This is a genomic window from Nocardioides sp., assembly GCF_051876515.1.
Taxonomy (GTDB): Bacteria; Actinomycetota; Actinomycetes; order Propionibacteriales; family Nocardioidaceae; genus Nocardioides.
Genome location: NZ_JBJEHY010000089.1, coordinates 1 through 43524, shown reverse-complemented (window position 1 = coordinate 43524; position 43524 = coordinate 1). Strand labels below are relative to the sequence as shown.

Below are 43524 nucleotides of genomic sequence, written 5' to 3'. Positions count from 1 at the left end.
GTGCTGGTGGCCGAGGCGCTGGCCCACGGGGACATGGGGCTCGCCGTCGCCGCCGCCGGTCCCGGATCGGTGGCCACGGCGCTCTCGCTGTGGGGGACCGAGGCCCAGCAGCAGACCTACCTGCCGGCGTTCACGGGGGACGACACGGCGGTAGCGGCACTGTGCCTCTCCGAACCGGCCGTCCTTTTCGACGTGATGACGCCGACCACGCGGGCCACACGCCGGGGTGCGGGCTTCGTCCTCGACGGTGTGAAGTCGGCCGTCGTGCGCGGCGCGGAGGCGGAGCTCTTCGTGGTCGGCGCCCTGCTGGACGGGCAGCCGGCACTCTTCCTGGTGGAGTCGTCCACGGAGGGGGTGAGCGTGGAGGCCGACCCGTCGATGGGTCTCAGGGCGGCCTCGCTCACGCGCCTGCACCTCGACGGGGTGGCCGTCGGGGCGGACGCGCTCCTCGGGGGAGGCGACGGCACCGCGTACCGCGAGTGCGTGCGTCTGTCCCGCCTCGCGTGGTGCGGCCTGGCGCTGGGGACCGGACAAGCGGTGCTCGACTACGTCAAGACGTACGTCAACGAGCGTGAGGCGTTCGGGGAGCCGATCAGCCACCGCCAGTCGGTGGCGTTCATGGTCGCGGACATCGCGATCGAGCTGCAGGCGATGCGCCTGGTGACCTGGAAGGCTGCCGCGCGCGCCGCCCGCGGGGAGGACTTCTCCCGCGAGGTCGCGCTCGCGCGCCAGCTGTGCGGTGACAAGGGCATGAAGATCGGCCTCGACGGCGTGCAGCTGCTCGGGGGACACGGATTCGTGAAGGAGCACCCGGTGGAACGGTGGTACAGGGACCTGAGGGCCGTCGGCCTCGTCGAGGGCGGGGTGCTGGTCTGATGATCAACCTCGAGACCCCGCGCAAGCACCGCACCCTGGTGGACCAGGCCCACCAGATGGCGATGAACATGCTCCGCCCCATCTCCCGCAAGTACGACCGCGCCGAGCACGAGTACCCCAAGGAGCTCGACATGCTCGCGGCCCTCATCGACGGGGTCTCCTCGTCGGGGGCCTCCGAGGGGGCCGGCGCCACGGGGGTCAGCGCCGAGAAGCCCGCCGCGCGCCGGGACGACGACGGGCGCAGCCGCAACGGCGCCAACCTCGCCTCCGTCCTGTCGGTGACCGAGATGTGCTGGGGCGACACCGGCCTGCTGCTCGCCATGCCCCGCCAGGGGCTGGGCAACGCGGCCATCGCGTCGGTCGCCGACGCCGACCAGCAGGCCCGGTACGAGGGCCTGTGGGCCGCGATGGCGATCACGGAGCCGGGCACCGGGTCCGACTCCGCCAACATCACGACCACGGCGGTCAAGGACGGCGACGAGTACGTCCTCAACGGGGAGAAGATCTTCGTCACCTCGGGCGAGCGCGCGGGTGCCGTCGTCGTGTGGGCGACGCTGGACAAGACCCTCGGGCGGGCCGCCATCAAGTCGTTCGTGGTGCGCCGGGACAACCCGGGGATGAAGGTCGAGCGGCTCGAGCACAAGCTCGGCATCCGCGCCTCCGACACCGCCGTGATCACCTTCACCGACTGCCGGGTTCCCGCCGAGGACCTCCTGGGCACCCCGGAGATCGACGTCAAGGCCGGGTTCGGTGGGGCGATGGCCACCTTCGACAACACCCGCCCGCTGGTGGCCGCCATGGCGATCGGCTGCGCCCGGGCCGCCCTCGACCTGACCAGGGACCTCCTGGAGCAGGCCGGCGTGGTCATCGACTACGACCGGCCCGGCCGCCTCCAGTCTGCCGCGGCGGCGAAGTTCCTGCAGATGGAGGCCGACTGGGAGGGCGCGCGGCTGCTCATGCTGCAGGCCGCGTGGATGGCCGACAACCGCAAGCCCAACTCGCTCGAGGCCTCCATGTCGAAGGCCAAGGCGGGGCGGGTCGGTTCCGACATCACCCTGTCGTGCGTCGAGCTCTGCGGGACGCTCGGCTACTCCGAGAACGAGCTGCTCGAGAAGTGGGCGCGCGACTCCAAGATCCTGGACATCTTCGAGGGCACCCAGCAGATCCAGCAGCTGATCGTGGCCCGCCGGGTCCTGGGACTCTCCAGCGCCCAGCTGCGCTGACGCACCGCAGACCCGTTCCACGCCGAGCGTGGTCGCCCGCACGGTCGGGCGACCACGCTCGCGTAGATTCGGGGCCGTGCGCTTCATCGACGAGGGACATGCGACCCACGACCTGACCTATGACGACGTCTTCATGGTGCCGCGGCACAGCGACGTCTCGAGCCGCTACGACGTGTCGTTGGACAGCGGGGACGGCACGGGTACGACGGTGCCCCTCGTGGTCGCCAACATGACGGCGATCGCGGGTCGGCGGATGGCCGAGACGGTGGCCAGGCGGGGTGGCCTGGTGGTGCTGCCCCAGGACATTCCGCTCGACGTGGTCACCGAGGTGATCGGCTGGGTCAAGGGCCGGCACCACGTGTTCGACACGGCCCTCACCCTGCGCCCCGACCAGACCGTGGCCGAGGCGGTGGCCCTCATGCCCAAGCGGGCGCACCGGGCCGTGGTCGTGGTGGAGGACGAGCGTCCCGTCGGCGTTCTGGGCGCCTCCGACCTCGTGGAGGTCGACCGGTTCGCCCAGGTGCGGCAGCTGGTCCGTTCGGAGCCCGTGCTCGTGCCCGCGGACGCGGACCCGCGCGAGGTGTACGACCGTATCGAGAGCGCTGGCGCACCGCTGGCGGTCGGCGTCGACGCCCAGGGTCGTCTCGTCGGTGTCCTGACCCGGCTGGGCGCGCTGCGGGCCACCCTGTACGCCCCCGCGCTCGACGCGCGCGGCGGTCTGCGGGTCGCGGCCGCCATCGGCGTCAACGGTGACGTGCGCGGCAAGGCCGAGGTGCTCCTGGCCGCGGGGGCGGACACCCTCGTCGTCGACACCGCCCACGGGCACCAGGGGCGGATGGTCGAGGCGTTGCGGGCCGTCCGGTCGCTGGACCCGGCCGTACCGGTGGCCGCGGGCAACGTGGTCTCGGCCGAGGGGGTACGCGCGCTGTCGGACGCCGGTGCCGACATCGTCAAGGTCGGCGTCGGGCCCGGTGCCATGTGCACCACCCGGATGATGACCGGCGTGGGACGACCGCAGTTCTCCGCGGTCCTGGAGTCGGCCGAGGCCGCTCGCGGGCTCGGCAAGCACGTGTGGGCCGACGGTGGCGTACGGCACCCGCGCGACGTCGCCCTCGCCCTGGCCGCCGGCGCCTCGCAGGTGATGGTGGGCTCGTGGTTCGCCGGCACCCACGAGTCGCCGGGAGACCTGATGACGGAGGCGGACGGTCGCGCGTACAAGGTGTCGTTCGGCATGGCCTCCGCCCGCGCCGTGGCCAACCGTACGTCGGGGGAGTCCTCGTACGACCGGGCCCGCAAGGGGCTCTACGAGGAGGGCATCTCGTCGTCGCGGATGTACCTCGACCCGGCCCGCCCCGGTGTGGAGGACCTGATCGACCAGATCTGCTCGGGTGTCCGTTCGGCCTGCACGTACGCGGGCGCCCGGACGCTCGGCGAGCTGCACGACCGCGCCCTCGTCGGGGTGCAGTCCGCAGCCGGGTTCCACGAGGGCCGACCGCTGGCGACGTCGTGGTGACCCGGACGGAGGACGTCCTGGTCGTGGCCGCGACCAGGGCGGAGGCCGCGTACGTACCCGCAGGGCTCCCGCTGGTCGTGACCGGCATCGGCAAGACCGCTGCGGCCGTGGCGACCACGCGCGCACTCGCACGTCACCCGGACCCCAGCTCGGTGACGGTCTACAACCTCGGGACCGCTGGCGCGCTGCGCGACCACATGAGTGGTCTGCACGAGCCCGGCGTGGTGCTCAACCACGACATCAGCGCGGCCGTGCTCCGTTCGCTGGGCTACGACCCCGGCGAGCGGCTCGTGGTGGGGGAGAGCGACGTCGTGCTGGCCACCGGGGACCTCTTCGTCACCGACCCGGTCGTCCGCGAGGCGCTGGCTGCCCGGGCGCACCTGGTCGACATGGAGGGGTACGCCGTGGCGTACGCCGCGACCACGCTGGGGGCGCGCTGCCGCCTCGTCAAGCACGTCTCCGACAACGCCGACGAGGGCGCGATGGAGTGGCCCGAGCTCGTGGACGCGAGTGCCCGCGTGCTCGCGGACTGGCTCACCGACCAGCTCTGAGGGCTCTCAGCGCGAGCTGCGGGCCGTACGCCCCCGGGTGACGCCCACGAACGTCTGCGTCGTGTCGTCGTCGCGGTCGACCAGCCAGATGAGCCCGATCTCCGTCTCGTCGAGGTCCGACACGACGCGGTGCACCACGTCCTTGCGCTGGTACAGCCGTGCCACGGACATCGGCATGAGCGCGATGCCCGTCCCGGCGGCGACCGTCTCCACGGCGTCCTTCTCACTCATCCCCGGCCAGGCGAGCTGGTCGGCCGACGGCACCCACCCGCTCACGTGCGGCCTCACCAGCTGCTCGTCGGCGAGGTCGGCCGTGGAGACCTCGCCGTCCGCGGCTGCGAGGAAGTGCTCGCGGGAGGCCACGGCCACCACCTGCTCCGCGTACAGGCGCACGCAGTGCAGGTCCTCGCGGTCCACGGGCAGGCGGACGATCGCCATGTCGACCTCACCGGACCGGACGACGCGCTCCTGGTCCGGCTCCTCCACGGGGACGAGCTGGAGTGGGCCGCGACCGAAGGTCTCCCAGGCGCGTGCCCACTTGTCGGGGGTGGCACCGGTGACGAAGGCGACGCGCAGCAGGGACGACATGGTGTGACTCTCCCATCTCGGCCGTCGCGCGACCACACGCGCCAGAGCGGCCATCAAATGACTCAGGCCCCGACCTGCTGGTCGGGGCCTGATCTGTGTCCGAGGGGGGACTTGAACCCCCACGCCCTAATACGGGCACTAGCACCTCAAGCTAGCGCGTCTGCCAATTCCGCCACCCGGACGAGTGCGGGAAAAACATAGCAAGGACTCGGAGGAATCGTTCAATCGGGGTCCCGAAATCTCGGCTGGGGCAGGATGTGGGCATGGCCAACGAGGACCGTTCGACCACGCCCAGCCCCGCGCCGGACCCCCGCCAGGACCCGGCCCACGCTCCCGAGGGAGAGGTGGTCGAGCTGTGCCGGGAGCTGATCCGCATCGACACCTCGAACTACGGCGACGGCTCCGGGCCGGGCGAGCGGGTGGCCGCGGAGCGGGTGGCCGAGCTGCTCGAGGAGGTCGGGATCGAGGCCCGCGTCCACGAGACCGACCGGGGCCGGACCAACGTGGTGGCGCACTGGGGCGGTGACGGGAGCCGTTCGGACCGGTTGCTGCTGCACGGGCACCTCGACGTGGTCCCCGCGGAGGCCTCCGACTGGCAGGTCGACCCCTTCTCCGGTGAGATCGTGGACGGGTACGTGTGGGGTCGCGGTGCCGTCGACATGAAGGACTTCGACGCGATGCTGCTCAGCGTCGTCCGCGCACGTGCCCGGGCGGGCAGGGTGCCCGAGCGGCCGCTCGTGCTCTGCTTCACCGCGGACGAGGAGGCCGGCGGCCACAAGGGCGCCGAGCGCCTCGTCGCCGACCACGCCGACGAGTTCGAGGGCTGCACCGAGGCCGTGGGGGAGGTGGGAGGCTTCTCGACCACCGTCCGGGGGCAGCGGATCTACCTCATCGAGGCCGCCGAGAAGGGCATGGCGTGGATGAAGCTGACCGCCCGCGGTCGCGCCGGTCACGGCTCCATGATCAACACCGAGAACGCCGTCGCCCGCCTCGCCGGCGCAGTGGCGCGCATCGGTGCCCACGAGTGGCCCGTACGCCTCACGCCGACCATGGAGGTGCTCCTGGCCACCGTCGCGGACATCGCCGGGACCGAGGCGACGCCCGAGAACGCGGCCGACCTCATCAACGAGTTCGAGTCGTCGGCCAAGATGCTGGGCTCGACCATCACCAACATGCTGAACCCGACCATGCTGTCGGCCGGCTACAAGGTGAACGTGATCCCGACCGAGGCGACCGCCCACGTGGACGGGCGCTTCCTGCCGGGGTACGAGGACGAGTTCTTCGCCACGCTCGCCGAGCTCCTCGGTCCGGGCGTCGATCACGAGTTCATCAGCCTCCAGGACCCCTGGGAGTCGCCGACGGAGACGGACCTGGTGCGGGCGATCACCCGGTCGCTGCTCGCCGAGGACCCCGGGGCCCGGGTCGCCCCGTACCTCATGGGTGCGGGCACCGACGCCAAGCACTTCCGCAAGCTCGGGATGGAGTCGTACGGCTTCGCGCCGCTGCGGCTCCCCGCTGACCTGGACTTCGGCGCGCTGTTCCACGGCGTCGACGAGCGGGTCCCGGTCGACGCGCTGGAGTTCGGTGCGAGGGTCTTCGACCGGTTCCTCGACGAGGTGTGAGGTCAGGCGCCGAACAGGGTGAGGCGCTGCCGGATGATCTTGCGGCGCAGCACGACCCGCCGTACGCCGTCGTTGCCGATGCGCAGCCGGTCGAGCTCCCAGCCCCCGTGCTCGGCGCGCTCCACGAGGAGCCCCGTCACGGCCGAGCGGGACAGGTCGCGCGGGAAGGAGACGGTCTCGAACTCCCACTCGACGCCCCGGGCGGGGGGACGACGCAGCGCGCGACTCATCTCACTGCCCCGAGACGTCGTCCAGTGCGGCGGTGATCTCCGGTGGCAGGGAGAGCTCGTCGATCCCGAGCGCGCCACGGAGCTGCGCGGCCGTGCGGGCCCCGACGACGGGTGCCGTCACGCCCACCCGGTCGCGCACCCACACCAGCGCCACCTCGAGGGCACTCCAGCCGAGTCCGTCGGCCGCCCGCGACACGGCCTCCACGACTCCGCGCGAGGGACCGTCGAGGTAGGGCGCCACGAACCGGGCGAAGTGGTCGCTCGCGCCACGGGAGTCGCCGGGGATGCCGGTGCGGTACTTGCCGGTCAGGACGCCACGCCCCAACGGTGACCAGGGGAGGACCCCCATGCCCATCGCCGCCGCGGCCGGCAGCACCTCGTGCTCGACGGACCGGTTGACCAGGGAGTACTCGACCTGGGTGGAGGCCAGAGGTGTACGCCCGGGCTGCGCGCGCTGCCACGTGGCGGCCTGCGCGGTCTGCCAACCGGTGTAGTTGGAGACCCCCACGTACGACGCCCGACCCGACGAGACGGCCGTGTCGACGGCGGAGAGCGTCTCCTCCAGCGGCGTCTGGTCGTCCCACACGTGCACCTGCCACAGGTCGACGTGGTCGACGCCGAGGCGGGCCAGGGACGCGTCCAGCTGGGTCAGCAGGTTGCCGCGACCGGCGTTGACGACGCGCTCACCCCGGCGCACGGCCGTGCCGGCCTTGGTCGCCAGCACCACCTCGCCGCGGGGCACCACGTCGCCGAGCAGGGAGCCGATGAGCTCCTCGCTGGCACCGTCGCCGTAGCTGGCCGCGGTGTCGACCAGCGTGCCGCCGGCCTCGACGAAGGCGATCAGCTGGTCGCGCGCCTCGTGCTCGTCGGTGTCCCGTCCCCAGGTCATCGTGCCCAGACCCAGGCGGGAGACCCTGAGACCGGTGGCACCGAGCGCGCGCTGCTGCATGCGGTGAAGGGTAGTCAGCCCGTGACCGGGTGCCGCCCTCGGCACGCCGTGATGCGTACGCTTGGGCGCTGTGTGGGATCTCCTCAAAGCAGTCGTGCTCGGCGTCCTCCAGGGTCTGACCGAGTTCCTGCCCATCTCGTCCAGCGCGCACCTGCGCATCTTCCCGGAGATCTTCGGCTGGGGTGATCCGGGCGCCGCCTTCACGGCCGTCGTGCAGATCGGCACCGAGCTCGCGGTGCTCATCTACTTCCGCAAGGACATCTGGCGCATCGCGTCGGCGTGGGTGCGGTCGCTGTTCCAGCCGGAGTGGCGCGGCCACGTGGACTCCCGGATGGGCTGGTACATCATCGTCGGCTCGCTGCCGATCGTGGTCCTGGGCATCGCCCTCAAGGACATCATCGAGAAGGACTTCCGCAACCTGTGGATCACCGCCACCATGCTGGTGGTGATGGGTCTGGTGCTCGGGGTGGCCGACCGGGTGGGAGCCACCGACAAGGCGATCAACCGGATGACCATGCGCGACGCGGTCCTGCTCGGTCTCGCCCAGGCCGCGGCCCTGGTCCCCGGGGTGTCGCGCAGCGGCGCGACCATCTCCATGGGTCGCGCCCTGGGGTACGACCGGGAGGCCGCCACCCGGTTCGCCTTCCTGCTGGCCATCCCTGCCGTCGTCGGTGCCGGTCTCTTCACGCTGCCGGACATCGCGGAGAACGACAACGCGTACGGCTGGGGTCCCACGATCGTCGGACTGGTCGTCTCGTTCGTGGTCGGCTACGCCGCCATCGCCTGGCTGCTGCGGTACGTCTCGACGAAGTCGTACACGCCGTTCGTGCTGTACCGGGTGCTCCTCGGCCTGGCCACGATGGGCCTCCTCGCGGCCGGGGTGCTCACCGCGGCCTGAGCCGGGTGGTCCGTCCTCAGAACCATCCGCTGCGGCGGAACAGCACCCACATGAGGGCCACCGAGGCGGCCATGAGACCCAGCGCGAAGGCGTACCCGAACTGCCAGTCGAGCTCTGGCATGTGCCTGAAGTTCATCCCGTAGACCCCGGCGATGAGCGTGGGGACGACGACCAGGGCCGCGCCCGCCGAGATCTTGCGCATGTCCTCGTTCTGGCGCAGCGAGATCTGGGCCGCCAGCGCGTCGAACGCGGAGGCGACCGAACCCTCCAGGTGGTCGACGGTGTCCATGAACCGGTGCAGGTGGTCACCCACGTCGCGCAGGTACGCGACCAGCTCGTGGGGGAATGCGTGCCGGGACTCCTCGGCCAGTCGCGCGAGCGGTTCGCGCAGCGGCTCGGCGCACCGGCGGACGTCGGCGAGGTGCCGGCGGAGCATGTGCACCAACGGGATCTGGTCGTCGCGGGCCCGGTCGAAGACGGCGTCGTCGAGGGCCTCGGCGTCACGGGCGAGCGCCTCGCCTGCCTCCTCGTAGCTGTCGACCACGTGGTCGCACACGGCGTGCAGGAGCGCGGCCGGACCCATGGCCAGGGTCTCGGGGTCGGCGTCGGCCAGCAGGGCGTCCACGAACGCGGAGCCTCCGTCGGGCCCCTCGGCGGCGGCGTCGCCGTGCAGGACGGTGACCGCGAAGTCGGCGCCCACGAAGACGTTGACCTCGCCCGTGCGCAGACGCTCGTCGGTGCCCACGTGGCGCATGGTCTTGACGACGAGCAGGACGTGGTCGCCGTACCGCTCCAGCTTGGGCCGCTGGTGCTCCTCGCCGGCGTCCTCGACCGCCAGCGGGTGGAGCCCGAAGTGTTCACGCAGTGAGGTCAGCTCGTCGGTGCCGGGTCTGGCGAGCACCAGCCACTGGTACGAGTCCGGTGTGCCGGGGACCGCTCGCCAGGCCCGCTCGTCGACGGGGCTCGGGGTGGCGACGCCACCCGACACCGTGAAGTTCTGCACGAACATGTCGTCAGGCTAGTGGCACTAGGGTGCCCGGCATGGCAACTGTCGTGCTCGTCCGCCACGGACGCACCACCGCGAACACCAGTGGGATCCTCGCGGGGCGTACGGAGGGCGTCGGGCTCGACGACACCGGGCGCACGCAGGTGCACGACACCGCCGCACGGCTCAGCGCCGTCCCCCTGGTCCGGGCGCTGAGCTCTCCGCTGGAGCGGTGCCGGGCCACCGCGGAGGCGGTGCTGGCCGCGCAGGCGCACCCGGCGGCGGCGGAGCAGCACGAGGGGCTCAACGAGTGCGACTACGGCGCCTGGCAGGGCCGGTCGATCGCCGAGCTCTCCAAGGAGGCCCTGTGGAAGGTCGTCCTTCGGCACCCCAGCGCCGCCGTCTTCCCCGGCGGTGAGTCTCTGCGCGAGATGCAGCACCGGGCCGTGCAGGCCGTCCGCCGGACCGACGCCGCGGTGGCTGAGGAGCACGGGAAGGACGCCGTCTGGCTCGCCGTCAGCCACGGGGACGTGATCAAGGCGGTCCTGGCGGACGCGCTCGGCCTTCACCTGGACCAGTTCCAGCGGCTCCACGTCGATCCCGCCAGCGTGTCGGTGGTCCGCTACACCGATGACAGGCCGTACGTGCTCGGCGTCAACACCCACGCCGGTGACCTCGGCTGGCTCGCCGCGGCACCTCACGGCTCGTCCGGCTCGTCGGGACCGGTCGTCGGCGGGGGAGCGGGACCGGGCGCGTCGCCGTCCACGACCTAGGGTGAGGGTATGGCTGACATCCACTCGTACGACCCGCCGGAACGCTTCGTCGTGGGCACGGTGGGCGAGCCCGGCCAGCGAGTCTTCTACCTGCAGGCGCGCACCGGCACCCGCCTGACCACGGTGGCGGTCGAGAAGCAGCAGGTGATCGCGCTCGCGGAGCGGGTGGACGAGCTCCTCGACGAGCTCATGGCGCAGGCGCCCAACGAGGCCCTGATCCCGGCCGTCACGCCGTTCGACCTCAAGGACGACGCGCCGCTGGAGCACCCCTTGGAGGAGGACTTCCGTGGCGGGACCATGACGTTGTCGTGGGACGTGGGCACCGAGCAGGTCGTGGTGGAGGTCTTCTCGCTCACCCCCGGTGAGGACCCCGACGAGGACGAGGAGCCTGCCGAGGCTCTGGTCGTACGGCTGCGTGCCGGCGCGGCGCGGGCGTTCGTGGAACGGGCCCGGGCCGTGGTGGACGCTGGCCGTCCGGACTGCCCGTTCTGCGGCCTGCCGCTCGACCCGCAGGGGCACCTGTGCGTACGGGCCAACGGGTTCCGGCGTCGTGATCCCTGAGGAGGCGGTCCCGACGGCGCGCGACGTGCCGACGGGCGAGCTCGAGATCGAGGGCCGCGTCATGCCGGCCTCCAACGCCACCTTCGTCGGGTCGTTGGCGGGGGTGCGCGTGGTCTACAAGCCCGTGGCGGGGGAGCGCCCCCTGTGGGACTTCCCGGACGGGACGCTGGCCGGGCGCGAGGTGGCCGCGCACCTGCTGAGCGAGGCACTCGGGTGGGACGTGGTCCCGCAGACGTGGCTCGCTGACGGGCCGCACGGTCCCGGCATGTTCCAGCGGTGGTGCGAGCCGGTGCCGGAGGGCGCCGCCGTGGACCTGGTGCCCGCGGGCACCGACGTCCCCGGGTTCCTCGCCGTCCTCGAGGGCCTGGACGGCCGGGAGCGTCCCGTGAGCCTGGTCCACGAGGACACCGCGGCGCTGCGCCGCATGGCCCTGTTCGACGTCGTGGTCAACAACGCCGACCGCAAGGGCGGCCACGTCCTGACCATGCCGGACGGCCACCGCTTCGGCGTGGACCACGGGCTCACCTTCCACGCCGAGCCCAAGCTGCGCACCGTGCTGTGGGGATGGGCCGGGCACCCGCTCGACCAGGACGAGCTCGACGGCCTGGCGCGTCTCGTGCCGGCCCTGGAGGGGCCGCTCGCAGAGTCGCTGGCCGACCACGTCACCGAGCTGGAGATCGAGGCCACCCTCGAGCGGCTCGCCGTCCTGCTGGCGCGAGGCACGTTCCCCCTGCCGGGCGAGCACTGGCCCCAGGTTCCCTGGCCCCCGTTCTGAGTCGCCCGGGACGCTTGGTTCCCCACGCGACCCTGCGGCGATCGCCCGCCGCGCGGGAGGGCGTGATGGCCCGCCGGGGTGTCTTGGCTAGGCTTCGCGACATGCGCGCCTGGTCCTCACCCGTGGTTCCCCCGCTGTCCGTCCGTGGTCCCGTCGTCCGGGTCCACGACACCGCGACGGGACAGCTGGCGGCGACCGATCCGCAGGGCGCGGCCCGGATGTACGTCTGCGGCATCACCCCGTACGACGCGACCCACATGGGCCACGCGGCCACGTACGTCGGTTTCGACCTGCTCAACCGCGCCTGGCGCAACGCCGGCCACGAGGTCACCTACGTGCAGAACGTGACGGACGTGGACGACCCGCTGCTCGAGCGGGCGGCCAAGGTCCACGTGGACTGGGTGGAGCTCGCGGAGCGCGAGACCGAGCTCTTCCGCACCGACATGGAGGCGCTGCGCATCCTCGCCCCGGACCAGTACGTCGGTGCCGTGGAGTCGATCCCGCTGGTGATCGCGCTCATCGAGCGGCTCCAGGAGGCGGGTGTGGTCTACGAGGTCGAGGGTGACCTGTACTTCTCCGTCACCGCCGACCCGGCGTTCGGGCAGGTGTCCGGCTGGGACCGCGAGACGATGCTGAAGATCTTCCCCGAGCGGGGCGGCGACCCCGACCGGGCGGGCAAGCGGGACCCTCTCGACTGCGTCCTGTGGCTCGCCGAGCGTCCGGGCGAGCCGAGCTGGGACAGCCCGTGGGGCAAGGGCCGTCCCGGGTGGCACATCGAGTGCACCGCGATCGCTCTGGAGCACCTGGGGACGTCGTTCGACGTGCAGGGCGGCGGCAGCGACCTGGTGTTCCCGCACCACGAGATGTGTGCCGCGGAGGCGCAGGTCGCCGAGGCCGGCACGCGGTTCGCCCAGGCGTACGTGCACGCCGGGATGGTCGCCTACGACGGCGAGAAGATGTCCAAGTCGCGCGGCAACCTGGTCTTCGTCAGCGCCCTGCGGATGAGCGACGTCGACCCGATGGCGATCCGGCTCGTGCTGCTGGCCCACCACTACCGCAGTGACTGGGAGTGGACCGACGACCAGCTGTGGGACGCTGTCGACCGCGTCGCACAGTGGCGCAAGGCCCTCGCGCTCGGTGCCGGTGCGCCCGCCGCTCCTGTCGTGGAGAACGTCCTGGCTGCTCTTGCGGACGACCTGGACGCCCCCCGCGCGCTGGCGCACGTGCAGGACTGGGTCGACGCCACCCTTGGCACCACCGGCCTCGCGGACACCAGCGACGACGAGGCAGGTGCCACCGTGATGCAGCTGCTGGACGCGGCCCTCGGCCTGCGTCTGTGAGGGCGCCGGGCGTACGGCCCGGTCAAGCGATCAGTCGCGTCCCCGCCGCTTGAGGTAGCGCTCGAACTCCCGGGCGATGGCCTCGCCGCTGGCCTCGGGCAGGTTCGTGGTGTCGCTGGTCTCCTCCAGGGAGCGGATGTAGTCGGCGACGTCCTCGTCCTCGCCCGCCACCTCGTCGACGCCCCGCTCCCACGCCTTGGCGTCGTCGGGCAGGTCGCCGAGCGGCAGCGGCGCGTCGAGCAGGTCCTCGAGGTGGTGCAGCAGCGCAAGCGTCGCCTTGGGGCACGGCGGCTGGGCGACGTAGTGGGGCACCGCCACCCAGTACGAGACGGCAGCGAGGTCTGCCTGGCTGCACTGGTCGTTGAAGACGCCGAGGATGCCCGTGGGTCCCTCGTAGCTCGAGGCCTCCACGTCGAGCCGGTCCAGGAGGTCGGGCTCGGAGGCCGTGCCGGACACCGGGAGCGGGCGCGTGTGCGGCGTGTCGGCCAGCAGGGCGCCCAGCGTCACCACCAGCTCGGCCCCGAGCTGCTCGCAGGCCGCGACCAGTTCGGCGCAGAACTGGCGCCAGCGCATGTTGGGCTCGATGCCACGCACCAGGATGACGTCGCGGTCGAGGTCCCGCGGGCGAGCCACGGCGATCCGCGTCGTCGGCCAGCTGATGCGCCGGTGGCCGTTCGGCTCGGTGCCGATCACCGGGCGGTTGACCTGGAAGTCGTAGAAGTCGTCCGGGTCGACGGCACCCACCACCTCGGCCCCCCACTCCTTCATGAGGTGGTCGACGAGTCCCGAGGCCGCGTCGGCGGCGTCGTTCCACCCCTCGAAGGCGGCGATGACCACCGGGGAGACAAGGTCGTGCAGGTCCTCGAACTCGATCACCCCTCCACCCTAGTCAGCAGGCGGGCGTCCGGGCTGCCGAACACCGTGGTGGCGCGCGGAGGAGGGTGACCCGCGTCGTGGCTCCCGGTCAGATGGTCTCGCCCGCGTCGGCCAGCAGCACGCTGCCCGTCATGATCATCGCCATGTCGCTCGCCGCGAAGAGGACGACCCGGGCGATGTCGTCGGGGGTGCCGATCCGCCCGATCATGCTCTGGTTCATGACCTCCATCGGGGGCAGGTCGTCCTTCGACATGCCCGCCGCGGCGAACGCCTCCTCCATCATCGCGATGTTGCCCTCGGTCGGGACGAACGTGGGGGCGACCCCGAGCACTCGGATGCCGAGCGGTGCGAACTCCTGCGCCATGGCCTTGGTCATGCCCCGCACGGCATGCTTCGAGCTGACGTAGGCCGCCAGGCCGGGGCCGGGGGACTGGAAGCCGGCGGTGGAGACGACGTTGACGATCGCTCCGCCGGTGGTCATCCGCCGGGCTGCCTCGCGGGAGCCCAGGAAGGTTCCGCGCGTGTTCACGGCGAAGACCTGGTCCCACTGCTCGACGGGCATCTCCACGGAGGGCACGGCGGGGAAGATGCCGGCGGAGTTGACCCACACGTCGATGCTCCCGAGCTCGCTGACGACACGGTCCGCGAGCGCGACCACGGAGGCGTCCTGGGTGACGTCGGTCTCCACGGCGAGCGCGCGCACTCCGTACCGCTCACTGACCTCGCGCGCAGCCGCATCCGCGGTCTCGAGCCGCAGGTCGGCGAGGACGACGTCCGCCCCGGCCTCCGCCAGGCGCTCCGCGACGGCGCGGCCCAGACCCTGGGCGCCGCCGGTGACGACGGAGGTGCGGCCGCGCAGTGAGAGGAGGTCGTCCAGCGCGTGGGACGAGACGTCGGGCAGGGGGAAAGGCATGGTGTCTCCTGTTTTCGCCGTAGTTGTGGCAGAGCATGCCAAAACTAGTGGTCGCGCGACAGCGGGTTGCCTAGAATCCTCGCGTGGTGGGAGAGGGATCGGTCGGTGGACGTCCACCGGTCGGGGACGTCGAGACGATCCGGGCGCGGCTCCTGGCGCTGATGGTCGAGCGTGGCTACGACTCGGTGACCATGGCAGAGCTGGCCGCGGAGGCGGGCACGAGCGTGCGCACCCTGCACCGGTACTTCCCCGGCAAGGCGGACATCGTGTGGGGCGGTATCGAGTCGTCCACAGAAGCCCTGAACGCCGGACTGGAGGCGGCCGACCCGGCAGCTGACGAACTGGTGGGCGCGGTGCGCTCGGCGGTGGTCGCCGCGTTCGCGCGCAACGCTGACGGGGAGGACGTGATGCGCTCACGTCTGCGGTTGATCGCCCTCTCCGACGAGCTGCGCCGCCAGCGGTCCCACACCTTCGACGCGTGGCGTGCTGAGCTCACCGCTCTCGTTGCCCGGGTGCGGCAGACCCCCGACGACGACCTCGTCTCGCGGGCCCTGGCCGCCGCCCTGCACGCGGTGATGGTGGACGCGCTGACGTGGTGGGCCGTGCGCGGCGGGAAGCGCTCGCCCGCAGACTGCCTCGCCGAGGCCCTGGACGGCTTGGCCGGCCTGGTGGAGTGAACCGGTCGTACGACGTCCCCCAGATCCGGGGATTTCGGGGACCCGGGCGGGAGTGCCACCATTTGAAACAGCTGTCCACGCAGTGGACCGGCTTCCTAGGCTGGCAAGCCTGTCGAGAGGAGACGCTTGCTCGTGAGCGCCGCACACCCCACCCCGAACACCGTGACCCAGTCCCCGCTGGTGCCGGGCGCCGCGCCCGTCGACCACCGGCCCGACGCCACCGAGGCGCTCGCGGCCACCATGCGGGAGCGCATCATGGTGCTCGACGGCGCGATGGGCACCGCGATCCAGCGGGACCGTCCCGACGAGGCGGGCTACCGCGGCGACCGGTTCGCCGCCTGGGGGCAGGACCTCGTCGGCAACAACGACCTGCTCTCCATCACCCAGCCACAGATCATCCGGGGCATCCACGAGGAGTACCTCGCCGCCGGCGCCGACGTCATCGAGACCAACACGTTCAACGCCAACGCGGTCTCCCTGGGCGACTACGGGATGGCCGACCACGCGTACGAGGTCAACTACGTGTCTGCGCGGCTGGCCCGCGAGGCGGCCGACGCGGCGTCCACCCCTGAGCACCCGCGCTACGTCGCCGGCGCTCTTGGCCCGACCACCCGCACGGCCTCGATCTCGCCCGACGTCAACGACCCCGGCGCCCGCAACGTCTCCTACGACCAGCTCGTCGAGGCGTACCTCGTGGCGGCCCAGGGCCTGGTCGACGGCGGCGCGGACCTGCTGATGATCGAGACCATCTTCGACACCCTCAACGCCAAGGCCGCGATCTTCGCGGTCGAGACCCTCTTCGAGCAGGAGGGGCGCCGCTGGCCGGTGATCATCTCCGGCACCATCACCGACGCGTCCGGCCGCACGCTGTCGGGCCAGGTGACCGAGGCGTTCTGGAACTCGGTGCGCCACGCCAGGCCACTGGCCATCGGACTCAACTGCGCACTCGGGGCCGCGGAGATGCGCCCCTACGTCGCCGAGCTCTCCCGGCTCGCGGACACGTTCGTCTCGGTCTACCCCAACGCCGGTCTGCCCAACGCGTTCGGCGAGTACGACGAGACCCCGGAGCAGACGGCCGCGGTGCTGGCGGAGTTCGCCGACGCGGGCTTCCTGAACATCGTCGGTGGCTGCTGCGGCACCACCCCTGCCCACATCGCCGCGATCGCGGGGGTGGCCCAGGGCCGCGCACCGCGCGTACCCGCGACGCCGAAGCCCGCGATGCGCCTGTCGGGTCTCGAGCCGCTCCTGATCACCGAGGACAGCCTGTTCGTCAACGTCGGCGAGCGCACCAACATCACCGGGTCGGCGCGCTTCCGCACGCTGATCAAGAACGGTGACTACGACACGGCGCTCAGCGTCGCCGCCCAGCAGGTCGAGAACGGCGCCCAGATCATCGACGTCAACATGGACGAGGGGATGATCGACGGGGTGGCCGCGATGGACCGCTTCCTCAAGCTGATCGCCGCCGAGCCCGACATCAGCCGGGTGCCGGTGATGGTCGACTCCTCCAAGTGGGAGGTCATCGAGGCCGGCCTCAAGTGCGTGCAGGGCAAGCCGGTCGTGAACTCCATCTCGATGAAGGAGGGCGAGGACGCCTTCCGTGCCCACGCACGCCTGTGCCGCAAGTACGGTGCCGCGGTCGTCGTCATGGCCTTCGACGAGGACGGGCAGGCCGACAACCTCGAGCGGCGCAAGGCGATCTGCGAGCGGGCGTACCGGATCCTCGTGGACGAGGTGGGCTTCCCGGCCGAGGACATCATCTTCGACCCCAACGTGTTCGCGGTCGCCACCGGCATCGAGGAGCACGCCTCGTACGGCCTGGACTTCATCGAGGGCACCCGCTGGATCAAGGAGAACCTGCCCGGGGCACTCGTGTCCGGTGGCATCTCCAACGTCTCCTTCTCGTTCCGCGGCAACAACCCGGTCCGCGAGGCCATCCACGCGGTCTTCCTCTTCCACGCCATCGCGGCCGGCCTCGACATGGGCATCGTCAACGCCGGCGCCCTGGCGGTCTACGACGAGGTGGCCCCGGAGCTGCGCGAGCGGATCGAGGACGTGGTCCTCAACCGTCGGGCCGACGCCGCCGAGCGGCTGCTCGAGATCGCCGAGCAGTACAACGCCGCCGCCCAGCAGGGGGAGGAGACGGTCGACGAGTGGCGCGAGCTGCCGCTGCGGGAGCGGATCACCCACGCCCTGGTGAAGGGCATCGACGCGCACGTGGAGGCGGACACCGAGGCGCTGAGGCAGGAGCTGGCCGCTGCCGGACGCCGCCCGATCGAGGTGATCGAGGGCCCGCTGATGGACGGCATGAACGTCGTGGGCGACCTCTTCGGCGCAGGCAAGATGTTCCTGCCCCAGGTGGTCAAGAGCGCGCGCGTGATGAAGAAGGCCGTGGCGCACCTGATCCCGTTCATCGAGGCCGAGAAGGCGGCGGACCCCGCCCTCGCCGCTCAGAAGGACACCAACGGCACCATCGTCATGGCGACCGTGAAGGGTGACGTCCACGACATCGGCAAGAACATCGTGGGCGTGGTGCTGCAGTGCAACAACTACGAAGTCGTCGACCTCGGCGTCATGGTGCCGGCGCAGAAGATCCTCGACACCGCCGTCGAGATCGGTGCGGACATCATCGGGCTCTCGGGTCTGATCACCCCGTCGCTGGACGAGATGGTGACCTTCGCCGCCGAGATGGAGCGACAGGGACTCGACATCCCGCTCCTCATCGGCGGGGCGACCACCTCCCGCGCGCACACGGCCGTTCGGATCGATCCCCGGTACCACGGCGACGTCGTCTGGGTGAAGGACGCCTCACGGTCGGTCCCGACGGCAGCGGCCCTGCTCAGCGACGAGCTGCGCCCGGGGCTGATGGCCGACGTGAAGGCCGACTTCGGCGCCCTGCGGGTGCGCCACGCCGCCAAGCACGACCGACCCCTGGTGCCACTCGAGCGGGCGCGCGCCAACGCGCCGCAGATCGCGTGGGACGGGTACGTCCCGACGGCCCCCGCGACGCCGGGCGTGCACGTCCTGGACGACTACGACCTGTCCGAGCTGCGTGAGTTCATCGACTGGCAGCCGTTCTTCAACGCCTGGGAGATGAAGGGCAGGTTCCCCGACATCCTCAACAACCCCGCGCAGGGTGAGGCCGCCCGCAAGCTCTACGACGACGCCCAGGTGATGCTGGACCGGATCGCCGCCGAGAAGTGGCTGACCGCGCGCGCGGTGTACGGCTTCTTCCCCGCGAACGCGGACGGGGACGACGTGCTCGTCTGGACCGACGAGAGCCGTACGCAGGTCCGGACGACGCTGCACCACCTGCGCCAGCAGGGCGAGCACCGCGAGGGCGTGGCCAACAAGGCGCTCAGCGACTTCGTGGCCCCCGTCGCGACCGGCCTCGCCGACCACGTGGGCGCCTTCGCGGTGACCGCGGGACACGGGACCGTGGAGCGGATCCAGGCGTTCAAGGCCGAGCTGGACGACTACTCGGCGATCCTGCTGGAGTCGTTGGCCGACCGGCTGGCGGAGGCGTTCGCCGAGCGCCTGCACCAGCGGGTCCGCACCGAGTTCTGGGGCCACGCGGCGGGGGAGCAGCTCGACAACGCCGCTCTCATCGCCGAGAGGTACGAAGGTGTCCGCCCGGCCCCGGGGTACCCCGCCTGCCCCGACCACACCGAGAAGCGCACCATCTGGGAGCTGCTCGACGTGGAGGCGAGCACGGGCATCGAGCTCACCGAGTCGATGGCGATGTGGCCGGGCGCCTCAGTGTCGGGCTGGTACTTCTCGCACCCGGAGTCCCAGTATTTCGTGGTCGGTCGCCTCGGGAGGGATCAGGTCGAGGACTACGCCCGGCGGAAGGGCTGGACGATCGCGGAGGCGGAGCGCTGGCTCTCGCCGAACCTCGGGTACGACCCCGAGGACTGAGGACGTGCGCGACACCGGCCCCACCCCGGGCGGGGTGGGGCCGGTGAGGCATCGTGTGGGGTGTGGGCTCAGCCGGCCGCCGGCACGGCCGCCACGTCCTGCTCGCGCAGCGGGCCCTTGAGGATCTTGCCGCCGGCGTTGCGTGGCAGCTCGGGAAGGACGACGAGGTCCTTGGGGAACTTGTACGAGGCGAGCCGTCCGTCGAGGCCGGCCACGAGCTCCTCGAGTGTCAGCTCGGCTCCTTCGGCCAGTGCCACGACGGCGACCGGCACCTGGCCCCAGCGCTCGTCGGGGCGTCCGATGACCGCGACCTCCCGGACCCCCGGGTGGGCGGCGACCGCGTTCTCGACCTCGGCGCAGTAGATGTTCTCGCCGCCCGAGATGATCATGTCCTTCATCCGGTCCACGACCCACACGAACCCGTCCTCGTCCTGCTTGACCAGGTCGCCGGAGTGGAACCAGCCTCCGGCGAACGCGTCGGCGGTCTCGCGGGGCTTGTTCCAGTACCCCTTCATCACGGTGGGCCCGCGGTAGACGATCTCGCCGACCTCGCCCGGGGCCACGTCGTTCATCTCCGCGTCGACGATGCGGTACTGCAGGGTGGGGATCGGCTGGCCCACCGACCCGAGCTTGCGCAGCGAGTCCTCACCGCGCAGCACGCAGGTGATGGGGGAGGTCTCCGTCTGGCCGAACACGGCGACGTTGAGCGCCTCGGGGAAGGCGCGGCCCATGGCCCTCAGGGTGGTGTCCGAGGCGGGTGCGGCGCCCCAGCTGATGATCCGCAGCTTCAGGTCGCGCTCGGCGATGTCGGGCTGGGCGCAGATCAGGTCCCACTGCATCGGGACGTTGAAGACGACCGTCGCCCCCTCGGCCTCGTACGCGTCGAGGACCGCCGCCGGGTCGAACGCGCCGAGGGGGTGGATGACGACGGTCCCTCCGAGCACGATGTTCGCGACGATGGAGCCAAGCCCGGCGATGTGGAAGAACGGCGCCGTCAGGAAGCCCACGTCGGAGTCGTCGAACATCTCCATGGCCCGGATGCAGGTCAACGCCTGCACCTGCATGTTGCGGTGCGAGAGCATGGCGCCCTTGGGGTGACCGGTCGTCCCGGAGGTGTACATGATCAGCGCGGTGGCCTCCTCGCTGACGTCGGGCAGCTCGATGGGACCGTGCGCGGCCAGGAGGTCCTCGTACGCCACGACCCTGGGGCCCTCGCTGCTGAGGTCGGCCTCGCCGATGACGACGACCGCGCCGATGTCGGCGCTGCCGGGCGCCGCCTTCAGGAGCGGCAGCAGCATGGCGTCCACGAGCACGGCCGCGGGCGTGCAGTCGCCCAGGATGTAGTCGAGCTCTGGCGGCGCGAGGCGGAAGTTCAGGGGCACCGCCATGGCCCCGAGGCTGTTGGCCGCGAGGACCGCCTCGACGAACCACGGGTGGTTGAGCGTGAGCAGGGCGACGCGGTCGCCCTCGCCGACCCCGCGTGCGGCGAGGGCGGCCGCGCCGCGCAGCGACCGTTCGGAGAGCTGGGCCCACGTCGTGCCCTGCCCGCGGAAGCGGAGGGCCTCCTTGTCGGGGCGCATGGCCGCGTGGGTGGCTGCGTGGGCCATCCAGTGGTGGCGGAACGACCAGGCGGGGGGAGCTTCGGTGGACATGCTGACTCCTCGGTGCGGCGTGCGAGCGGGTTGCCCAGCAGTATGCACAGGAACGTCGCCCAAAGGAATGGGTAAGTTAATGGCGCATCACATTTTTGTGAATGGCTGATCGCATGCGGGTCGGTGTGCGGGACGGGCGGTCGGCGTGATTGACTGGACCGGACGTCGCGACGAGGGGGTGAGGGATGGCAGTCGAGCAGTTCCCGGTGCGCCGGCGTCCGCGCAACCGTCGACAGCTGGTCCTCGACGCCGCCGGGCCGATCTTCAACGAGCGCGGCTACCACGGCGCCTCCATGGAGGAGGTCGCGGCCAAGGTCGGCATCACCGCCGCCGCGCTGTACCGGCACTTCCCCAACAAGTACGCACTGTTCGTCGAGTGCGCCAACCTGATGGTCGACCGGCTCCTCGAGGTGCTGGACGACCTCCCCGCCGACGCCAGCCCCCGGCCCCTGCTGGAGGCCCTGGCCGAGGTGACGGTGGCCCACCGTGCCTCGGGCGGCGTGTACCGGTGGGAGGCGCGGTTCCTCGAGGCCGACGACCGCAGGGCGCTGCGGACGAAGTTTGGCGAGCTGGTCAACCGTGTCGGCGACGCCGTCGTGGGGGAGTACGGCGGCAGCCGGGCCGGCCTGCGCGCGTCGGCGGCCCTGGGGGCGATCGGCTCGGTGACGATCCACCGCACGCCGCTGGCACGGCAGCGTGCCGTGGACCTCCTCACGGACGTGGCCGTGCGGGTCGCAGTGGTCGACCTGGACCGGACCCCTGCCACCGCGTCCCGGGTCATGGTCGCCGCGCGCCCGGACCCGGTGTCGCGGCGGGCCGAGATCCTCCGGGCTGTGATCCCGATGTTCGCCGCGCAGGGCTTCCGCAACGTCGGCATGGGCCAGATCGCGGGTGCGGTCGGGCTCGCTCCGTCGGCCATCTACCGGCACTACCCGGCGAAGGCGGACATCCTCGCTGCTGCCTGTCTTCAGACGGCGGCGACGCTCGACCAGGCGGTTGCCCAGGCGTTGCACGGCACGTCCTCCCCGGAGGAGTCGCTGGCCGCGCTGGCGGCCGCGTACGTCGCGTACAGCTTCGAGAACACCGAGTTCATCTCCGTGGCGGAGGCCGAGATCGTCGGCCTGCCCCCCGAGCTCCAGCGCCCCGTCGTCGTGGCCCAGCGTGAGCACATGGCCGTGTGGGAGCAGAAGCTCCTCGGCCTGCACCCGTCGCTCGACTCCCGGCAGGCCAGGACCCTGGTGCACGCCGGGTTCGGTGTGGTCGTGGAGGCCGGCCGGGTGCTGCGCTGGGACGACTCCGCCGAGCACCGTGACCAGGTCGCAGCGCTGCTGCTGGGGGCGCTGGACGTTCCGCCCGTGCCCTGAGCGCGGGCGGAGCCCGCGGGGTTCGGGTACCCCCGGGCTCCATGACCCTGACGAGGGAGCGTCAGGGCCGGTTCACGTCCGGGATCGTGATCGGCGTGGTCTTCGCGTCCTCCCCCTTGTTGAGGAACGCCATGGCGAAGGCCCGGATGAACTGGTCGAGCGCGTAGTAGGCGACCGGCAGGAACGGGATCGTTCCCCGGCGGAACGCCAGGTAGGTCGGCCACGCCGCGTACAGGAACGCGGCGGCCGCGGGGTCGCGCTTGAGCTTGAGCCAGTCGCCCACCTCGTCGCCGAGCAGGTAGCGGGTGAACTCGTTGAGCAGGCCACGCGTCAGACCGCCGTCGAGGGACTTCGGCATGCTCAGCAGCTGCTCGGCCAGGTCGATGCCCTCGGGCGTCGGGGCCAGGATGGGCGTGAGGACCTGCGCCGACTGGGCCTCCGCCGCCGCCCAGGTGCTCGGGATGTACTGGTCCTGGACTCCGAGCTGGCTCAGGGCCACCTGCCAGGAGTGCAGGAAGGCGCGGTCGTCATCGGCGTTGCGCAGGAAGCCCCACTCCTTGAGCTTCTTGTGGGCGAAGGTGCCGGTCGAGTGGAAGGTCACCAGGATGTCGGCCTGGCTGATCGGGATGTGCTCGTCCGCAACCGCGCGCCAGTGGGGGGGACTGGGGCAGCAGGTGGCGCACCGCCGCGTGCACGATGCGCGTCTTGTTGGCCGTGACCAGGAACTGGCCGCTGGGCTCGAAGCCGCGCAGCTCGGCCATGTCGTAGCCGAACGCGAACGTCTTGGCGGCGCGGTCCTGCATGTCCGCGCCACCCTTGGACCAGTACACCGACTTGGCCTCACGGGGAATGACGGTGCTCATGAGACCGCCGCCCACGCCGTACAGGATGAAGAAATGGGTGTCGAGGCGCCGTGACACGTCCCCGGAGCGCAGCAGCAGGCTGCGGTCCGCCCAGTCGGGCAAGCGGGTCTTGCGCACCAGCCAGTCACGCAGGTCGGCAGGGATCTCGGCGGGGACCGTGTCGTTGTTGTTGACCCACCGCCTCATCGCCGTGTTGGTCGCACCCACCTGGCCACGGTCGATGAGCGTGGCCATGATCTGGTCGATCTCGTCGTCCCAGACGTACGCGGGGTCGGCCCCGGTGCCCGCCCCGGCGATGGAGCCAGCGGGTGCCCACGACCACGCGGGCGTGGTGGGGGTCAGCGCCGTGGAGAGCCCCAGTGCGGCCCCCAGGGTCAACATGTTGCGTCTGCTCACTGTGGTCATGCGTGGTCCACCTTCCGAGAGGCCGGGCGGTCCGGTCGCGACGGATCGCCCGTGGTGGGCGCCGGCGTCGAGGGAGCACCCTCTGATGTGATTCCCAATTAACATAGGGAGCGTGGACCCTGTGTGGCAAGAGGTTGGAGCACCGTTGACTTCCAGGTCGAGACGGGCCTACCGTCCTGCACGGCGTGACTGTCGTCACGCCCTTCGAACGGAAGCCCGAGGAGCCCGACCATGACCGCAGGCGCCACGCCGACGACAGCCCGTCCGACAGGGGCGGGGGAGCCGCAGGGAAGCCCCGCGTGGCCGGACGCCGAGTCGCTGGACCGCTGGTCCAGCTGGGTGCGCAGCGGCGTAGAACCTTCCACCCAGTCCGCCCTCGCGCCGTTCACCCTGGAGGAGACCGCGCCGGTTCCGGTCAGCACGACCGACGACGTGAGGGAGGCGGTACGGACCGCTCGGACGGCCCAACAGGAGTGGGCGGCGCGGCCGCTGCGTGAGCGCAGCGCCGTCGTGCTGGCCTTCCACGACCTCCTGCTCTCCGAGCAGGAGCAGGTGCTCGACCTGATCCAGTGGGAGACGGGCAAGGCGAGGTTCCACGCGTGGCAGGAGGTCGGGCAGGTGGTGGCCATCGCGCGCCACTACGCCCAGCGGACCCGCCACTACCTCAAGCCGACCAAACTGCGTGGCATGGTCCCGGGCGCCACCGTGGTCAAGGAGGTGCGGGTGCCCAAGGGGGGGGCGTCGGCATCATCTCTCCGTGGAACTACCCGCTGTACCTCGGCGTCGGCGACGTCATCCCCGCTCTGCTCGCGGGCAACGCAGTCGTGTCGAAGGCGGACGCGCAGACACCCTTGACCATGCTCTGGACCCGAGACCTGATGTCGCGAGCAGGGCTGCCCGACTACGTGTGGCAGGTGGTCACGGGCCGCGGCACGGTCACCGGCACGGCGCTCGTGGAGGCGGTCGACTACGTCGCCTTCACCGGGTCCACGCGAACCGGACGCGACGTGGCGCGCCGCGCCTCCGGGCGGCTCGTGGGCGCCTCGCTGGAGCTGGGCGGCAAGAACCCGCTGGTCGTCCGTGCGGACGCCGACCTGACCGCGGCTGCTCGGGGAACCGTGACCGCCGCCTTCGCCAACACGGGACAGATGTGCATCCACATCGAGCGGGTGTACGTCCACGACTCCGTCTACCCGGCCTTCCGTGACGCCCTCGTCGAGGCGACGCGTGAACTCACCCTGGGGCCCGCCTGGGACTACTCCGCGGACGTTGGCTCGCTCACCTCCGCCGACCAGCTCGACACCGTCGTACGACACGTCGACCAGGCTGTCGAGCAGGGGGCCACCGTCCTCGTGGGAGGTCGGGCGCGGCCCGACCTCGGCCCCCTCTTCTACGAACCCACCGTCCTGGAGGGTGTCACCCCCGCCATGGAGGTGCACGGGGAGGAGACGTTCGGCCCGGTCGTCTCGCTCTACCCGGTCCGGGACGATGCCGAGGCGGTCAGCAGGGCCAACGAGGGGACGTACGGTCTCTCCGCCTCGGTCTGGTCCAAGGACGTGGACGCCGCTGAGGAGATCGCCGCGGCGCTGCGTGCCGGCGCGGTCAACATCAACGACGGGGCGGCAGCTGCGGCCGGCAGCATCGAGGCCGGCATGGGCGGCATGGGGGACAGCGGCCTCGGACGGCGCCACGGTGCCGAGGGGATCCGGAAGTACACCAACGCCCAGACCGTCGCCCGACAGAGGCTCATGCCCCTGGGCCCGCCCGCGGGGAAGCCGGTCGAGGGATTCGTCCACTCGACGAACAAGCAGCTGGGCCTCATGCGCAGGATCGGTCTGCGGTGAGGACCCGGGGGCGACTGGCCCGGTGGGCCGAGCTGCGCAACGCCGAGGGCCCTGTGGACCCGTGCGAGCTGGAGTCGCTGTGGTCCGACCTCGACACGGTCCGGGCCGCCGACATCCTCGGCGACTGGCGCGGGTTCGCGTTCTCGACGGGGCACCCGGTGGAGAAGCTCCTCGGGCGGTCCGGCTGGTACGGCAAGAGCTTCGTCTGGTTCGACGACGCCAAGCCCCTCATCTGCCGGGCCGCCGACGGGTCGCTCTACTCGGACACCCGCACCGGCAACGGGGAGGCGAGCCTCTGGGACGTCGAGTTCCGCGGGGAGGTGACCGCCTCGATGGTCTACGACGGTATGCCCGTGGTGGACCACTTCAAGCGGGTCGACGACAGCACCCTGATGGGGGTCATGAACGGCAAGTCCGAGCTGGTGCTGTCCCAGGGACAGCACTTCTGGTTCGGCCTCGAGCGCGTGTGAGCGCCGGGTACCGGCACGACGACAAGAGATCGGACACAGGATGAGCAGCGGTGTGGTGGGGGCCAGGAGCCTCTACGACGAGGACCACGAGTACCTCCGCGAGACGGTGAGGTCCTTCGTGGCCAAGCACGCGGAGCCCAACGCCGAGCGGTGGAGCGAGCAGGGGAAGGTCGACCGCTGGCTGTTCACGGAGGCTGCCAGTGCGGGGCTGCTGGGGTTCAACATCCCCGAGGAGTACGGCGGCGGCGGGATCACCGACTTCCGGTTCAACGCCGTCATCGGCGAGGAGTTCTCGCGCAACCCCGTCTCCGACGGCCTTGCGTGCGTCGGTCTGGCCAGCGACATCGTGATCCCGTACTTCACCGACCTGACCAACGACGAGCAGAAGCGACGCTGGCTCCCCGGGATCGCGGCCGGCGAGCTGGTGGTCGCGGTCGCGATGACGGAGCCGGGGGGACCGGGTCCGACCTGGCCGGCATCAGCACCACCGCGGTGCGCGACGGCGACGACTACGTGGTCAACGGCAGCAAGGTCTTCATCTCCAACGGGCAGAACGCCGACCTCGTGGCCACCGCCGTGCGCACCGGGCCCGACCCGCACAAGGGACTGAGCCTGATCGTCATCGAGGCCGACCGCCCCGGGTTCAGCCGCGGACGCAACCTCGAGAAGGTCGGCCTGCACGCCCAGGACACCAGCGAGCTCTTCTTCACCGACGTACGGGTGCCGGCGAGCAACCTGCTGGGCGAGGAGGGCGGCGGCTTCCTGGGGCTCATGAGGAACCTGCCCCAGGAGCGCATCTCGATCGCGGCCAACGCGACCGCCGCCGCCGAGGGCGTCCTGGAGCGCACCCTGGCGTACGTGCGCGAGCGGACCGCGTTCGGCCAGCCGATCGGGCGCTTCCAGAACACCCGCTTCGAGCTCGCCGAGATGGTGACCGGCGTGCGGGTCACCCGGGCGTACGTCGACGGCCTCCTGGAGCGGCACACTCGTGGTGAGCTGAGCGCCGCCGACGCCGCAGCGGCGAAGTTCTGGTGCACCGAGCAGTACGTCAACGTCGTGAACCGCTGCGTCCAGCTGCACGGCGGGTACGGCTACATGCTCGAGTACCGGATCGCCCACGACTACCTGGACTCCCGGATCAGCACGATCTACGGGGGCACCACCGAGATCATGAAGGAGATCGTGGGGCGCGACCTCGGGCTCTGAGGGAAGTCGGCATTTCGTGGTCCGCGTGGACCGGTGCCTAGCATCAAGGCGTCCGGTCCACGCACCACTCACGTCCCGGAGGGCATCCTGAGCACCGAGCACCCCGTCGAGCAGCCGGTCACCGAGAGCCGTCCCGCCGCGGTCCTGTGGGACATGGACGGCACGCTCGTCGACACCGAGCCGTACTGGATCGCCACCGAGTTCGCGATGGCCGAGAAGTACGGCGGCACCTGGTCGCAGGCCCACGCCCTGAACCTCGTCGGCAACGACCTGCTCGCGTCTGGGCGCTACATCCGCGAGCACATGGGCATCGACCGCACGCCCGAGCAGGTCGTCGAGGAGCTCCTCGACGGTGTGGTGGCCCGGGTCGAGGAAGCCGTGCCGTGGCGTCCGGGAGCGGTGGAGCTGCTCGCGGACCTGCGCCGCGCCGGCGTGCCGTGCGCCCTGGTCACCATGTCGTACCGGCGTTTCGTCGACCCGATCCTGGCCCGCCTGCCCGAGGACACCTTCGCCACCATCGTGACCGGCGACCGGGTCGAGTTCGGCAAGCCGCACCCCGAGCCGTACCTCCTGGCCGCGGCAGCCCTCGGCGTCGCTCCCGGGCGGTGCGTGGCGATCGAGGACTCCAACACGGGTGCCAAGTCGGCGGAGTCCGCCGGCTGCACCGTCGTGGTGGTGCCCAACCACGTGCCCATCCTCGAGGGTCCGCGCCGCGTCTTCCACGACACGCTGGCCGGGCTGGGGGCCTCCGACCTCGCCCTGCTGCCCGCCTGAGCGCCTCCCTCAGTCCGTCCCGACGGGCGCCGGGACCACCGCCAACGGCGGCGGCGTCCCGCCGTACTCGGGACACAGCTCCTTGAAGGAGCACCACGCGCACAGGCGCGAGGGGCGTGGACGCCAGTCGCCGCTCGCGGTGGCGCCACTGATGGCGCGCCACACCGCCTCCACCTTGCGCTCGGTGGCCAGCAGGTCCTGCTCGTCGGGCTCGTAGCGGAGGACCTCGCCGTCGCCGAGGTACATGAGCTGCAGCAGCGCGGGGACCACCCCGCGGCTGCGCCACACGACGAGGGCGTAGAACTTCATCTGGAACAGTGCCTTGGCCTCGAAACCGGGGCCGGGCGAACGACCCGTCTTGTAGTCGACCACGCGCACCATCCCGTTCGGGGCGACGTCGAGCCGGTCGATGAACCCGCGCAGCAGCAGCCGTGACTCCAGCACCGTCTCGACGTAGGCCTCCCGCTCGGCGGGCTCCAGGCGCACCGGGTCCTCGAGGTCGAAGTAGCGGTCCAGGGCGGTGTGGCAGGTGGCGGTCCACCGGGCCCGTGCGGTGTCGTCGGCGAACATGGCATCGAGGTCGGGGTCGGCGTCGAGCATGCTGGTCCACGCCGGCGCCACCAGCGAGGCCGCGTGGTCGCGCGTGCGTTCGACCGCGGGGGCGTCGAAGAGCAGCTCGAGGACCTTGTGCACCACCGTGCCCCGCACGGCGTCGGGGGAGGGCGGCTCGGGAAGCCGGTCGACGCTCCGGAACCGGTAGAGCAGCGGACAGGTCATGAAGTCCCCCGCGCGGCTCGGGGACAGGGCCCCGACCACGTCCACGCCGTCGACAGGGGTGCTGAGGGACTCGGCGGGGGAGCTGGGCGCTACGGGGTGGGTCATGGCGCCGCCAGCCTAGGCGAGCGGTGGACGGACCGCAGCGCGCCTGCCCGCCCGCTCGCTAGGCTCACGGTGTGTCCGCCCCCTCCGCGCCGTCCCACCAGCAACCCCGACCACCGGGGGTGCTGCGTCTGGGCTCCATCGCGGGCATCGCCGTGTACGTCACGCGCTCGTGGTTCCTGGTCGCCGCGATGATCGCCCTGCTCGTGGCCCCCCGCATCGAGCAGGTCGAGCCCGGCCTCGGGTTCGGCACCTACGTCGTGGGAGCAGCGTTCGCGGTGCTGCTGTACCTCGCGATCCTGCTGCACGAGGCCTCGCACGCCCTCGTCGCCAAGCGGCTGGGGTACGGGGTCAACTCGATCACCCTGCACTTCCTGGGAGGCGCGACCGAGATCGACGGCGTCGCCCGCCGACCCGGCCACGAGTTCTGGATCGCCGTCGTGGGTCCGCTGACCTCCATCGCGGTGGGACTGGTCGCGCTGGGGGCGTGGTTCGTCACCCCCGAGGGTGTCCTTCGCGTCGGCGTGGAGGGCCTCGCCGGTGCCAACCTGCTGATCGGGATCATGAACCTGGTGCCCGGGCTGCCGCTCGACGGCGGCCGCGTGCTCAAGGCAGTGGTCTGGGGCGCCTCGCGCGACCAGCACCGCGGCACCCTGGCGGCCGGCTGGGGCGGGCGCATCGTCGCGCTCGCCGTGGTGGTGTGGCCCCTGGTCCAGCCGTACGTCCTGGGCGTGCGTCCCGGCATCTTCCAGACCGTCATGTTCTTCGTGCTCGGCGCCTTCATGTGGGCCGGGTCGACCGCTGCGATGACCCAGGCCCGGCTCAGGCGACGGCTGCCCGCGCTGCAGGCACGCCCCCTGGCCCGCCGCTGCGTGGCCGTACCGCGCGACACCCCGCTCTCGGAGGCGGTCCGCATGGCCCAGGACGTCCAGGCCGGAGGGATCGTCACCCTCGACCCGTACGGCGCCGCCGAGGGGATCGTGAACGAGTCCGCGATCCGCGCCACGCCGGAGGAGCGTCGCCCGTGGGTCCCGGCCTCGGCCGTGGCACGCACCCTGGAACCCGGGCTCCAGCTCGACGCCGACCTGGCCGGGGAGCAGCTCGTCCTCGCGATCAGCCGCCGGCCCTCCGAGGAGTACCTGCTCCTGGAGGACGACGGCACGATCTACGGCATCCTGGCCACCGCCGACGTCGACCACGCCTTCCGGCACGCCGCCCACTAGGCTGCGGGGCATGTCTGACGCGCCCCAGCCACGCACCGCCACCCCGGCGGCGCCCGCCCTTCCCGACGTCCCCGCCGAGGCCTGGGCGGGGGTGCACCGCGGACCCCTGCGTGAGGGGGAGTGGGTGCGGCTGGTCGACAACAAGGGGCGCCGGCACAACTTCGAGCTGGTCGTGGGCAAGCGCTTCTTCTCCAACAAGGGCCACCTCGAGCACGACGACATCATCGGTCGTGAGGAGGGCTTCACCCTCACCTCGTCGGCGGGCGGCCAGTACCTGATCTTCCGGCCGCTGCTCTCGGAGTTCGTCGTCTCGATGCCGCGCGGCGCCGCCGTGGTCTACCCGAAGGACTCCGCCCAGATCGTGGCGATGGCCGACATCTTCCCCGGCGCGAAGGTGATCGAGGCGGGCGTCGGCTCCGGCGCCCTGACCTGTTCCCTGCTGCGTGCCGTGGGGCCGTGGGGACACGTCGTCTCCTACGAGCGTCGCGAGGAGTTCGCGGAGGTCGCCCGCCGCAACGTCAACCAGTTCTTCAACGCCCCGCAGGGCCAGAGCCACCCGGCCTGGGACCTTCGGCTCGGCGACCTCGTCGAGGGCCTGCAGAGCACGGGCGAGCGGGCCGACCGCATCATCCTCGACATGCTGGCACCGTGGGAGTGCGTCGACGCGGTCGCCGACGCGCTGGTCCCCGGCGGCATCGTCTGCGCGTACGTCGCCACCACCACCCAGCTCAGCCGGGTCGTCGAGACCCTGCGTGCCCACGGCGGCTTCACCGAGCCGCAGCCGTGGGAGTCGCTGGTGCGGGACTGGCACGTGGAGGGCCTCGCGGTGCGCCCCGGTCACAAGATGATCGGGCACACGGCCTTCCTGGTCACTGCCCGCCGGATGGCTCCGGGCGAGCGCCCGCCGATCAAGAAGCGGCGCCCGGCGCCGGGCGCGTACGGCGTGGACTACAACGGCCCGCGCCCCGCCGACCTGCCCCCGCAGGTGCTTGAGGAGCACTTCGACGCCTGAGCCCGGCGCTCCTGCGGGAGCGGCCCGGTGACGGGCCGGTCACGGCGCGGCAACACCCCGGCCGGAGGGCCTTCCGTTCTCGTCACGCGCGGGTAGTGTCCGTCACGGAGGTGACGCCATGTCCGAGGCAACACGTGAGGAACTTGTCGCTCAGGTCGGCTTCCTGGAGGCCGAGGTCACTGAACTGCGCAGCCGGATCTCCGACCAGCCGTTCCGCTCGCGGGCGCTGGAGACCCGGCTCGCCGAGGCCGAACGCTCCCTGGCCGGCGTCACGGCGCAGAACGAACGTCTCGCAGGCACCCTCCGCGAGGCGCGCGACCAGATCACCCGCCTCAAGGAGGAGGTCGACCGGCTCGCGCAGCCGCCGGCCGGGTTCGGCACCTTCCTCGAGCGGCACGACGACGGGACCGTGGACGTGTTCACCGGCGGCCGCAAGCTGCGGGTCACCGTCAGCCCAGCGGTGGACGCCGACGAGCTCGTCCTCGGCCAGGAGATCCTGCTCAACGAGGCGCTCAACGTCGTGGAGCAGCTCGCCTTCGAGCAGGTCGGCGACGTCGTCATGCTCAAGGAGCTGATGGACGACGGCTCGCGGGCGCTGGTGATCAACCACGCCGACGAGGAGCGCGTGATCCGGTTGGCCGGTCCCCTCCGCGAGGGGCACCTGCGGGCCGGCGACTCCCTGCTCGTCGACGCGCGCACGGCGGTCGCGTACGAGGTGGTCCCGAAGTCCGAGGTCGAGGAGCTCGTCCTGGAGGAGGTCCCTGACATCGACTACGCCTCGATCGGTGGCCTCGGTGCCCAGATCGACGCGATCCGCGACGCCGTCGAGCTCCCGTACCTCTACCCCGACCTGTTCACCGAGCACCAGCTCAAGCCGCCCAAGGGCGTGCTCCTGTACGGCCCGCCCGGGTGTGGCAAGACGCTCATCGCCAAGGCCGTGGCCAACTCGCTTGCCAAGAAGGTGGCCGAGCGGACCGGGGCGGAGGGGCGCTCGTACTTCCTCAACATCAAGGGCCCCGAGCTGCTCAACAAGTACGTCGGTGAGACCGAGCGGCACATCCGTCTGGTGTTCCAGCGCGCCCGCGAGAAGGCCAGCATGGGCACGCCCGTGATCGTTTTCTTCGACGAGATGGACTCGTTGTTCCGTACGCGTGGGTCCGGGGTCTCCTCGGACGTGGAGAACACGATCGTGCCGCAGCTGCTCAGCGAGATCGACGGCGTCGAGCTGCTCGAGAACGTGCTGGTCATCGGCGCCTCCAACCGTGAGGACATGATCGACCCGGCGATCCTGCGCCCCGGGCGGCTCGACGTGAAGATCAAGATCGAGCGACCCGACGCGGAGTCCGCCCGTGACATCTTCAGCAAGTACCTGGTCGCCGACCTGCCGCTGCACAGCGAGGACCTCGCGGAGTTCGACGGGGACCGCGAGGCGTGCGTCGGCGGGATGATCCGGGCGGCCGTGGAGCGGATGTACTCCGAGAGCGAGGAGAACCGTTTCCTCGAGGTCACCTACGCCAACGGCGACAAGGAGGTCCTGTACTTCAAGGACTTCAACTCGGGCGCGATGATCCAGAACATTGTCGACCGCGCGAAGAAGATGGCCATCAAGGACTTCCTCGACCACCAGGACAAGGGCCTGCGGGTGCAGCACCTGCTGCAGGCGTGCGTGGACGAGTTCAAGGAGAACGAGGACCTGCCCAACACCACCAACCCGGACGACTGGGCCCGCATCTCCGGCAAGAAGGGGGAGCGCATCGTCTTCATCCGCACCCTGATCACCGGCAAGCAGGGCACCGAGCCGGGGCGCTCGATCGAGAACGTCGGCAACACCGGCCAGTACCTGTAGCACCGCGCCCGGACCGGGCCGCGGGCGAACGACGACCTGGAGGACTCATGGGGGACGAGGAGGTCGAGCGCGCCGATGTCGAGGCGCTGCTCGCGGCACGACGGGAGCTCGGGAGCGAGTACGAGAAGGAGCTCGTGGAGTCGTTCGCGGCCCGTGTGGAGGAGGCCGTGGCAGGCCGGACGAAGGCGGTGGCCGACCGTGACCGCAGTGACCTGCGGGACGCCGGCGCCGGGCAGATCCGTCAGTTCGTGCTCGGCGTCGTCTCGCTCGGGGTCGGAGTGCCGATCACGATCGTCCCGATGGTGGCCGCCGACGGTGCGCTCCCGGCGGTCGGGATCGCCTGGCTCGGGATCGCCGCTGTCAACGCCGCGCACGCCAGTGCGGTGAACGGGCGCGCCCGCCGTCGCTGAGGTGGCTCAGCGAGCCCGTCCCCGGGACAGGTAGGTCCACGGGGCCATCACGGCCGGCCCCTCCAGTGAGTCGTGCACCAGCGTCTCGACAGTCCACCCGGCCGCTCCCGCCAACGGTGCGGGCTCGCGTGTCAGGTGGCACCCTCCTGCCAGCCTGCGCTGCCAGGGCTCGAGCCGTCGCTGCCTGCGCGCCGTACGCGGGTCGGGGGAGAGGCCGTGCTCGAGGAAGTGGAGTGAGCCGCCCGGGCGTACGACCCGGCGCAGCTCGGCCAGCGCACGGACCGGGTCGGGAATGGTGCACAGGCTGAACGTCACGAGCGCGCAGTCGGCGCTGTCGTCGTCCACGGCCAGCAGCTGCCCGTCGAGTCCTCGCCGTTCAACGGGGACCCGGGACCGGGCGCGCCGGCGCTCCGAGAGCTCCCACCCACCGTCGGACGGCTCGACCGCCCAGACGTCGTTGACCTCGGCCGGGTACCACCGCACGTTGAGGCCGCTGCCGAAGCCGACCTCGATCACGGTGCCGCCCAGGCCGGCACACGTCAGGCCCCGCAGCTCCCCGACCTCGCGACCCCGCAACGACGCGTCGGTGAGCCTCGGCACGACCCGCTCGTCCCACCACCGAACCATGCGCCGAGGCTAGCCCCGCTGGGTAGGGTCGGTCCATGACGGTGCGACGCGTGATGGGCACGGAGGTCGAGTACGGCATCTCGGTGGCTGGCAACCCCGGGGCGAACCCCGTCCAGGCGTCGTCCCAGGTCGTCAACGCGTACGCCGCGGCCACCGTCACGGCCCGGCGGGCCAGGTGGGACTTCGAGGAGGAGACCCCCTTGCGGGACGCCCGCGGGTACGACCTGTCGCGGGCGGTCGCGGACCGGAGCCTGCTCACCGACGAGGAGATCGGCCTCGCCAACATCATCCTGACCAACGGTGCCCGCCTCTACGTCGACCACGCGCACCCGGAGTACTCGAGCCCCGAGGTGACCACGCCGCTGGACGTGGTGCGCTGGGACAAGGCCGGCGAGCAGGTGATGCTCGACGCGGCCCGTTTCGCCAGCGCGGTGCCGGGTGCGGCGCCGATCGTGCTGTACAAGAACAACACCGACAACAAGGGGGCCTCCTACGGCGCCCACGAGAACTACCTGATGCCGCGGTCGACACCGTTCCGCGACATCGTGAGGCACCTGACCCCGTTCTTCGTGTCCCGTCAGGTGGTCTGCGGGGCCGGCCGCGTGGGGATCGGTCGCGCCGGGCAGAAGCACGGCTTCCAGGTCAGCCAGCGTGCGGACTTCTTCGAGGTCGAGGTAGGGCTGGAGACCACGCTCAAGCGGCCGATCATCAACACCCGCGACGAGCCGCACGCCGACCCCACCGAGCACCGGCGACTCCACGTGATCATCGGTGACGCCAACCTGGCCGAGGTGTCGACGTACCTGAAGATGGGCACCACCTCACTGGTCCTCGCGATGATCGAGGACGGGTTCATCACGGCCGACCTGGACCTCGACCACCCCGTGCGGACGCTGCACGAGGTCTCCCACGACCCCACCCTGCGACACCTGGTGACGTTGCGGGACGGCCGCCGCATGACCGCCGTCGAGCTTCAGGCCCTCTACCTCGAGCTCGCCACCGCGTACGTCGAGAAGAGGTGGGGCGACGACGTCGATGAGCAGACCCGCGACGTGCTCGCCCGGTGGGGCTCCGTCCTGGACCGTCTGGCACGCGACCCGTACGAGTGCGCCCGTGAGCTCGACTGGGTGGCCAAGCTGAAGCTGCTCGAGCAGTACCGCGACCGCGACGGCCTGGACTGGGACCACCCCAAGCTGCACCTCATCGACCTGCAGTACTCCGACCTGCGGCCCGAGAAGGGGCTCTACCAGCGGCTCGTCGCGGGCGGCCGCATCGAGCGCCTCCTGGGTCCGGCGGACGTGGACGAGGCCATGCACCACCCGCCCACCGACACCCGCGCCTACTTCCGAGGCCGGTGCCTGGAGCAGTACGCCACCTCCGTGGCGGCGGCCTCGTGGGACTCGGTGATCTTCGACGTCCCCGGTCGCTCGTCGCTCCAGCGCGTGGCCACCGCGGACCCGCTGCGCGGCACCCGTGAGCACGTCGGGCCGTTGATGGACGGGTGCGGCAGCGTCGAGGAGCTGCTGGCGGCTCTGGGAGCCTGATCCGGCCTGCGCTCGGTGACCGCGTGGCGAGCGCTCCCGCGAGTGGGTGGGGGGCTATAGGGTCGACCCATGGCCCAGGAGCAGAAGCAACCCCGCAAGTCCACGGGGACCGAGGAGGTCACCGAGGAGTCCGTCGAGACGGACGTGGCCGAGCGCAAGGAGGCCCTCGACGACGACGTCGACGCCATCCTCGACGAGATCGACGAGGTCCTGGAGAGCAACGCCGAGGACTTCGTGCGCTCCTTCGTCCAGAAGGGTGGGCAGTGAGGCGATGACCGACCCCCGTCTGCCCGCGGCCTACCTGGCTCCCGGGTCGTCCTCGTTCGCCGACTTCCTCGCCTCCCAGGCACCCGAGCTGCTGCCCAGCAACCGGGCGGTGCCCGCGGGTGACGCCTCCGCGCTCGCTCCGCACGGCACCACCATCGTCGCGGCGACCTTCCCCGGTGGCGTGATCATGGCGGGCGACCGGCGCGCCACGATGGGCAACATCATCGCCCAGCGCGACATCGAGAAGGTGTTCCCGGCCGACGAGTTCTCCGTGGTGGGGATCGCAGGCACTGCTGGGCTGGCCGTCGAGATGGTCCGCCTCTTCCAGACCGAGCTGGAGCACTACGAGAAGATCGAGGGCTCCTCGCTGTCGATGGACGGCAAGGCCAACCGCCTCGCCGCCCTGATCCGGGGCAACCTCGCCCTCGCCATGCAGGGTCTCTCGGTCGTCCCGCTCTTCGCCGGCTTCGACGTGCGTGAGGAGCAGGGGCGGATCTTCAGCTACGACGTCACCGGGGGCCGCTACGAGGAGACCGCCTTCCACGCGGTCGGGTCAGGCTCGCTGTTCGCCCGCGGCGCGCTGAAGAAGCTCTACCGCGGCGACCTGACCGAGTCCGAGTGCGTGCTGGCCGTCGTGCAGGCGCTGTACGACGCCGCGGACGACGACTCCGCCACCGGAGGGCCGGACCTGACCCGCCGGATCTTCCCGGTGGTCCACGTGATCACCGGCGACGGCGGTCGCCGCCTGCCCGACAGCGAGGTGGCCGAGGCCGCCGACCAGATGATCGCCTCCCGGATGCAGCGGCCCGACGGGCCCGCCGCCAGCCTGACCTGAGGACCACGCCATGAGCACCCCGTTCTACGTCTCACCCGAGCAGCTGATGAAGGACCGGGCCGACTTCGCCCGCAAGGGCATCGCCCGCGGTCGGTCGGTCGTCGCGCTCCAGTACGCCGACGGCGTGCTGTTCGTCTCGGAGAACCCGTCCAAGGCACTGCACAAGGTCAGCGAGATCTACGACCGGATCGCGTTCGCCGCCGTCGGCCGCTACAACGAGTTCGAGAACCTGCGCATCGCCGGCGTGCGCCTGGCAGACATGCGTGGGTACTCCTACGACCGTCGCGACGTGACCGGACGCGGGCTGGCCAACGCGTACGCCCAGACCCTGGGGACCATCTTCTCCTCGGGCGGGGAGAAGCCGTACGAGGTGGAGATCTTCGTCGCCGAGATCTCCGACGACCCCGCGGACGACCAGATCTACCGCCTGACCTACGACGGCCAGGTCGCCGACGAGCACGGGTACGCCGTCATGGGCGGCGCGGCCGACGTCGTCGGTGGACACCTCGAGGAGCACTTCACGGCCGGGCTCGACCTGGGCGCCGCCGTACGTCTGGCGGTGAAGGCGTTGGGGCACTCCGAGAGCGGCGACCGCGTCATCGAGGCGGACGACCTCGAGGTCGCGATGCTGGACCGGACACGTTCCCAGCCCCGCAAGTTCACCCGGTTGCGGGAGTCGCGACTGGCCGAGCTCCTGTCTGCCCCCGTCGAGGAAGCCTGAAACAGCACCGCGCGCCCTGCATCCGGCGCCGCTGGACCTCGGCGAGTCGTGCGCGGGTGTGACCTGTCTGACTAGTGTGGCGTCATGGACCGGAGGATCTTCGGGATCGAGAACGAGTACGGCGTCACCTGCACGTTCCGCGGGCAGCGCCGGCTGAGTCCTGACGAGGTCGCCCGGTACCTCTTCCGCAAGGTCGTCTCCTGGGGGCGTTCGAGCAACGTCTTCCTGCGCAACGGCGCCCGTCTCTACCTCGACGTCGGGTCCCACCCCGAGTACGCCACCCCCGAGTGCGACGACCTGGTCGAGCTCGTCACGCACGACAAGGCGGGCGAGCGCATCCTCGAGGGGTTGCTGATCGACGCCGAGCAGCGGCTCCACGGTGAGGGGATCGCCGGTGACGTGTACGTCTTCAAGAACAACACGGACTCAGCAGGCAACTCCTACGGATGCCACGAGAACTTCCTCGTCGGACGGGCCGGGGAGTTCGCGGACATCGCTGACGTGCTGATCCCGTTCCTGGTGACCAGGCAGCTGCTGGTGGGCGCGGGCAAGGTGGTCCAGACGCCGACCGGGGCGAAGTACTCGATCAGCCAGCGCGCCGAGCACATCTGGGAGGGCGTCAGCAGCGCGACCACGCGCAGCCGTCCCATCATCAACACCCGCGACGAGCCCCACGCCGACGCTGAGCGGTTCCGCCGGTTGCACGTGATCGTGGGGGACTCCAACATGTCCGAGACCACGACCCTGCTCAAGGTCGGCTCCTGCGACCTGGTGCTGCGGATGATCGAGGAGGGGGTCGTCATGCGCGACCTCACCCTGGAGAACCCGATCCGCGCCATCCGCGAGATCTCCCACGACCGGACGGGGCGTCGTCGGCTGCGGCTGGCCAACGGCCGCGAGGCGTCCGCCCTGGAGATCCAGTCCGAGTTCCTGGCCAAGGCACGGGACTTCGTCGACCGCCGCCAGCTGTCCACCCCCACGACCGAACGGGTCCTGGACCTGTGGGAGCGGTGCGTCAAGGCGATCGAGTCCGACGACCTGAGCCTGGTCGAGCGCGAGATCGACTGGGTCATCAAGTGGCGCCTGATCGAGCGGTACCGGGCCAAGCACCAGCTGGCCTTCAGCGATCCGCGGATCGCGCAGCTCGACCTCGCTTACCACGACATCCGCCGCGACCGCGGCCTCTACTACCTGCTGGAGAAGCGGGGTGCGGTGGCACGGGTGTGCGACGACGTCCGGATCTTCGAGGCCAAGTCCGTGCCGCCCCAGACCACCCGGGCGAGGCTGCGGGGGGAGTTCATCCGCGCCGCGCAGGAGCACCAGCGGGACTTCACCGTGGACTGGGTGCACCTCAAGCTCAACGACCAGGCCCAGCGCACGGTGCTGTGCAAGGACCCGTTCCGCGCCACCGACGAGCGGGTCGAGCGGCTCATCGAAGGCATGTGACACCGACGTCCACGCGGTTCTTCGGACGTACGGCTAAGGTTTCCGCTGGGCCGCGCGCGCGTGGCCAGTGACTCGTTCCCCTGTCGTTAGGTGATCCACGTGCTCCGTCGCACCACAGTCCGCAACCTCGCCGCCGCCGGCGCCCTCCTGCTCGGTCTCGGCACGCTCGCCGCGTGCGGTGAGGACTCGTCCGAGCCGGCTGGCAAGGGCCTCGACTCCGTCACCATCACCGGTGAGGCGGGCAAGGCGCCGGAGGTGAAGTTCGACGGCAAGCTCGAGGCCGACGGGATCACCTCGAAGGTCCTCATCGAGGGTGACGGCGAGGAGACCGCCAAGGGCGACGAGATCCTCACCCGCATGTGGATCGGCAACGGCTTCTCCGGCACCGAGGTCTACTCGAACTGGGAGGCCTCCGCCGAGGTGCTCCCCGTCGACGACACGATCAGCAAGCCGCTGCTGGAGGCCCTCGAGGGCCAGAAGATCGGCTCGCGCGTCGCCGTCCTGGCCTCCGCGCTGGACAGCTTCGGTGAGGCCGGCAACTCCCAGCTCGGCATCGGCAACCAGGACGCGGTCCTGTGGGTGGTCGACCTCGTCGACATGGCCCCGGAGCCCCTGGACGGCCCGCAGGGCAAGAAGCTCAAGCCGGCCAGCTGGGCGCCCACGCTCGTGGGCAAGGAGGGTGCCTTCACCGGCTTCGACTTCAAGGGCACCAAGCCCAACGGCAAGCTCCGCCACACCGTCCTGATCCAGGGCGACGGCGCCAAGGTCGCTTCGGGCCAGACCATCACGGTCAACTACCTGGGTCAGGTCTGGAAGGCCAAGAAGCCGTTCGACGGCTCGTTCGGCAAGGAGCCCATGCAGACCCAGATCGGCGTCGGCCAGCTCGTCAAGGGCTGGGACGAGACCCTCGTCGGGCTCACCGTGGGGTCCCGCGTCATCATCGAGATCCCGCCGGCCAAGGGCTACGGCAAGGAGGGCAACGAGGGTGCCGGCATCAAGGGCACCGACACGCTCTACTTCGTCGTCGACATCCTCAACGCCGTCTGATCCGACCGCGGCAGGTCGTCCATGTCCCAGAGGAAAGCCGAGCGGCTGCTCAACCTGCACATCATGCTGCTGGGTTCGCGTCGCTTCGTCACCAAGCAGCACATCCGTGACACCTTGTACGCGGGCTACCCGCACACCAAGGCCGGTGACGACGCGTTCGAGCGCAGCTTCGAGCGGGACAAGGACGACCTCCGCGCGATCGGCGCCCTGATCGAGGTCGGCAGCAACGACGTCCTCTTCGACGACGAGATCGGCTACCGCATCCCCACCGAGCAGACCTCGCTGCCGGAGGTCCGCTTCGAGGCCGACGAGGCGGCGGTGCTGGGCCTCGCGGCCCGCACCTGGCGGCAGGCCACGCTGGCGAGTGCGGCGGAGTCCGGTCGCGCCAAGCTGGTGGCCGCAGGCGTCGACATCGACGCCGCCCGGCTCGACGTCGTGACGCCGGCGCTGGGTGCGGAGGAGCCCTCCTTCGACCAGTTCTGGGAGGCGACGCAGCAGCGTCGCGTCGCCACCTTCTCGTACCGCCGGACCGGTCAGCCGGAGTCGAGGCGCCGTCTCCAGCCCTGGGGAGTCCTGCGCGCCTCGGGCCGCTGGTACGTCGTGGGCCACGACCTGGACCGCGGCGAACGGCGGGTGTTCAGGCTCTCCCGGGTGGTCGGTGACGTCCAGCTGGGGCGCCAGACCGAGGCGTACGAGGTGCCGCCCGACACCGACGTGCGCGCGATCGCTGCCTCGCTCGACCCCGAGCAGCCCCGTCTCGACGTCTCGTTCCTCGTGCGGGCCGGCACGGCCCAGGGGCTGCGCCGGCACGCGCACACGGTCGAGAGTGGCGTCAGCGGGCCCACGGACGAGGTGGTCTGGGACCGGGTGGTGGTCCAGCTGAGCGAGTACGACGCCGCGAACGAGGCGCTGGCCCACGGCCCGGACGTGGTGGTCGAGTCTCCCGCAGCGGTGCGCGACGCGGTCGTGGCCAGGCTGCGGACGGCCGTGGGGGAGGACGCATGAGCGGACAGGCCAACGCCAAGGAGCAGGTGGCCCGGCTCCTGGCCCTGGTGCCGTACCTGCTCTCGCGTGGCGAGGTCAGGGTGGCTGACGCCGCGGAACACTTCAACGTCTCACCGGCCCAGCTGCGCAAGGACCTCCGGGTCCTGTTCATGGTGGGCCTTCCCGGCGGCATGCCCGACGACCTCATCGACGTCGACCTCGACGCGTTCGAGGGCGAGGGAGTCATCCGGGTCGGCAACGCCGACTACCTCTCCCGTCCGGTGCGGTTCGCCCCCGCCGAGGCCGCCGCACTGACCGTCGCGCTGGGCGCGATCGTCGACGCGGTGGACGAGGTCGGCCAGGAGGTCATCGAGCGCACCCTCGACAAGCTGCGTGAGGTCGTGGCCGCCGCCGACGCGCTGCCGCACCTGCACGTCGACCCCTCCGACCTGGCTGCCAGCGACGTCGAGCGGACCCTCGCCGAGGCCGTGCGTGCGCAACGGCAGGTGCGGATCAGCTACCACGCGGCCAGCAACGACGAGGTCACGGAGCGTGTCGTCGACCCACGGGGACTGGCCCACGTCGACGGGCTGCGCTACCTCGACGCGTACTGCCACACCGCCCGCGCCGAGCGGGTCTTCCGCGTGGACCGGATCCTCGACGTCACCCAGCTCGACACGCCGGTCGCTGACCCCTCGGCGCGGCCCCGCGACCTGACGCGCGACTGGTTCACGCCCGGCAGCGGCACCTCGGTCACGCTCCTGCTCTCCGCCGGGGCGGCCTGGGTGCCGGAGTACTACCCCGTCAAGGCGGAGCGTCGCCACGACGACGGAAGGGTGGAGGTCGACCTCGAGGCGGACAACGGCTCGTGGGTGATGCGCCTGCTGATGCGCCTCACGCCCGAGGTAGAGGTCCTCGCGCCTGCTTCGTTGGCGACCGAGCACCGGGCCAGACTGCGCTCGGCGTTGGACCAGTACGACACCTCCGTCACTTCCTGACCGCTAGACTTCTGAAGTACCCCCGACCCACGACTGGGAGATCCTGATGTTGTACCCACTGATCTCCATGCCCATGGGCATGGAGTGGCTGGTCATCCTGGCCATCGTCATCCTCGTCTTCGGTGCCGCCAAGCTTCCCGACCTCGCCCGCAGCGGCGGCCAGGCCCTGCGCATCTTCAAGTCCGAGACCAAGGCCCTGCGCTCGGAGGACAAGGACGACGACGACAACGTCACCGGCTCGATCGTGAGCGAGACCGTCGAGCCCGAGGCCTCGCCGGTCGAGCGCGGCGACGAGAAGGCGTGAGTCCTCTCACTCCATGATGCGAGGATTCCTCGGCCTGCTGCGCGGCAAGCCGGTCCACCCGGTGGGCCCCGACGGCCGGATGCAGCTCTCCGACCACTTCCGTGAGGTGCGCGCGCGGCTCCTGCGCATCGTGCTGCTGTGCGTGGTCGTCTTCATCGTCGCGCTGTTCCAGTTCGACCTCCTCAACGACATCGTCTACGGGCCGTACCACGAGGTCCTCGCCGTGCTTCCCGAGGGCACGAGCATGCAGACGACGAGCGGGGCCGGCGGCGGTCTCATGCTCTACCTGCGCCTGGCAGCCTTCGCGACCGTCGTGGTGACGGCTCCCTACTGGCTCTACCAGGTCTGGGCCTTCCTGCTCCCCGGGCTGCACGCGCACGAGCGCCGCTGGTCGCTGGTGTTCGCAGCCATCGCCGGCCCGCTCTTCATCATCGGCGTCGTGCTGGGGTACGTGACCTTCCCCAAGGCGTTGGAGATCCTGATCGGGTTCAACCCGCCGTCGGTGGTCAACCTCGTCGAGTCCAGCGAGTACCTCACCCTGTTCACCCGCACGATGCTGGTCTTCGGCATCGCCTTCGAGATCCCCGTCTTCGTGGTGCTGCTCAACTTCGCAGGGGTCGTCAAGGGCAAGCAGCTGGCCCAGTACCGCGCCTGGATCATCGTCGGCACCTTCGTCTTCGCCGCCGTCGCGACGCCGTCCGCGGACCCGTTCACGATGACGTTCATGGCTGTGCCGATGGTGCTGCTCTTCTTCGTCTCCGAGGTGATCGCGCGCGTCAACGACCGACGTCGCGAGGCACGCAAGCCCAATGCCGGGCTCTCACCCGACGAGGCGTCGGTCGTCTGAGGTGGTTCCCGTACTCGCACTGAGCGCCGTCGACGCGTTCGACCTGCCCGAGTGGCTGGGGACCGAGCAGGTGGTGTGGACCGCTGAGTCGGGTCTGCGCAGCAGCCACCACGTGGTCGGCACCCTCTCCTCGGGACCGGCCTCTGACGCCGCTCACCGGCTCGCGTGCGACCTGGTCGCGGTGGACGAGGCGTACCCGCAGGCCGTGGCCGACGAGGACGTGCGTCAGCAGACCCACCGTGCCTGGCACGACGGTCAGGTCCTGGTCGGTCTGGTGGGGGAGCGGGTGACGTTGGCCCTGCCCGGCACCAGGGTGGGCGTCGACGTGGCCTTCGACGCCCTCGCCCGCCTCGCCCGCGCCGTCGGTGCGGACCCTGAGCGGTACGCCCTGCTCTTGCGGATCGGCTCCGACGCCAGGGCGTCGCGGCGCTAGGCTCACGCGCATGAACGACCAGCAGCCGGCCGCGCGGAGGATCGCCCTGCTGACCAACCCGACGGCGGGCAAGGGCCGGGGCGCCTCGTACGGCGAGCAGGCCGCACGTCGCCTCGCCGACGCGGGCTTCGAGGTTGTGGCAGTCAGCGGTGCGGACGCCCATGACGCGGTCGCCCGGTCGCGCACGGCCGTCGCCGGGGGCTGCGAGGCTCTGGTGGTGTGCGGGGGTGACGGGACGGTCCACCTGGGCCTGCA

46 protein-coding genes and 1 tRNA gene are annotated in these 43524 nt (G+C 71.1%); 35 read left to right on the top strand and 12 right to left on the bottom strand.

Annotated elements, in window-relative coordinates:
* From ACI379_RS06435 to ACI379_RS06420, 4 genes are all read left to right on the top strand, one after another.
* The coding region (locus tag ACI379_RS06435) for an acyl-CoA dehydrogenase family protein (RefSeq protein WP_439791247.1) at positions 1-876 on the top strand (876 nt) is incomplete at its 5' end.
* Entirely contained in the window at positions 876-2099 is a 1224-nt protein-coding gene (locus ACI379_RS06430) for an acyl-CoA dehydrogenase family protein (RefSeq protein ID WP_439791246.1), read from the top strand. The genes ACI379_RS06435 and ACI379_RS06430, both read left to right, overlap by 1 nt.
* A 76-nt stretch (positions 2100-2175) precedes the next feature.
* Positions 2176-3612: a GuaB1 family IMP dehydrogenase-related protein gene (locus ACI379_RS06425; protein WP_439791245.1), complete on the top strand. Its 1437-nt coding sequence runs from the start codon at positions 2176-2178 to the stop codon at positions 3610-3612.
* Positions 3606-4163, top strand: a complete 558-nt coding sequence (locus tag ACI379_RS06420; RefSeq protein ID WP_439791244.1) for a nucleosidase — start codon at positions 3606-3608, stop codon at positions 4161-4163. Before ACI379_RS06425 ends, ACI379_RS06420 begins: the two co-directional genes overlap by 7 nt.
* Positions 4164-4169: 6 nt before the next feature.
* On the opposite strand, the gene ACI379_RS06415 is transcribed toward ACI379_RS06420, so the two are convergent.
* Together ACI379_RS06415 and ACI379_RS06410 are read right to left on the bottom strand one after the other, a co-directional pair.
* The gene (locus ACI379_RS06415) at positions 4170-4751 is read right to left on the bottom strand and encodes a LysR family transcriptional regulator substrate-binding protein (protein ID WP_439791243.1); all 582 of its coding nucleotides are present in this window, start codon (positions 4749-4751) and stop codon (positions 4170-4172) included.
* A gap of 96 nt (positions 4752-4847) precedes the next feature.
* A tRNA-Leu gene (locus ACI379_RS06410) sits at positions 4848-4933 on the bottom strand.
* Between the two features lie 81 nt (positions 4934-5014).
* Here ACI379_RS06410 and ACI379_RS06405 point away from each other — a divergent pair.
* Complete coding sequence (locus tag ACI379_RS06405; protein WP_439791242.1) at positions 5015-6373, top strand: M20/M25/M40 family metallo-hydrolase; 1359 nt, start codon at positions 5015-5017, stop codon at positions 6371-6373.
* A gap of 2 nt (positions 6374-6375) precedes the next feature.
* Here the strand turns inward: ACI379_RS06405 and ACI379_RS06400 are convergent, their stop codons facing one another.
* Positions 6376-6603, bottom strand: coding sequence for a DUF5703 family protein (locus ACI379_RS06400; protein ID WP_439791241.1), 228 nt, complete (start codon positions 6601-6603; stop codon positions 6376-6378).
* Position 6604: 1 nt separating this feature from the next.
* Positions 6605-7552 (bottom strand): aldo/keto reductase, encoded by a 948-nt coding sequence (locus ACI379_RS06395; protein WP_439791240.1) that lies wholly within the window; start codon positions 7550-7552, stop codon positions 6605-6607.
* A 70-nt stretch (positions 7553-7622) separates the two neighbouring features.
* On the opposite strand from ACI379_RS06395, the gene ACI379_RS06390 reads away from it, so the two are divergent.
* Positions 7623-8450 carry an undecaprenyl-diphosphate phosphatase gene (locus ACI379_RS06390; protein WP_439791239.1) on the top strand — a complete coding sequence of 276 codons (828 nt, stop codon included), beginning with the start codon at positions 7623-7625 and terminating at the stop codon, positions 8448-8450.
* 16 nt (positions 8451-8466) lie between these two features.
* Here ACI379_RS06390 and ACI379_RS06385 read toward each other — a convergent pair whose 3' ends face one another.
* On the bottom strand, positions 8467-9459 hold the full coding sequence (locus tag ACI379_RS06385; protein ID WP_439791238.1) for a magnesium and cobalt transport protein CorA: 993 nt from the start codon (positions 9457-9459) through the stop codon (positions 8467-8469).
* Positions 9460-9491: 32 nt separating this feature from the next.
* Here ACI379_RS06385 and ACI379_RS06380 point away from each other — a divergent pair, with 32 nt between their 5' ends.
* From ACI379_RS06380 to mshC, 4 genes are all read left to right on the top strand, one after another.
* Entirely contained in the window at positions 9492-10208 is a 717-nt protein-coding gene (locus ACI379_RS06380) for an MSMEG_4193 family putative phosphomutase (RefSeq protein ID WP_439791237.1), read from the top strand.
* A 9-nt stretch (positions 10209-10217) separates the two neighbouring features.
* Positions 10218-10769: a DUF3090 domain-containing protein gene (locus ACI379_RS06375; protein ID WP_439791236.1), complete on the top strand. Its 552-nt coding sequence runs from the start codon at positions 10218-10220 to the stop codon at positions 10767-10769.
* A complete protein-coding gene (locus tag ACI379_RS06370; RefSeq protein WP_439791235.1) occupies positions 10759-11544 on the top strand; it encodes an SCO1664 family protein in 786 nt (261 codons plus the stop codon). Before ACI379_RS06375 ends, ACI379_RS06370 begins: the two co-directional genes overlap by 11 nt.
* 101 nt (positions 11545-11645) lie before the next feature.
* The gene (gene mshC / locus ACI379_RS06365; RefSeq protein WP_439791234.1) at positions 11646-12884 is read left to right on the top strand and encodes a cysteine--1-D-myo-inosityl 2-amino-2-deoxy-alpha-D-glucopyranoside ligase; all 1239 of its coding nucleotides are present in this window, start codon (positions 11646-11648) and stop codon (positions 12882-12884) included.
* Between the two features lie 30 nt (positions 12885-12914).
* Here mshC and ACI379_RS06360 read toward each other — a convergent pair whose 3' ends face one another.
* On the bottom strand, positions 12915-13760 hold the full coding sequence (locus tag ACI379_RS06360) for a PAC2 family protein (RefSeq protein WP_439791233.1): 846 nt from the start codon (positions 13758-13760) through the stop codon (positions 12915-12917).
* 88 nt (positions 13761-13848) lie between these two features.
* Positions 13849-14673 (bottom strand): SDR family NAD(P)-dependent oxidoreductase, encoded by an 825-nt coding sequence (locus tag ACI379_RS06355; protein ID WP_439791232.1) that lies wholly within the window; start codon positions 14671-14673, stop codon positions 13849-13851.
* 83 nt (positions 14674-14756) lie between these two features.
* Between ACI379_RS06355 and ACI379_RS06350 the strand changes: the two genes are divergently transcribed.
* Positions 14757-15350, top strand: a complete 594-nt coding sequence (locus ACI379_RS06350) for an acyl-CoA-like ligand-binding transcription factor (RefSeq protein ID WP_439791231.1) — start codon at positions 14757-14759, stop codon at positions 15348-15350.
* 240 nt (positions 15351-15590) lie between these two features.
* A complete protein-coding gene (metH, locus tag ACI379_RS06345; RefSeq protein ID WP_439791249.1) occupies positions 15591-19268 on the top strand; it encodes a methionine synthase in 3678 nt (1225 codons plus the stop codon).
* Between the two features lie 68 nt (positions 19269-19336).
* Here the strand turns inward: metH and ACI379_RS06340 are convergent, their stop codons facing one another.
* A complete protein-coding gene (locus ACI379_RS06340; protein WP_439791230.1) occupies positions 19337-20920 on the bottom strand; it encodes a long-chain-fatty-acid--CoA ligase in 1584 nt (527 codons plus the stop codon).
* 185 nt (positions 20921-21105) lie between these two features.
* Between ACI379_RS06340 and ACI379_RS06335 the strand changes: the two genes are divergently transcribed.
* Positions 21106-22284 (top strand): TetR/AcrR family transcriptional regulator, encoded by a 1179-nt coding sequence (locus ACI379_RS06335; RefSeq protein WP_439791229.1) that lies wholly within the window; start codon positions 21106-21108, stop codon positions 22282-22284.
* 61 nt (positions 22285-22345) lie between these two features.
* Here ACI379_RS06335 and ACI379_RS06330 read toward each other — a convergent pair whose 3' ends face one another.
* Positions 22346-22885 (bottom strand): oxygenase MpaB family protein, encoded by a 540-nt coding sequence (locus ACI379_RS06330; protein WP_439791228.1) that lies wholly within the window; start codon positions 22883-22885, stop codon positions 22346-22348.
* Entirely contained in the window at positions 22812-23552 is a 741-nt protein-coding gene (locus tag ACI379_RS06325) for a hypothetical protein (RefSeq protein ID WP_439791227.1), read from the bottom strand. Before ACI379_RS06325 ends, ACI379_RS06330 begins: the two co-directional genes overlap by 74 nt.
* A 231-nt stretch (positions 23553-23783) precedes the next feature.
* On the opposite strand from ACI379_RS06325, the gene ACI379_RS06320 reads away from it, so the two are divergent.
* The 6 genes from ACI379_RS06320 to ACI379_RS06295 are packed head-to-tail and all read left to right on the top strand — an operon-like array spanning position 23784 to position 27846.
* Complete coding sequence (locus ACI379_RS06320; protein ID WP_439791226.1) at positions 23784-24407, top strand: aldehyde dehydrogenase family protein; 624 nt, start codon at positions 23784-23786, stop codon at positions 24405-24407.
* Positions 24299-25396 carry a succinic semialdehyde dehydrogenase gene (locus tag ACI379_RS06315; protein ID WP_439791248.1) on the top strand — a complete coding sequence of 366 codons (1098 nt, stop codon included), beginning with the start codon at positions 24299-24301 and terminating at the stop codon, positions 25394-25396. Before ACI379_RS06320 ends, ACI379_RS06315 begins: the two co-directional genes overlap by 109 nt.
* A complete protein-coding gene (locus tag ACI379_RS06310; protein WP_439791225.1) occupies positions 25393-25866 on the top strand; it encodes a DUF4334 domain-containing protein in 474 nt (157 codons plus the stop codon). The genes ACI379_RS06315 and ACI379_RS06310 overlap by 4 nt, the downstream gene beginning before the upstream one ends.
* A gap of 40 nt (positions 25867-25906) precedes the next feature.
* Positions 25907-26476 carry an acyl-CoA dehydrogenase family protein gene (locus ACI379_RS06305; RefSeq protein ID WP_439791224.1) on the top strand — a complete coding sequence of 190 codons (570 nt, stop codon included), beginning with the start codon at positions 25907-25909 and terminating at the stop codon, positions 26474-26476.
* Entirely contained in the window at positions 26359-27072 is a 714-nt protein-coding gene (locus ACI379_RS06300; protein ID WP_439791223.1) for an acyl-CoA dehydrogenase family protein, read from the top strand. Before ACI379_RS06305 ends, ACI379_RS06300 begins: the two co-directional genes overlap by 118 nt.
* A 33-nt stretch (positions 27073-27105) precedes the next feature.
* Positions 27106-27846: an HAD family hydrolase gene (locus ACI379_RS06295; protein ID WP_439791222.1), complete on the top strand. Its 741-nt coding sequence runs from the start codon at positions 27106-27108 to the stop codon at positions 27844-27846.
* A 9-nt stretch (positions 27847-27855) separates the two neighbouring features.
* On the opposite strand, the gene ACI379_RS06290 is transcribed toward ACI379_RS06295, so the two are convergent.
* The gene (locus tag ACI379_RS06290) at positions 27856-28728 is read right to left on the bottom strand and encodes a RecB family exonuclease (protein ID WP_439791221.1); all 873 of its coding nucleotides are present in this window, start codon (positions 28726-28728) and stop codon (positions 27856-27858) included.
* A gap of 71 nt (positions 28729-28799) precedes the next feature.
* Here ACI379_RS06290 and ACI379_RS06285 point away from each other — a divergent pair, with 71 nt between their 5' ends.
* The 4 genes from ACI379_RS06285 (at position 28800) to ACI379_RS06270 (ending at position 33216) form a co-directional block, all read left to right on the top strand.
* Entirely contained in the window at positions 28800-29948 is a 1149-nt protein-coding gene (locus ACI379_RS06285) for a site-2 protease family protein (RefSeq protein ID WP_439791220.1), read from the top strand.
* Between the two features lie 10 nt (positions 29949-29958).
* Positions 29959-30960, top strand: a complete 1002-nt coding sequence (locus ACI379_RS06280) for a tRNA (adenine-N1)-methyltransferase (protein ID WP_439791219.1) — start codon at positions 29959-29961, stop codon at positions 30958-30960.
* 118 nt (positions 30961-31078) lie between these two features.
* Positions 31079-32806 carry a proteasome ATPase gene (arc, locus tag ACI379_RS06275; protein WP_439791218.1) on the top strand — a complete coding sequence of 576 codons (1728 nt, stop codon included), beginning with the start codon at positions 31079-31081 and terminating at the stop codon, positions 32804-32806.
* A gap of 47 nt (positions 32807-32853) precedes the next feature.
* On the top strand, positions 32854-33216 hold the full coding sequence (locus tag ACI379_RS06270) for a hypothetical protein (RefSeq protein WP_439791217.1): 363 nt from the start codon (positions 32854-32856) through the stop codon (positions 33214-33216).
* A 6-nt stretch (positions 33217-33222) separates the two neighbouring features.
* Here ACI379_RS06270 and ACI379_RS06265 read toward each other — a convergent pair whose 3' ends face one another.
* Positions 33223-33843: a class I SAM-dependent methyltransferase gene (locus tag ACI379_RS06265; protein ID WP_439791216.1), complete on the bottom strand. Its 621-nt coding sequence runs from the start codon at positions 33841-33843 to the stop codon at positions 33223-33225.
* 35 nt (positions 33844-33878) lie between these two features.
* On the opposite strand from ACI379_RS06265, the gene dop reads away from it, so the two are divergent.
* From dop to ACI379_RS06205, 12 genes are all read left to right on the top strand, one after another.
* Positions 33879-35387 (top strand): depupylase/deamidase Dop, encoded by a 1509-nt coding sequence (gene dop, locus ACI379_RS06260; protein ID WP_439791215.1) that lies wholly within the window; start codon positions 33879-33881, stop codon positions 35385-35387.
* Positions 35388-35456: 69 nt separating this feature from the next.
* A complete protein-coding gene (locus ACI379_RS06255) occupies positions 35457-35654 on the top strand; it encodes a ubiquitin-like protein Pup (RefSeq protein WP_439791214.1) in 198 nt (65 codons plus the stop codon).
* Between the two features lie 4 nt (positions 35655-35658).
* Positions 35659-36489: a proteasome subunit beta gene (gene prcB / locus ACI379_RS06250; protein ID WP_439791213.1), complete on the top strand. Its 831-nt coding sequence runs from the start codon at positions 35659-35661 to the stop codon at positions 36487-36489.
* Between the two features lie 10 nt (positions 36490-36499).
* Positions 36500-37210, top strand: a complete 711-nt coding sequence (gene prcA, locus ACI379_RS06245; RefSeq protein WP_439791212.1) for a proteasome subunit alpha — start codon at positions 36500-36502, stop codon at positions 37208-37210.
* An 84-nt stretch (positions 37211-37294) separates the two neighbouring features.
* Complete coding sequence (gene pafA, locus ACI379_RS06240) at positions 37295-38656, top strand: Pup--protein ligase (protein WP_439791211.1); 1362 nt, start codon at positions 37295-37297, stop codon at positions 38654-38656.
* 99 nt (positions 38657-38755) lie between these two features.
* The gene (locus ACI379_RS06235; RefSeq protein WP_439791210.1) at positions 38756-39703 is read left to right on the top strand and encodes an FKBP-type peptidyl-prolyl cis-trans isomerase; all 948 of its coding nucleotides are present in this window, start codon (positions 38756-38758) and stop codon (positions 39701-39703) included.
* Between the two features lie 21 nt (positions 39704-39724).
* Positions 39725-40708 carry a helix-turn-helix transcriptional regulator gene (locus ACI379_RS06230; RefSeq protein ID WP_439791209.1) on the top strand — a complete coding sequence of 328 codons (984 nt, stop codon included), beginning with the start codon at positions 39725-39727 and terminating at the stop codon, positions 40706-40708.
* Positions 40705-41685 (top strand): helix-turn-helix transcriptional regulator, encoded by a 981-nt coding sequence (locus ACI379_RS06225; protein ID WP_439791208.1) that lies wholly within the window; start codon positions 40705-40707, stop codon positions 41683-41685. The genes ACI379_RS06230 and ACI379_RS06225 overlap by 4 nt, the downstream gene beginning before the upstream one ends.
* 46 nt (positions 41686-41731) lie before the next feature.
* A complete protein-coding gene (locus ACI379_RS06220) occupies positions 41732-41989 on the top strand; it encodes a Sec-independent protein translocase subunit TatA (RefSeq protein WP_439791207.1) in 258 nt (85 codons plus the stop codon).
* 13 nt (positions 41990-42002) lie between these two features.
* The gene (gene tatC, locus ACI379_RS06215; RefSeq protein WP_439791206.1) at positions 42003-42836 is read left to right on the top strand and encodes a twin-arginine translocase subunit TatC; all 834 of its coding nucleotides are present in this window, start codon (positions 42003-42005) and stop codon (positions 42834-42836) included.
* A 1-nt stretch (position 42837) separates the two neighbouring features.
* Positions 42838-43269, top strand: a complete 432-nt coding sequence (locus ACI379_RS06210; protein WP_439791205.1) for a hypothetical protein — start codon at positions 42838-42840, stop codon at positions 43267-43269.
* Between the two features lie 10 nt (positions 43270-43279).
* A partial coding sequence (locus ACI379_RS06205; RefSeq protein ID WP_439791204.1) for a diacylglycerol/lipid kinase family protein occupies positions 43280-43524 on the top strand: 245 nt, incomplete at its 3' end.

What these genes read in the sequence shown, in the direction of transcription:
- prcA (WP_439791212.1), top strand. Translation starts at nt 36,500, where the DNA reads ATGAGCACCCCGTTCTACGTCTCACCCGAGCAGCTGATGAAGGACCGG.
- metH (WP_439791249.1), top strand. Translation starts at nt 15,591, where the DNA reads ATGCGGGAGCGCATCATGGTGCTCGACGGCGCGATGGGCACCGCGATC.
- ACI379_RS06340 (WP_439791230.1), bottom strand. Translation starts at nt 20,920, where the DNA reads ATGTCCACCGAAGCTCCCCCCGCCTGGTCGTTCCGCCACCACTGGATG.
- ACI379_RS06230 (WP_439791209.1), top strand. Translation starts at nt 39,725, where the DNA reads ATGTCCCAGAGGAAAGCCGAGCGGCTGCTCAACCTGCACATCATGCTG.
- pafA (WP_439791211.1), top strand. Translation starts at nt 37,295, where the DNA reads ATGGACCGGAGGATCTTCGGGATCGAGAACGAGTACGGCGTCACCTGC.
- ACI379_RS06335 (WP_439791229.1), top strand. Translation starts at nt 21,106, where the DNA reads ATGGCAGTCGAGCAGTTCCCGGTGCGCCGGCGTCCGCGCAACCGTCGA.
- ACI379_RS06325 (WP_439791227.1), bottom strand. Translation starts at nt 23,552, where the DNA reads ATGACCACAGTGAGCAGACGCAACATGTTGACCCTGGGGGCCGCACTG.
- ACI379_RS06430 (WP_439791246.1), top strand. Translation starts at nt 876, where the DNA reads ATGATCAACCTCGAGACCCCGCGCAAGCACCGCACCCTGGTGGACCAG.
- ACI379_RS06290 (WP_439791221.1), bottom strand. Translation starts at nt 28,728, where the DNA reads ATGACCCACCCCGTAGCGCCCAGCTCCCCCGCCGAGTCCCTCAGCACC.
- ACI379_RS06270 (WP_439791217.1), top strand. Translation starts at nt 32,854, where the DNA reads ATGGGGGACGAGGAGGTCGAGCGCGCCGATGTCGAGGCGCTGCTCGCG.
- ACI379_RS06320 (WP_439791226.1), top strand. Translation starts at nt 23,784, where the DNA reads ATGACCGCAGGCGCCACGCCGACGACAGCCCGTCCGACAGGGGCGGGG.
- ACI379_RS06355 (WP_439791232.1), bottom strand. Translation starts at nt 14,673, where the DNA reads ATGCCTTTCCCCCTGCCCGACGTCTCGTCCCACGCGCTGGACGACCTC.
- ACI379_RS06400 (WP_439791241.1), bottom strand. Translation starts at nt 6,603, where the DNA reads ATGAGTCGCGCGCTGCGTCGTCCCCCCGCCCGGGGCGTCGAGTGGGAG.
- ACI379_RS06415 (WP_439791243.1), bottom strand. Translation starts at nt 4,751, where the DNA reads ATGTCGTCCCTGCTGCGCGTCGCCTTCGTCACCGGTGCCACCCCCGAC.
- tatC (WP_439791206.1), top strand. Translation starts at nt 42,003, where the DNA reads ATGATGCGAGGATTCCTCGGCCTGCTGCGCGGCAAGCCGGTCCACCCG.
- ACI379_RS06385 (WP_439791238.1), bottom strand. Translation starts at nt 9,459, where the DNA reads ATGTTCGTGCAGAACTTCACGGTGTCGGGTGGCGTCGCCACCCCGAGC.
- ACI379_RS06305 (WP_439791224.1), top strand. Translation starts at nt 25,907, where the DNA reads ATGAGCAGCGGTGTGGTGGGGGCCAGGAGCCTCTACGACGAGGACCAC.
- ACI379_RS06395 (WP_439791240.1), bottom strand. Translation starts at nt 7,552, where the DNA reads ATGCAGCAGCGCGCGCTCGGTGCCACCGGTCTCAGGGTCTCCCGCCTG.
- ACI379_RS06405 (WP_439791242.1), top strand. Translation starts at nt 5,015, where the DNA reads ATGGCCAACGAGGACCGTTCGACCACGCCCAGCCCCGCGCCGGACCCC.
- ACI379_RS06255 (WP_439791214.1), top strand. Translation starts at nt 35,457, where the DNA reads ATGGCCCAGGAGCAGAAGCAACCCCGCAAGTCCACGGGGACCGAGGAG.
- arc (WP_439791218.1), top strand. Translation starts at nt 31,079, where the DNA reads ATGTCCGAGGCAACACGTGAGGAACTTGTCGCTCAGGTCGGCTTCCTG.
- ACI379_RS06380 (WP_439791237.1), top strand. Translation starts at nt 9,492, where the DNA reads ATGGCAACTGTCGTGCTCGTCCGCCACGGACGCACCACCGCGAACACC.
- ACI379_RS06220 (WP_439791207.1), top strand. Translation starts at nt 41,732, where the DNA reads ATGTTGTACCCACTGATCTCCATGCCCATGGGCATGGAGTGGCTGGTC.
- ACI379_RS06265 (WP_439791216.1), bottom strand. Translation starts at nt 33,843, where the DNA reads ATGGTTCGGTGGTGGGACGAGCGGGTCGTGCCGAGGCTCACCGACGCG.
- ACI379_RS06225 (WP_439791208.1), top strand. Translation starts at nt 40,705, where the DNA reads ATGAGCGGACAGGCCAACGCCAAGGAGCAGGTGGCCCGGCTCCTGGCC.
- ACI379_RS06280 (WP_439791219.1), top strand. Translation starts at nt 29,959, where the DNA reads ATGTCTGACGCGCCCCAGCCACGCACCGCCACCCCGGCGGCGCCCGCC.
- ACI379_RS06375 (WP_439791236.1), top strand. Translation starts at nt 10,218, where the DNA reads ATGGCTGACATCCACTCGTACGACCCGCCGGAACGCTTCGTCGTGGGC.
- prcB (WP_439791213.1), top strand. Translation starts at nt 35,659, where the DNA reads ATGACCGACCCCCGTCTGCCCGCGGCCTACCTGGCTCCCGGGTCGTCC.
- mshC (WP_439791234.1), top strand. Translation starts at nt 11,646, where the DNA reads ATGCGCGCCTGGTCCTCACCCGTGGTTCCCCCGCTGTCCGTCCGTGGT.
- dop (WP_439791215.1), top strand. Translation starts at nt 33,879, where the DNA reads ATGACGGTGCGACGCGTGATGGGCACGGAGGTCGAGTACGGCATCTCG.